A 55,314-nucleotide genomic window follows, 5' to 3' on the forward strand; every position below is an offset into this window, starting at 1 on the left:
GGCGGGGGCGGCGGCGCCAGCCGTGGCTGGCCGGCCATGTAATCGATGAACGCGGCGAAGAAGCGCTCGATGATCTTCTCGCCCGCCTTCAGGATCAGGCTTTCGCCGCATTCGGCCAGCTTGCCGCCGGTCATGCTCGCCACGGTGTAGGCCACGCGGGTGCCCTGGTCCTTGGTGCTGAGGTTGACCTGGGCGGTGCCGATGGCCAGGCAGGCCGCCCGGCCCTTGCCTTCGAACACCAGGGTGCAGCTGTTGGGGGGATCGACGTCCGACAGCAGGATCTCGCCATCGTAGTCGGTGTCGATGCCGGCGACCTTGGCGCGCAGGGTGACGGCGTACTCGGTGGGGGAGCGCTGCGTGACGTTGACGCATCCGGGGATGCATCGCTGCAGCACGGCAGGATCGGTCAAGGCGTCCCAGGTCTGGTGCTGGGTCGAAGGAATCCATTGGGCATCGGCGATACGCATGGTTGTCTCCTTTCTTGGCACGTTTGGCCTTATTGTGTACCTATATCTTCCGGAATGCTAATTCTCGTTGTCCGTATCAGGATTCTGCCGACGGCGCAGGCCGCAAGCGGCTGAACGGCCTCTCATGTGTGCCGCGCCCGGGCGCGTCTCCTCTACAATATTGGCCCAGGCGAATCCGGGTCGGACGCCGCGTCCCCGCGGCATCCCGTTCGCCGGTATTGCTATCCTGCACCGGTGGGACTGGCGAGACTCCTGTAACAGTAACGCTGACATTTCCTCGTTTTCTAATGGCGCAGTCTCGTATTTCCGTTGCAATTCGCGCAGACGCTTCCGTGCAGATCGGAGCGGGGCATGTGATGCGCTGCCTGGCGCTGGCGGCGGAGCTGGCCGCGCGGGGCGCCGAGGTCCATTTCCTGACGCGGCGCTTGCCGGGCCATCTGGGAGAACTGATCGCCCGGCTCGGGCATGTGGTGCATTGGCTGCCCGACCCTGCCGGGCCGGCGGATGTTGCGCTGCACGGTTACGAGAGCTGGTTGGGCGTGCCGGTCGAGCAGGACAGGGACGCGGCCGCCACGATATTGCGTCAGCTGCGTCCGGATTGGCTGATCGTGGATCACTATGCGCTGGATCGGCGCTGGGAAGGCGCGTTGCGGCAGTATTGCGGCCGGATCATGGCAATCGACGATTTGGCTGATCGTCCGCATGATTGCGACCTGCTGCTGGATCAGAACTTCTATCTGGACAATGGCCGCTACGGCCCGTTGCTCAATGGCCGCTGCGTGCAGCTGCTGGGTCCGCGTTATGCGTTGTTGCGGCCGGAGTTTGCGGTGTTGCGGCAGCAGCCGCGCCTGCGCGACGGGGTCGTGCGCCGCCTGTTGATCGCATTTGGCGGCATGGACGCGCATGATCATACGGGGCAGCTGTTGCAAGCCTTGGAAGGCCATCTCGACGGACTGGTCGTCAATGTGGTGATTGGTCAGGCCCATCCTCGGCGGGAGGCATTGCGCCAGTTCTGCACCACGCACCCCAATGTCTGTCTGCATGTCCAGACCGAGCGCATGGGTGAGTTGATCGGTCAGGCTGATCTGGCCATCGGCGCCAGCGGGATCGCCAATTGGGAACGCTTCTGCCTGGGAACGCCGGCCATCGTCCTGGCCGTCGCTGACAATCAGGTGCCGTTGCTGCAAGATCTTCAGAGAGAGGGGCTGGTTCTGGGGGTGACGCCGGAATCTCCGGACCCTGTCGGGGACTGTGTGCGCCTATTCGAATATGCCCGGCATCAACCTGCATTGTTGCAAGGGCTGAGCCGGCGCGGCGCAGGCGTAACGGATGGCAAGGGCGTGCAGCGTGTCATCCGGCGTCTGCTGGAACCGCGGTTCACGTTACGGCCAGCGACGGCCGAGGATTGCCGCGATGTGTATGAATGGCGCAACGCGCCGGAGAACCGCAGGCATTCGCATTCGGCCGAGATCATCGAGTACGCGACGCATAAAGCCTGGTTCGACAGGGTGCTGGAAGATCCGGATCGCATGTTGTTGATCGCGACGCTGGATGACAGGTCGGTAGCGGTGGTCCGTTTCGATATGGAAGGGCGGTCCGCCGTGATTTCTATTTATCTTGTGCCGGGCAGTCACGGGCAGGGCTGGGGAGCGGGTGTGATCAGGCAAGCATCGGAATGGCTGGCCGCGCAGTCTGGTGTTACACAAATACTTGCCGAGGTGCGGCACGAGAATCATGCCTCGGCGGCCGTTTTCCGGGAAGCTGGATACCGCGAGGATCATGAAGTGTTGATGTGGCGGCAGTCAGGATGCAAATAGGCGAGATATTGCAAAAATCCAGTAGGTTTTTGCAATTTGAGCGAGAAATACTACTTGAAAATAAGAAAACGTGTCGATGGTGGTTGGACCTGCTTGCTGCGAAAGGTATTTCTTCCTCTGCATCCAGCAAAAGATGTTGCGTTATGTAAAGTGTTTTGACCGCCGATGGGTTCTTTCATTGAATGACGGCATTCAGCCAGTTATGATTCCCCGCCTAGCGCAGGGGGCGGCAGATTGCCGGCAAGGTTCGCCCCGCCTTCGCCCTGAACGGCGTCCGAGGCTATTCGGCCGCGCCCGCAAGCTGCCGAGCGGGTAAACGGCAGATGGTACTTGGTGGGTGCCTTGGTGCCTGCTGCCTTGGATGCCCCGAATCCCGATCCGATTCGGGCAGAGCTCGAAACGCATATGGCACGAGGCCGCTAGGTATGAATTAGAACGACCGCAGAATCAAATATAGAAGATTGCCGAGGCTGAAATAATGAAAATTGCTGTTGCGGGCGCGGGATATGTAGGTTTATCCAACGCCGTGTTGTTAGCTCAACATCACGATGTGATGGTGGTCGACGTAGTTGCTGAGAAGGTTGAGCGGTTGAATCGGCGCGAGTCACCGATTGTTGACGTGGAATTGCAGGATTATTTGCAGAATAAGTCATTGAGGCTGCAAGCTACGCTGGACAAGCAAGTCGGATATGCGGGTGCTGATTATGTGATTGTCGCCACGCCAACGGACTATGATCCTGTTACCAACCACTTTGATACCAGCCTTGTTGAGGCGGCCATCAAGGATGTTCAGACGATCAATCCGACGGCTGTAATCGTCATCAAGTCTACGGTGCCGGTAGGCTACACGGCTAGATTGAGCGAATCGTTATCATGTGACAACGTAATTTTTTCACCGGAATTCTTGCGAGAAGGCAAGGCACTGTACGACAATCTGCACCCCTCTCGGATTATCGTCGGTGAGCGATCGAGGCGCGCGGAAGTGTTCGCAGATTTGTTGCGTGAAGGCGCATTGAAGCAGGACATCCCTGTACTGTTTACGGATTCGACCGAGGCAGAGGCTGTGAAGTTGTTTTCCAATACGTATCTGGCGATGCGTGTTGCGTACTTCAACGAACTGGATACCTATGCCGCGCTGCATGACCTGGATTCGCGCCAGATCATCGAGGGCGTGGGTCTGGATCCCCGCATCGGCACCCACTACAACAATCCGTCATTTGGCTATGGCGGTTACTGTTTGCCGAAAGATACGAAGCAGTTGCTGGCGAATTATCGTGATGTGCCGCAGAATCTAATACATGCCATCGTTGAATCGAACACCACCCGCAAGGACTTCGTTGCCAACAGCATCCTGAAGCGCCGGCCGCAAGTGGTTGGTATCTATCGCCTGATTATGAAGAGCGGTTCGGACAATTTCCGAGCATCCAGCATTCAGGGGATCATGAAGCGCATCAAGGCCAAGGGCATTGAAGTGATCATCTATGAACCAGCTCTGCATGAAAGCGAATTTTTCCATTCCAAGGTCGTGACGGATCTGGACGACTTCAAGCGACGCGCCGATGTGATCATCGCGAACCGTAGGAGTCCGAGCTTGGCCGACGTGGATTCAAAAGTCTATACCCGCGACCTTTTTGGTAGCGATTGAACATTTCAGGGCGCGCTACATGTTTAACAATCAAACTATCCTTGTGACCGGTGGAACGGGTTCTTTCGGCAATACTTTTGTTCCGTTGACGCTGGCAAAATACAACCCGAAGAAGATCATCATTTTCTCTCGCGATGAGATGAAGCAGTGGGAGATGGCAAATAAGTACAAGGGTGAAGAACGTCTGCGCTTTTTCATCGGCGATGTGCGAGACAAGGATCGCCTCTACCGTGCGTTGGATGGTGTTGACTACGTTGTGCACGCGGCCGCGACGAAGATCGTGCCGACTGCCGAGTACAACCCGTTCGAGTGCGTCAAGACCAACATCATGGGCGCCATGAACTTGATCGATGCATGTATCGACAAGGGCATCAAGCGCGTGGTTGCCTTGTCCACTGACAAGGCTAGCAGCCCGATCAACCTGTATGGCGCCACGAAGCTCGCGTCCGACAAGCTGTTCGTCGCCGGCAATTCGTACACAGGCGGCCACAATACGCGTTTCGCCGTGGTGCGCTATGGCAATGTCATGGGTTCCCGCGGCTCCGTGATCCCGTACTTCCTTTCCATCAAGGACAAGGGCGTCCTGCCGATCACGGATACGCGCATGACGCGTTTCATGATTTCGCTGGAAGAGGGTGTGGAGCTGGTCTGGCATGCTTTCCAGGACATGGAAGGCGGCGAAATCTACGTCAAGAAAATTCCGTCCATGAAGGTCTGCGATCTGGCTCGCGTGATCGCGCCGGATGCGCGCCAGGAAGTCATCGGCATCCGCCCCGGCGAAAAGCTGCATGAGCAGATGATCAGCGCCGAGGATGCGTATTACACGTACGAGTACGACGAACACTTCAAGATCCTGCCGACTATCAATGGCTGGTCCGAGACTGCGCATCGTATCAAGGATGGCACGAAGGTGCCGGAAGGATTCGTCTACGCCAGCGACAACAACAAGGAATGGATGAGCGACGAGGATCTGCGCAGCTGGCTTGATGCCAATCACTCCAGGATCGGGAGCATCTGATGTCCACCATTCCCTATGGCCGTCAGGATATTCAGCAGTCGGACATCGACGCGCTGATTGAAACGCTGCGTTCTGACTTCCTGACGCAAGGCCCTGCTGTTCCGAAGTTCGAGGGCATTCTGGCGGAGTACTGTGGCGCGGCCAGGGGAGTGGCGGTCAACAGCGCGACGTCGGCATTGCACGTGGCTTGCCTGGCGTTGGGTCTGGGCCAGGACGACTGGCTGTGGACCTCGCCCATCACGTTCGTGGCATCTTCCAACTGCGCCTTGTATTGCGGCGCGAGCGTGGATTTTGTGGACATCGATCCGCGTACGTACAACATTTGCCCGCAGGCGCTCGAGCGCAAGCTTGAAATCGCCAAACGTGAAGGCCGCTTGCCGAAGGTTGTGGTGCCCGTGCATCTGTCCGGGCAGTCTTGCGACATGCAGGCGATTCACGCGTTGTCCCAGCGCTATGGCTTTCGCATCATCGAAGACGCTTCGCATGCAGTGGGCGGGCGCTATCAGGGCAAGCCGATAGGCAACTGCCAGTTCAGCGACATAGTCGTTTTCAGCTTCCATCCGGTGAAGATCATCACCACAGCCGAAGGCGGCGTGGCGATGACCAACAACGTCGAGCTGGCCGACCGCATGGAACTGTTCCGCAGCCATGGCATTACGCGTGATCCGTCGCGCATGACTCATGCGTCGGACGGCGGGTGGTACTACCAGCAAATTGAGCTGGGGTTGAACTACCGCATGACTGAACTGCAGGCTACGCTGGGCGTGAGCCAGTCCGCTCGCCTGGACGAGTACGTGAGCCGGCGGCATGTGCTGGCCCGCCGCTACGACCGCCTGCTGGCCGGGCTGCCCGTCACGGTGCCGTGGCAGCACCCCGATACCTACTCGGGGCTGCATCTCTACATCATCCGCCTGCAGCTGGACAAGATGCCGCATACCAGCCATCGACAGGTCTTCGATGCGCTCCGCGCTGGCGGCGTGGGGGTCAACCTGCACTATATTCCGGTGCATCTGCAGCCTTATTACGCGAAGATGGGCTTCAAACTGGGCGATTTTCCCGAGGCTGAACGGTATTACTCCGAGGCTCTCAGTCTGCCGATGTTCCCCACCTTGACTGAAGCCGATCAGGACCGCGTCGTGGACCAGCTCCGCGTCGCGGTGAAGGCCTGACCATGTCTGTGATCCAGTCCAGCGTGATGGCACCGCCGCGTAGCCGATTGACGCAGTTTGCGGGCGACCGAGAATGAGCGCGCGACTGGCACTGGGGACAGCCCAATTCGGCGGCGTTTATGGCATCGCCAATCAGTCCGGCCGCGTGGCGCAGGATGAAATCGGGCGCATTCTCGCTCTGGCCCGTGGCCATGGGCTGAATACGCTGGACACGGCAATCGCCTATGGCGACAGCGAGCTGGCGTTGGGCCAGGCAGGTGTGGGCGCATGGAATATCGTCACCAAGCTGCCAGCCATGCCGCCCGGTTGCACCGACATTGTCGGCTGGGTTCAGGCGAGCCTGCGCGGATCACTGGAGCGCCTGCGGATCGAGCGGGTGCATGGTTTGCTGTTGCATCGGCCTGCGCAGTTGCTCGGTTCCGAGGGAAAAATGCTCGCTCAGGCGTTGACGGATGTACAAGACCAAGGGCTGGTGGCGAAGATCGGCGTGTCCATCTATGCGCCCGAGGAACTGAACCAATTGATGGGAATCATGCCAATCGGTATTGTTCAGGCGCCGATGAATATCCTCGACAGCCGAATGATTGATTCCGGCTGGGCTGATCGCCTGCGCGCGTCTGGTGTTGAACTGCATGTTCGGTCCGCTTTTCTTCAGGGCCTGTTGCTCATGGATGAATGGCCAGCAAAGTTTGCCCGGTGGACGGACATAAGGAACATGTGGATGCAGTGGCTGCAAGCAACCGGGCAAACGCCGGTGCAGGCATGTCTGAATTACGTGTTTTCGATTGACCAGGTGGATCAGGTTGTAATCGGCGTCGACAGTGAATGGCAGTTGCGCGAAATCCTCGCCGCGCCGAGCGATCTCCTGCCGGCAATGCCGGTCTGGCCGCGGCCTCTGGATCCTGTCTTATTAAATCCGGCCCGGTGGAATGAACTATGAAAGTCGTGGCAGTAGTGCAGGCGCGGATGGGTTCTACGCGCTTGCCGAACAAAGTGATGAAGCCCATCGCTGGCGTGCCCATGATCGAGGTGCTGTTGGCGCGGCTGGCCCGTGCCAACACGCTGGATGAGATCGTGGTCGCCACGTCGATCGACGAGAAGAATCAGGTGCTGGCGCAGCATGTGCAAAACCTGGGCTACCGTTGCGTGCGAGGTAGCGAAACAGACGTGCTGGATCGCTACTATCAGGCGGCACAAGCCGCTGGCGCTGACGTGGTAGTGCGGATTACCGGCGATTGCCCGCTGGTGGATCCAGATTTGGTCGATGCCGTCGTACGGAAATATCTTGCGGCGGATGTGGATTATTTTTCCAATGTCGTGCCCCCGACATTTCCGGATGGCCTGGATATCGAGGTTTTCAGCTTCGCTGCGCTCGACCGGGCCGCGCGCGAGGCCGTCCAGCCTTTCGAGCGCGAACATGTCACGCCGTACTTGCGGAATCCACAGCAGTTTCGCCAGGCCGGGATACGCGGCGGCGAAGATCTGTCGGCGTTGCGCTGGACCGTGGATGAACCTGCGGACTTCCTGGTCATTTCCCGGATATTCGAGCGCTTTGCTCCCGATATCCACTTCTCCTGGCGGCAGGTGCTGCAACTGCATCGCAGCAAACCTGAACTGTTCTCCGCCAATCAGCAACTTATCCGTAACGAAGGATCCAATATGGGTACCGGTCAGAAACTCTGGAAACGCGCCAAGCAGATTATTCCGGGCGGCAACATGCTGCTGTCCAAACGCGCTGAGATGATGCTGCCGGAGCAGTGGCCAGCCTACTTCAGCCGAGCCAAGGGCTGCAAGGTCTGGGACCTGGACGGCAACGAGTACATCGACATGTCGCTGATGGGAGTCGGCACCAACAGCCTGGGCTACGGCAATGACGAGGTGGATGCCGCCGTACGCAAGGTCGTTGAGCTGGGCAACATGACGACGTTGAACTGCCCCGAAGAGGTCTACCTGGCAGAAAAGCTGATCGAACTGCATCCTTGGGCGGACATGGTGCGCTTGGCGCGTTCCGGCGGTGAGGCGAACGCTGTCGCCATTCGCATCGCGCGCGCTGCCGCAGGACGGGACAAGGTGGCAGTTTGTGGATACCACGGTTGGCACGATTGGTACCTATCAGCCAATTTGGGAGATGACGAGAGCCTGGCCGGGCATCTGTTGCCGGGTCTGGAGCCCAAGGGCGTGCCGCGCAATCTGCGTGGAACTGTGTTCCCGTTCAACTACAACAACTACGCCGAGTTGGAAGCGCTGGTCAATGAGCACGATATCGGCGTGATCAAGATGGAAGTGGTGCGAAACAAGGGGCCCGAGGACAATTTCCTGCACAAAGTACGCAAGCTCGCCACGGAACGCAACATCGTCCTGATTTTCGACGAATGCACCTCTGGTTTCCGGCAGTCCTTCGGCGGCTTGCACAAGCTGTACGGCGTTGAGCCGGACATGGCGATGTTCGGCAAGACGCTGGGCAACGGCTATGCCATCACCGCTACGATCGGCCGCCGTGAAATCATGGAGGCCGCGCAGTCGACCTTCATCAGTAGCACGTTCTGGACGGAGCGCATCGGCCCGGCGGCTGCATTGAAAACGCTGGAAGTGATGGAACGCATACAGTCCTGGGACATCATCACGAAAACCGGGCTGCATATCCGCGACCGTTGGCAAAAGCTGGCGGACAAGCATGGGCTGAAGATCGATCACTGGGGACTGCCAGCGCTGACCGGATATACCGTGCAAAGTCCCAACGCGCTCGCTTACAAGACTCTTATCACGCAGGAAATGCTGGGTAAGGGTTTCCTGGCGGGCAATAGCGTGTATGCCTGCACCGAGCACAGCCAGGATGTCGTCGATCGTTATTTCGAAGCTCTGGACCCGATCTTCGGATTGATACGCGAATGCGAAGATGGTCGTGATGTGATGGGGTTGCTCAACGGCCCGGTGTGCCACGGCGGCTTCAAGCGTTTGAACTGACGGAGAGGGGGCACTGCCCCTCGCTTCAAATTGAGCATGAACATGGCCAAGGTACCTAGCCTCAGCATTGCGGGCCGGCGCATCGCCGAAGACGCTCCGCCTTATATCATTGCCGAACTGTCGGCGAATCACAACGGCAGGCTGGAGACGGCCATCAGCATCGTCGAACAGGCCAAGAAGGCCGGCGCCGATGCGGTCAAACTGCAGACCTACACGCCTGACACGATCACCCTGGATTGCGATAGCGATGAATTCCAGGTCCATGGTGGACTGTGGGACGGTCGCACGTTGCACGACCTGTACCGCGAGGCCCATCTGCCTTGGGATTGGCATATGCCGCTGTTCGAACATGCACGCAAGGTCGGCATCACGATCTTCAGCTCGCCGTTTGACAATACCGCGGTCGACTTGTTGGAAGATTTGAACGCACCCGCGTACAAGATCGCTTCCTTTGAGGCGATCGACCTGCCCTTGATCAGGTACGTGGCAGGTACCGGCAAGCCCATGATCATTTCGACGGGTATGGCCGATGCGGAGGAAATCGCGGAAGCCGTGACGGCGGCGCAGGACGGCGGTTGCAAAGAGCTGGCCATCCTGCACTGCGTGAGCGGCTATCCCGCGCCCGCGGCCGACTACAACCTGCGTACCATTCCCGACATGATGCGTCGGTTCGGTCTGGTGACGGGGTTGTCGGACCATACCCTCGACAATACGACCGCAATTGCCAGTGTCGCGCTTGGCGCCGCGCTGATCGAGAAGCACTTCACGCTCGACCGCTCCGGAGGCGGGCCGGACGACAGCTTCTCTTTGGAACCCGCAGAGATGGCGCAGCTGTGCCAGGGCGCGCGTACCGCGTGGGAAGCGCTGGGTGCCGTGGACTACGGCCGCAAGTCGAGTGAACAGGGCAATGCCAAGTTCCGCCGCTCCCTGTATTTCGTGCGCGACCTGAAGGCGGGCGAGATCGTCGGCCGCGACGCGGTACGCAGTGTGCGGCCGGGCTATGGTCTGGCGCCCAAGCATTTGGACACCGTTATCGGCAAGCGACTGGTTCGTGACGTGCAGTATGGTACCCGGGTCGATTGGGATGCGATCGACCTGGAACAATAAGTGATCATATGGCACCCATGAAAATCGGTTTTTCTAGTATTTACAGCTGGCGTCCGCACGTGGAGCATCTGTTCTATCTCTCGCAGCTGATGCGCGGCGCGGGCCATCAGATCTCCTTCCTGTCCTGTGAATCGGATCTGTCCGGTTGCTACTCGAAGGAGCTGCATCCCGCGCGCAGCAACGCCATGGACTGTATGCGCTGTCGTATAGGCAACATCCGTTCATACACGGGCCGGGCAGTCTATTCCATCGGCGAGCTGGCCCGCAGCGGCTCGGCCTGGTCCGCCGGCGCGCACGAGGGCAGTCAGTCCAGCGCCAGCACCCTGGGGCGTTTTGAATCAGATGAGGATTTCAGCAGCGCCGAGTTTCAGGCGATCGTCGATCGCTTGGAATCGGGAAGCCAGCGTGCATACGCGGCGGCGGCTGAATGGATCAAGCGCGAGCGTCTGGACGCCATTTGTGTATTCAATGGTCGAATCGACGCGACACGCGCTTTGATCGAGGCTGCGCGCGACGCCAATATTCCGTTCGTCACGATGGAGCGCACATGGTTCGGCGACGGTTTGCAGCTGTTGCCTGGTGAGAACTGTCTGGGTCTGGACAATGTGAATCGCCTGATGGAGCAGTGGGCGGATCGGCCGTTGACGCGCCAGCAGGCGCTGCGTGCGGTGCAACACGTGGCTGCGCGTTTCCTGCGTCGCAACGACAAGGAATGGCGAGCATACAACACGTCCGCGAAAACGGTTGAATGGCCGGAGGTTGCCGCGGCGAGCCGCATCTTGCTGGTGCCAGGAAGCCGCAATGAAGTGTGGGGGCATCCGGACTGGGGTAGTGGCTGGCAGGAACAGACCGAGGCGTATGACGCCCTGATCGAGCATTTCGGCCTGCGTCCATCGGAATTGGTGCTTCGTTGTCACCCGAATTGGGGGGAGCGGATTGGCGCGGCGGACGGCAGGAAGGCCGAGGACTACTACACCGGATGGGCGAAGCGCCGCGGGGTGCATTGCATCGCCAGCACGGACCGGGCCAGCACGCTCGGCCTGATCGAGCGCTGCGATGCCATCGTGGTTGCTGGCGGCAGCGCGGCACTCGAAGCAGGCATCCTGGGCAAGCAGGTGATTGCAACGGGACCGTCAATCTATCAGAAGGCTGGTTTTCAAAGCGATGCCTACCGGCCTGAGCAGCTCGCGCAATTGACGCTCAACGCGAGGCAGGATGCGGAGTTTCGGGCCGGCGAGGCGGTACGCATCGCGCGTCAGACTCTGCGATTCGCCTATACGATGGCCTATCGAGTGGCGCAATTCGTCGACCACGTTCATAGCGCCACGACGACGCGCTACGAGTACCGCCATGGCGCGGATGCGAGTAGGCTCGAGCGCTTGTTGCGCGGTGGCATGTTGGAGGCCGACGACCAGACTTGTGCCGAGGATGCTCGAGAAGAAGATGCCGTACTGGCCTTGATAGGGGATCGACAGTGGGAGCGGTTGTACGCTTTACCGAAGACGGCGCCTGCACGGGATGAGTCCTACGCTGTGAAGCGCCGTTGGATGTTCCGGCCCATCGATGCCCTGCGTGAAGCGTTGCCGCGGGGAGATCGTTGAGGAAGCAGCGGCAATGCTGCGGCTTGACGGCCCATTGAAAGAATATCAAGGAGTTTTCATGAAGAAAGTACTGGTAACTGGCGGATCGGGTTTTCTCGGATCGCATCTGTGTGAGCGCTTGTTGGCTGAAGGCAATGAGGTTTTGTGCGTCGACAATTTTTTTACCGGTGCCAAGCAGAACATTGTTCACTTGTTGTCGAACTCGTACTTTGAATTATTGCGCCATGACGTGACGATTCCGCTGTATGTCGAAGTCGATGAGATCTACAACCTAGCTTGTCCGGCCTCCCCGGTGCACTACCAATTCGATCCGGTCCAGACGCTCAAGACCAGCGTTCATGGCGCCATCAACATGCTTGGCCTCGCCAAACGTCTGAAAGCTCGGATCTTCCAGGCGTCGACCAGCGAGGTCTATGGCGATCCCGAGGTGCATCCTCAGGACGAGAGCTATTGGGGCAGGGTGAATCCCATCGGTATCCGGTCCTGCTATGACGAAGGCAAGCGCTGTGCCGAGACCCTGTTTTTCGACTATCACCGTCAGCACAATGTGGACATCAAGGTCGCGCGAATCTTTAATACCTACGGTCCGCGCATGCATCCGAACGATGGACGGGTAGTTAGCAATTTCATTGTTCAGGCGCTTAAGGGCATCGATATCACGATTTATGGCGAGGGCGAGCAAACGCGCAGTTTCTGCTATGTGGATGACCTGATCGAAGGGTTCGTACGGTTAATGCGCTCTCCTGACGGCGTTACAGGTCCTGTAAATCTGGGCAATCCAGGCGAATTCACCATCCGCCAGTTGGCCGAAAAAGTGCTGGCTTTGACAGGATCTTCGTCCAAACTGGTATTCAAGCCCCTGCCGCAGGATGATCCTCGTCAGCGACAGCCTGACATCACGCAGGCCAGGGAGATTCTGGGCTGGGCGCCCATGGTTGAGCTGGAGCAGGGACTCGTAAAAACGATCGCCTATTTTGAGGAACAGTTATCTTCGAACCGAGCCTGAAAGATCTTGTTAGTAGTACAGCAATCTGGCCGTGATAACGTCGGCGCAAGATAGGAGAGGCTTTATGCATAGTTCGTCAATTCGTCCGGTCGCCATGTCGGATTCGCTACTGGTTTACCTGCTGCGCGGCTACAAGGTGCTTCTGTTGCTGGCGTTACTCGGTGCCGCTGCTGGATATGCTCTGGCTTCGTTTACCCGAGTGCAGTGGATGTCGAAGATGACTATTCAGCCTGGGCAGGTTGCGGTGGTGGCTGGCGGCGAAGTGCAAGACCGCCCGATCGCTCAGATTCCGGTCATCTTGAGCAGGGTTAATTCGCCACCATTCAAGATGGAACTATTGCAGAGGATGAAGCTGCCGGATTCCGGGCCGGGTAGTGCCGAAGCGGTACTGATATTCGAAACGCTACAGGCGACGGCATCCAAGCCGGATGGTCTTATCAATTGGCAAGTGGTGGCGTTTTCTTCGGACGTGGCCAAGCAGGCCTTGATGATGGCCTTCCAGATCCTAAGCGAGGAGCATGCGCAAGAATCCAGCCATTCGTTGCAGCTGCTGAAATCGTCGCTGGCGCAGGTATCGATCGATAGGGATAGGGCTGCGAATGAATACAAGCGTATATACGAGAACTTGAAGAACGTGCCACCGGCCACAAGCGGTGCGGCCGATGCGGTGTTGCTCAGCAATGTTGCCGTGGCGTCAGCGAGGGAACTCCATGAGTTGGATCAACGCAAGGCCAACCTGGAAAGCGCGCTGGATCCACGTCATACCTATCCGACGCGCAAGGTATTTGACGCCTATGTGCTATCGCGCCCCTATGCGCCGAGTGGTTTGATATATGTACTGGCAAGTGCCGCCATAGGCTTGATCCTGGGCGTGCTGCTGGTGTTGTGGCGCGCGTCTCGCCGCACCTCATAGCCGCCGTTCCCGTCAAGACGCGTATGCCCATTTTAAAAGGCTTTCTGTGTACCTGGCTTGTTTACTGGGTGCTCCAGCTGGTGTTGCCGATTTCTCCATCAGGAGATTCGGTTGCCGGGGCATTGCTGGTGCAACTTACCTTTGTGCTAGGTGTGACGATGGCGTTTGTAGTGACTGATCATTGTTGTTCCGGCCTGTCACGCCAAGACGGGGGCTGGCAGCCCGATGCGCGCTTGATCTACATCGCCTTGGTGCTCTCGCTGGTGGGGACTGTCGGCTTGGTCTACGACAAGGTGCTGGTTCAGGGTATCGACTATTCAGCCGGACTGGCGTATGCACGCGAGCAGTGGCGTCAGCTTGGCGAGGCACGAGATGGTGCCGTGTCGTCTTTTGCTAGTGCATTGGGTTATTTGCTCAGTGCATCGTATACGGTGGCTGTGGTGTTGTTTCCGTGGGTCAGGCTTCGCTCCCATATCAAATTCGCAGTAGGCGGAGCCGCCGTAATGCTGGCGCTGGTAAACACACTCTTGACTGGCGGCCGTTCGACCTTGCTGCTGGCCCTTCTGTTCTATCTGGTATCGCGCTCTTTGGCAGGGATGAAATATGGTGCGCGCTCTGCCAATTTTCACTCCAGGCTATTGTTGATGGTGATGGTTGCGCTCAGTGGCTGCTATTTTCTCTATGTGTTTATGGAGCGAGCCGAAGCTACGGGGATATCCATTGCCGAGTATTCTCACGGGGTTATAGTGTATCTGGGGCTGCAACCGTCTGATTGGCTGAGCAACTTGCGCCCCGATAGCGTCATGACTGGCATTATCTATCTTATAGTGATGGGTGCTGCCTATTTTTGCCATAGCTTCGCCACAACCGTTTCAATCGTCGATCTTGGTCCTTACCATAACAGCGCAATCGTGGTATTTGGGGCAGTGCTTGGCATAGCGAGCAAGCTCAAATTGATGGCGCCGGTGGATACGGATTGGTTTTTGGCCGGTTTATTCCCCTCGCTGCCCGGCGCGTTGTATCTGCAGGGAGGATGGGTTCTGCTGTCAGCGGCGGCAGTGATTGCCGGCCTGCTTGGCGGTATCACGTACCGTTGGTTTCGTACTTGGCCCTCGCTATTGTCGCTGGGGGCGCTGACGGCATTTGGCTGCATATTGCTGGCCAGCCCGATTCTCTTCGCTGGCGATGTCTTGATGTTTCCGTTCATCGTGCCGCAGTTCGTGATTGTCTGGGTGATTTCGGTTTTCATGGGTGTTGGCCGGAAGAGGGAGGCCAAACCCGCAACCACGCCCATGGCATGATGGTGTGATGGCGGCGGGTTGCCTGCGATCGGTATCAAGGCAAAGGCCATAAGTTTGGCTGTCAATACGATCGGGTGTTATGTACGGTCAAATGCCTGATATCCGTGCAGTCGGATTGCATGCCGCCCGGGAATGTCCAATTCGCATTGGACGATCAATGCCGTGCCCGTTCGGCCAACGCTGTCCATGTCGAGCGTTGCACGAACGGTATTTTCTCCCGCACACAGTTCAAAACGCTGGCCAGTGATGGCGAGCTGGCCTGCGGCCGGTGCATTGAGGTGCAATTCAACACTATGGGATGTCGCGCTTGGCACCGCGAGACTGAACTTACCTGTGGCCCACGCTTCGAACCCGGAGGGGCTCTGTTTAATCTGAAACCCGCTATATAGGTAGGGGGCAGCTTGCGGGTTTCGGCAGTCGACGATATCTGGCGGATTCCACTCCAATCGTTTGCGCAATTGCCGGGCAGGGATGCCCGCCACGATGGAATAGGGGGGAACATCGGACGTCACTACGGCATTGGCCCCGATCACGCAGCCACGGCCGATGGAAACACCAGGCATGATCACGGCGTTTACACCAATCCAGCAGTCTTCTCCGATCTCCACGGGTTTGTCTTGATAGGGCAGATGACCTTCCGGAGATTGCGAGTGCAGTGCTTCCTGGAGTTGAATCGGCAATTCCGGCCGCCATTGATATATGTGCGTGCCGGACGAGATGAATACGTGCGGGGCGAAGATGCAATGGTTCCCGATGGAGACTGTGCCGTTCAATAAGACACCTGCCTGGAACGTCACGTTATTGCCGATATGCATGTGGGTAGCCGTGCGAAACTCCACATCACGGTACAACCAGCAATTTTTTCCAATGTCGAGCGTTGCGCGATGCACTTGCAGCACACAGCCAGGCCCGATTTTAGAGCCTTGGCCAATACGCAGGTCGGCGACATCGGATAGTAGAAGGGCGTCGGGATGTAAGCGAACGCGTCGTCCAAGCCAGTGCAACGTGTTCAGGCTTCGGGCTACGAATGTGTGGCGCCAGATGCGTTTGATCGTAGAGATCGTGCTCATGCTTTCTTCAGAAATAGTGTCGCTGCGGCCAAGGCAATAAAGCTCAGTACGGCCGTACTGAGCGCCAGAATGCCGAAGCTGTAGGGCGTGGGTGCGATGCCACGGGTTAGAGCCCATGCAGCCCACCCCCCTGTGGATGTCAGCAAGGCAGTGGCCTGGATCATGAGCACGATACGTTCACGCTTGATGATGATCAGATAGCTCGACCAGAAATCACTGATCCGGAATACGGCGGCAAGCACGAGAGGCATGAGCAACGGCAACGCGTCCAGATGCTGAGGATAAAAGCGCGTGATCGCTGCTTGTGCGATTGGAAATAATGCCAAAGCCAGAGCGGCGCCTGCGACAAGCAAGGTTGTAGAGACGGCGATCGTCAATTTTCTGGCACCACCGCCAGGATGTAACGCTTCCCGATGTGCAAGCAATGGAAATATACCGGCATTCAATAGAAACTGCGCTGATTGGGCGGCGGCCAATGCCATCCAGGCGAAGGAATAATGTCCAAATTGACTCAGCGTCAGATATGTGGCGGCAAGCCAGCGGTCGATTCCAAATGAAAAGAAAGAGACCAGGCTGTTCGTCAGCAGAGTCGTGCTGGCGCGCCAATCAATCTTTGCCAAGCGCTTGGTAGCTAGGTGCAGTTGGGTAGCGAGCTGGAGACCAGATGCCCGGGTCGTTGTCGGAATTAGGTAGAAAAAAATCAGCAGCGTGACGCTTGTTTCGGCGAGGACGGCGCCGACCACGCCCAGCCCCCCGTATAGCGCAGCGGTGCCGGCTGAAATCGTCAGAATGGTGCGGCACAGGGCGTGTTTGGCGTAGCGCATCATATCGAGGCGACTACGGCTTTCGATCAATGACAGGAGGAAACCCTGCTGCGCCCAGCCGTGGAGTAGACCGGCGGCAGGGATAAGCCAGTAGACGCCTAGCAAGTGGACGCTGGCGAGAATGCCGATCACACTCCCGGCCAGCGCGGTGGTGGTCGTGACGTACAGTCCGGACAGAATGAGTGTGCAAGCCCGGCGGAAACGTCTTCGGGCGAACAGCTTCGGGAGCTCACGATGGGCGAGCAGCTCGATCCCCAGACTGCCGACGACGCAAAACAAGGACGATATCAGCAGGATTTGTGACAACTCGCCGAATGCGTCCGCATCGACAAAGCGAGCGTATAGCAGCAGTTTTATGAACGACAGGGCTGCGGACAATCCCAACAGCGGAGTATACGAGAAGAAGCGCGTCGCGCGCCGAAGAAGCTGTGCGATCACTGGGTCTAGGCGCTCAAGCGTGCATATGTGTCACAGTAACCTGCCCAAGCAAGCAGGAGGCACTTCATCGTGCTGGTTTCGGTAGTCAAATAGTGCAAATTGGATCTGCAGCAACAGTCGTGGCTTGTGTTCGGGCGTAGTGCCTTTGTGCACGCAAAACGTATCTTCGGCAAAACCCGTACCCTTTTTGCCTGGAATATCCAGGATGCCCTCGGTTCCATAGATGCCTTGGATTTCGGCGTCCGTGTAACGGCGAATCTTCCAGCGGTCCGAAAACCGGGCATGTGGCCTCTTGTGGTGAGAGCGGGGTACGCATACGTGAGAGCCGTCGCCGGGGGCCACGTCAGTGAGATAGAAGAAGAACTTTACGAACGCGAAGTCGTCAACGTCGGAATGAAAGAAGTGCGCATGATTCATGCGGTCATGTTCGGAGGCATCGACGGGAAATGTCCACCACAGGCTGGTTCCCACAAGCTTGGGTAGGCCACCGAGATACTCGGCCGCAATTAGGCGAAGGACCGGGTCGTCCGCCAGCGTACGAATGTCAGAGCACTCCGATGCCGTGTTCATGTACTGCGCCAACAGAATGGGTTTGTCCAGAGCCGTTTCCGCCTGGGTCCGCTGCGACAAGAGGAACCCATGCGATGGATTGCGATCGGCGTAGCACGGCGCCTGCTCAGCGTATCGGCTTATCGCGTCTACTGTAACGGCGGGAAGTGTCAGCCCGAAGGCAACCCCGTGCTGCTTCAATTCCGTGGTGAACCGCTTGATGTCCACATCGCTGAACGCGCTGTTCTGCCGGCGTTCGTGAAGTGATTTCTGCAATTGGTCCCGCTGTGTCTTGTGTGAGAGGTTATAAGCGAACTTGGCAGCAGTTTTGACCCAGCGAAAACGTCCCGGGACACGCATCATCACAAACTTCGGGTTCTTGCGAATCATGGCGCTCAATTTGCTGAGTCGCGACATGCTGAGATTCATCTTTCGATATCCGGTTTTGGTGGACTAATGCTGCCTGCGGCATATTAGAATTGCCGATATTTTCTCAGTGCATTCAAGGCATACTGTGAAAAGCACCAGATGCTTTGCGGTAGATTCAGTTCCAGGTCTTTTCGGTAGGTATTCCAAACCATTTTGGCCGAGCGGCTCTTGTTTCTGGATACCGAATTGGCGACTACGCGATAACGCATCAGGTCTTCGGTAAATCCGTACGCGGTGAATCCACGGCTCAGTAGCTCCAGCCAAAGCACAAAGTCGTCGTAGTAGGTCTTTCGGAGCGCAAAAGGTCCGGTCTGTTCGCGATCGACGATTACGGTCGATGTGGCGATGGCTGTATTCTTCAATAGCTGGTTGCGAGTCAGTGTGGCGGGCGGGATTATCAAGTGGCCAGGATTCAAACCGTCTCGGTCAACTCGTCGATAGCTGGTGTATGACAGCGCGGCATTATGGCGCTGCATGAATTCAAGCTGGCGGCCAAGCTTTTCGGGAAGCCACCAGTCGTCGCTGTCGAGGAAAGCGACGTAACGGCCGGTGGCGGCCAGTACGCTCGCATTGCGGGCGGCGGCAGGGCCACCGTTTTTCGGCTGCTTTATCAGTTTTACACGTGGGTCAATCTTGTTGAGGGCTGCGACGATTTCCCGAGTATTATCGTTGGAGCAGTCGTCGGTAATGAGCATTTCCCAGTTTTGATAATCTTGGGCCTGCACGGACTTAACTGCCTGCTCAATAAATGCCGCAGCGTTATAGGCGGGCGTGATAATAGAAACAAGCGACGGATTGTCCATTGGAATAGTTGCCCCTTACGGCTTGAGCGAGGCTTCACAGACAAACGGCGTCGTGGTATTGTGCCGCCTCGATCTGGGCGTTGCGCGCAGCCGCACTTACGCCCTCGTCTTGATCGAAATGCTGGGTGGCAGTATATCAAATCCGCTCTTTGGTTTTCATGGAAAGCCGGGCCAGGCGTGGCCAAGCTGGAAGTCCCGTTAGAGCTGATGCAGATGCCGGGACAACAAATCGACACTGAAGCCTTACTTTAATGATGTTTTGGTTGCTAATAGTGGCGGTTGCACTGGCCGCCTGGTTGCTGACTGGGTTGTTGCGGCACTATGCGCTGGCGCGCAGCCTGATGGATGTTCCCAATGAAAGGAGTTCTCACGCGGTTTCGACGCCGCGGGGAGGGGGGTTGGCCATCGTTCTCAGCTTCCTGGTCGGACTGCTCGTACTTGGTCTGCTGGAGTTGGCGCCCTGGTCGGCGATTGTGGCGCTGGCCGGCGCGGGGGGGGCCGTGGCCGCGATCGGTTTTTTGGATGACCACGGCCATGTGCCGGCGCGTTGGCGCCTGTTGGTCCATTTTTCTGCTGCAGCATGGGCCGTGGCCTGGATCGGGGGCGCTCCGGCGCTCTATTTCGGGGAATGGATACTGTCGCCGGGCTGGATAGGCGCCGGCCTGTCTGCGGTGATGCTGGTCTGGCTGCTCAATCTTTACAATTTCATGGACGGCATAGACGGCATTGCGTCGGCGGAGGCGATCTGCGCGTGTGGCGGCGGAGCGGGGCTGTACCTGCTGCTGGGGCACGAGACTCATGCATATGGTCCGCTGCTGCTGGCCGCGGCTACTGCTGGATTCCTCTTCTGGAATTTTCCGCCGGCCCGCATCTTCATGGGAGACGTTGCCAGTGGTTTCCTGGGAATCGTGCTCGGCATTCTTGCACTGCAGGCGGGTTGGGTCGAGCCGCAGTTGATCTGGAGTTGGCTGATCCTGCTCGGCGTGTTCGTGGTGGATGCCACGTGGACGCTGTTGCGCCGATTGGTGCGGGGCGAGCGGGTTTATGAGGCACACAGGAGCCATGCCTACCAACACGCGTCACGCAAGGCCGGAGCCCACCTGCCGGTGACGCTGACGGTGATCGGGATCAATGTTCTGTGGTTGTTCCCGATGGCGGCCCTGGTGGCATTGGGCCATCTGAACGGTCTGATCGGCCTGGCCTTGGCGTATATTCCCCTGCTGGCAATCGCGTTGAGGTTCAGGGCTGGAATCCATGCCTAGCATGCACTAGGTGCATGTTGCATTTGCGGGACTCGTCGATTGGAGGGAGACGTGCCGAAGATCGGTCACGTTACAATCGGCGCACTGAATTGCTAGGGCTTTTGCTTTGTACACAACCTTCCGCTCTGTCCTGATTTTCGCCTTCGATCTGCTAGCAGTGGTCTTAGCGTGGGTGGGAGGGTTTCTTGTTCGCTTCAATTTCGAGTGGCCCGCCGACTACGCCTCGCAGATACTGATGGGGCTGCCCCTGTTGCTGTTGGTGCATGCGGTCGCCTGTAGGCAGGCTGGCTTGTATCGCGGGATGTGGGTGTTCGCGAGTCTGCCGGATCTGAAGCGGGTGCTCAAGGCCGTGGCGGTATCCTCGGCAGCCTTGTTGGTCGTCGTGGCTCTGGACCGCAGTGAGCCGACGATTCCCCGTTCGATGCTGGTGCTTTTCCCGGTTTTGCTGCTGCTGATCATGGGTGGAGGGCGGGCCGCCTGGCGCATGTGGAAGGAGCATCGCCTGTACGGACGTCTGGCAACCCAGGGCAAGCCGGTCGTGGTCGTCGGCGCCGGGACCGGCGGGGCGATGCTGGTGCGAGAACTGGAGCGCACCGCCGACTGGCACGTAGTCGCGTTGGTTGACGACGACAGCAAGAAATGGGGATTGGAGCTTAGCGGCAGGCGCATCGTGGGTCCTGTGAGCGAGCTGCCGAACATTCTGGGCGATCACCGGGCATCGCATGTCATTCTCGCCATGCCTTCTGCTTCCCCTGCCGCGCGCAGGGCGATCGCTGACATGGCTGTGAGCGCCGGGGCGCAGGTGTTTCTCGTGCCCGGGCTGGAAGAGTTGATGAGCGGGCAGGTCGCCATCAATGCCATGCGGCCTGTAGTTATCGACGATCTGCTGGGTCGCGATGTGGTTCGCATCGATGCCGAGTATGTACAAGCGATGCTGAACGGGAAGACCGTGCTCGTGACAGGCGGGGGCGGGTCGATTGGTAGTGAACTGTGCCGGCAGCTGGCGCGTTTCGCTCCGGCGCGGCTGGTGTTGTTCGAGGCCAATGAGTTCGCGTTGTACACTGTCGAGCAGTGGTTTCATCAACATCGCCCGGAAATTGAATTTGTGCCTTTGGCCGGCGACGTCAAGGACGCCGTGCGCATCGAGGAAGTATTCCGGACGTGGCGTCCCGACGTGGTGTTCCATGCCGCGGCCTACAAGCACGTGCCCTTGATGGAAGTGGGCAACGCCTGGCAGGCAGCGCGCAATAACGTACTTGGTACTATGCGGGTCGCAGAATGCGCGGTGCGCTTTGGCGCTTCGCGGTTCGTGCTGATTTCCACGGACAAGGCCGTCAACCCGACCAACGTCATGGGTGCGACCAAGAGGATGGCCGAGATGCTCTGTGAGGCTTTGTACCAGCAGCATCAGACCACGCGTTTCAATATGGTGCGGTTTGGCAATGTGCTTGGCAGTGCGGGTAGCGTCATTCCGAAGTTTCAGGAACAGATCTCGCGCGCCGGGCCGGTAACTGTGACTCACCCCGAGATCAATCGGTATTTCATGTCGATTCCGGAAGCGGCCCAGCTTGTGTTGCAGGCTGCGTCGATGGGCGAAGGCGGCGAGATCTTCGTGCTGGATATGGGCGACCCGATCAAGATCGTCGATCTGGCGCGTAACATGATCCGTCTGTCCGGCTATACAGAGACACAGATACGCATCGAGTTCACGGGCTTGCGACCGGGGGAAAAGCTCTATGAAGAGCTATTGGCCGATTCCGAAATGACCGTGGAAACGCCGCACGAGAAGTTGCGCATTGCGCGTTCCCGTCCGGTGCCGGCCAATTTTCTGGCCGATATTTCCGCTTGGTTGATGCAGGATGGGGTGGTCAGCGACGATGACGTCCGATCCGCATTGCAGCGTTGGGTGCCCGAATATGTGGCGTCAGCCACAGGCGGCACCGAGTCCGTGTCCAATCCGGCCGCGCGTGCCGCGCCGGGAGAAAACTGCGTCGTAGAAAAATAGGACCAACCCAAGAGTTGTGCGCGGCTGTCCAGGAGCGGGGTTTTTTCGGGCGGCCGACGTTCTAGAAGGTAGAATCGCGCTTTCTTACCCGCTGACGCTCTTCGGCCAAGCCGTCCGCGCGAGGCAATTCCCGTATGGTTACTACTTCGCACCCGCTACGTGTTCTCATTGTTCGGACCTCGTCATTAGGGGACTTGGTTCACATGCTTCCCGCGATATCCGATATGGTGCGGCATTTGCCCAATGTGGAAATTGACTGGATCGTGGAAGAGGCTTTCGCCGAGATCCCGACCTGGCACCCCGGCGTCAAGAACGTCATCAAGGTTGCGCATCGCCGCTGGCGTAAAGCCTGGTGGTCCAAGGCGGTGCGGGCCGAGCGTCGGGCCTTGTCCCAGCGCTTGAGGCTGGTCGAGTACGACATTGTGCTTGACATGCAAGGGTTGTTGAAGTCTGCGTGGCTGGTCAGGCAGGCCAAAGGAGTTCGGCACGGACTGGATTGGCGCTCGGCGCGGGAGCCGTTGGCGGCGCTGTTCTACAACGTGCGGCATCGTGTGGAATTCTGGCAGCCGGCCGTGATCCGTCAGCGCAAACTCGCGAGCCTAGCTCTCGGCTATGACTATGCCGGGCGCCCGGATTTCGGGCTGCAGGCTTTCATGCGGCGAAACATGGTGGCGCAGGATGAGGGTGCCGAGGCTGCTGCCGTTGCCGAGCCGGACGCCGTCGCAGGCGTCGGTCGGGTGCTTCATCTGGGCATCGACGGCGGTTATGCCGTGATCATGCCGTCGGCCAGTCGTGACGACAAACTTTGGCCGGAAGACGATTGGCGGGCAGTTTTCCGGAAGTTGCGTGATGCGGGATGTACGCTTCGGCTGTTGGCTGGCAACGATCAGGAAGCGCAGCGGGCGCGCTTGCTGATCGCGGGGATGGAAGCGGCAGAGGTATTGCCCCGCATGGGCCTGACCGAAGTTGCACGCCTGCTGGCTGGCTCACGCCTGATGGTGGGGCTGGACAGTGGCTTGACGCATCTGTCTGCGGCGCTGGGCCGGCCGACTATCGGTATCTATCGCGCTTCCACGCCTGTGCGCACGCCACTGGTGGGTTCCAACTATACCGCCAGCCTGGGAGACCGGGGCGCGTCTCCTTCCTGCGAAGCGGTTTTGGCGGCGGTCGACCAGGCCCTGGCGGCCGCCTGAATCCATGAGAAGGGCTGCTTATACGCTGGTGCTGAGGCTGATGGCGCCGCTTGTGTGGGCGTGGATGGCCCGGCGCGCGCGCAAGGCCGGCGGGGACTGGGGCATCCTGTCGCCGGAGCGGTTTGGTCGGGAGGCGGGCACCGTCAACCTAGATCGTCCCGTATGGATACATGCGGTCTCTCTCGGGGAAACCCGAGCCGCGGAACCGCTGATTCAGAAAGTGCTGGATCAAGGGCTACCGGTTCTGCTGACACATACCACTGCGACTGGACGTCAGGAGGGCGCCCGGGTGTTTGCGACCGCAATCGCGCAAGGGCAACTTCTACAGCGTTGGCTTCCCTATGATTTCCCGGAAGCAACAGAGCGCTTCATGCGTGCCTGGATGCCTCGCTGCGGAGTCTTGATCGAACGGGAAATTTGGCCCAATCTGCTTGCCAGCGCACAGCGCAGCCAGGTTCCGATGACCTTGGTCAGCGCGCGCTTTTCGGAGTCATCGTTACGGCAGGCCCGGTGGCTTGGGCGGGCAATGCGTGAGGCGATGGGTAGCCTAGCGGCCGTGCTGGTCCAATCGACCGAGGATATGCGCCGGCTTGCCTTGGCGGGAGCGCGACAGCTGCACATCACGGGGAATCTGAAATTCGACGTCACACTGCCGCAGCGGCAATTGACGGAAGGACGGGCCGTGCGGAGCGCGATTGGGCGTGGCGTGGTGGTGGTGGCGAGTACACGGGAAGGGGAGGACGAGCAGTTCGTCGCTGCCATCAAGGCGCTCGCCCCGTTGCCCGATATGCCGCTGTTTGTCGTGGTCCCCAGGCACCCGCAGCGATTCGATACGCTTGCTCGGCAATTGGAGGAGGCCGGGCTGGCGTATGTGAGACGTTCCGAAGGCCAGGGTGCACCGGAAAGTTCAGTGGCGGTATTGCTTGGCGATACACTAGGAGAAATGGCTTTCTACTACGGTATGGCCGATGTGGCAGTGGTAGCCGGTAGCTTTGCTAGGCTTGGCGGTCAGAACCTGATCGAGGCGTGCGCGGCTGCGGTGCCGGTGATCGTGGGGCCGCATACTTTCAATTTCAAGCAGGCCGCCGAGGATGCGATTGAGGCAGGAGCGGCTTTGCGTGCCGCCGATCCGATACATGCACTGGATGATGCCATGAAGTTGATGGCGGACACGCCTGCCAGGCAGGCGATGGGCAAGGCTGCGCTGGCCTTCATCACTGCGCATGCCGGCGCAACTCAGCGGACTTTCCAGGCCTTGTTGCCCTGGCTGTGACGATAATCGAGGCCGGAATGCCAGAGTCCTCGAGGGATCATTTGCAGCGTGCAAAGCCGGCGAGGGTATCGAGCAGTGCCTGGCGCCCCGGCACAGGTGCAGACCAACCGGTGCGTGTGCGCGCGTGCGACCAATCCACGAGCATCGGTTGCGTCAGGCTATCGATCTCGCCTCGCTTGCCGATCAGGCTGGCCGCCCATCGCAGCAAGAGGGGGGGAAAAGGCAGCAGGCGTGCCGGTTGGCCATAGGCGTGGGCAATGGCCTGGATCAGTTCGGGAACGGTGAAATCCGAGCCATCGCCGATGACGTAGGTACCGCCGGGAGTCTTTCTGTCGGCGACAGTCGCCAGGAAATCCGCCAGGTTTTGCACCTGGATGAACGAGCGAGCATTGCGGATTGAGGCGAGCGGCAGCGGGAGGCCCTGCCTAACAAGGTTGATCAGTCGCGGAAAATTCCCGGGGCACGCAACTCCGTAGACCATGGGCGGGCGGACGATGCACAAGGCCTCGGAATCCTGGGCGTAAGCCTGGGCAAGCTCGCGCTCCGCTGCAATCTTTGAATGGGCGTAGGGGCTGGTGCCGAGCAGCGGCGATTGTTCGGTCACCGGAGTGCTGGACCAGCCGCCATGCACGCCCAGCGTGCTGACCTGCACGAAACGGCCGACTTTGGCTTCCTGAGCTGCTTGCACGCAGCGGCGCACCATAGCGCGGTTGGTTTTATCGAAAAGATCGCGCCCGGCGTCATGGGACACGCGCGTATGCGCCCGTCCCGCCAGATGCACCAACGCGTCGCACCCCGCCAGCGACTTTGCGTCGGGAATCCCTTCGTCATGCGTCACCCACTGGACACCTCGCAGTTCGGCAACTGCAGGCGGACAAGGACCGCGCGATATCGCAAGCGTGTCGTCGCCGCGATCGGCCAGTAGCTTGATCAGTGCCTGGGCAATATAGCCGGAAGATCCAGTAACAGCGATGCGCATAAGGGGGAGGTCAGGCAGTGCGGGAAATGGCAGGATCTACCGCTGCGCGGCAGACGGTCGGGATATCAGGGTGATTGCAGCGGCGTTCAATTCCTGGTTCAGGCGCCGCGCGTCGCGGCCCGCGTCTTCGGGTCGCATGCCGAGCATGCCTTGTCCCAGCGCATAGGCCCACAGGTTCGCCAGCAGGATCAGGATGAACAGCACGCGCATGGCCGGCCCGTCCCTTCAGTCCGGATTGCCGGCCGTGGCGCGGGCCATGGCGGCCAGGCCGTCGAGCACGGGATGGTCCAGGTAGACCGGCACGGGCGTGGCGCCGAATGCGCCGCCGGCGTCGGCGAGCAGGCGCTCGATTTCCTGGTGGACTTCGGGCCAGCCGCCGCCCGCCGCGAAGATCTGCGGCGTTTCGCCATAGCGCTGGCGGCCGGCCAGCCATTGGCGCACCACCGCGCCGGCCTGCGCGGCGGCGATGCCGGAGGCGATCGCCTCGTGCGTATCGGCGGGATAGGCGACGACGCGGCCGTCGGCGACCGGCAGGTTGGCGGTGCCGTGGGCCAGCGCGTTGCGCATCATGGCGGGGCCGGGCAGGATCAGGCCGCCGGCGAACACATTGTCGGGGCCCACGGTGTCGATGGTGGTGGCGGTGCCGAAGCTGGCCAGCAGGAAGGGAGGATGCGCGCCGGGCAGGCGCGACAGCACGCCCAGCAGCGACGCCCACCGGTCCGAGCCCAGCTGGGCCGGCTGGCGGTAGCCGTTGGTCAGCCCCAGCGTGCTGGGCTGCGAGCGGGCCCAGGTCACGGCGCAGCCGCGCTTGAGCAGGATCTCGGCAATGGCCGCGCCGCGCGCGTCGCCGGCCACGTTCACGCCCAGGGCGCGCAGCGGGCGGCGGGGCAGGCCATCCAGCCAGCGGTCCAGCGCCGCCAGATCCAGGCCGTCGAACGCGACGGCGGCCGGCTCGCGCGGCATGTCGGGATTGCTGGCGTCGAGCCAGCCGACCTTCAGGCGGCTGTTGCCGGAGTCGATGAGAATGATCATGCTTGCGGCCGAATCGAGATTTCGCCGACCGAGACGGGCGTGTCGCCGGCCTCCGTGCGCAGCAGCAGCCGGCCTTGCGCGTCGACGCCGCGGGCAGTGCCGCTCATCAGCACGGCGCCCTTGTCCAGCACGTTCACCGGTCGTCCGGCCAGCGCGTCCACGTCGGCGTAGCGTTGCGCGAAGGCGCCGAAGCCTTCGCGTTCCAGCGTGCGCACCGCGTCGTGCCAGGCCATGGCCGAGGCGCAGACCAGGTCCACGGGCGTCGAGGGCCGGGCGTCCGATTGCGCGGCCACGCGGGTCCAGTCGGCCACGTCGCGACCCAGGGCCAGCGACAGCGCATCGGCGTCGATCAGGTTCACGCCCATGCCGATGACCACGGTGTAGCCGGCGTCCGCGCCGCCGGGGTTGCGCGTGGTTTCCACCAGCACGCCGGCCAGCTTGGCGTCGCCCCACTGGACGTCGTTGGGCCATTTCATGCACAGACCGGGCCGCGAGCCGGGGCCCGCGACGGACCGCAGCGCCTCACAGGCGGCGACGCCGGCCAGCGGTGACAGCGCGGGCAGCTGGGCGGCGGGCAGGTGCACGTCGAAGGCGCAGGAAAACATCAGGGTCGCGCCCGAGCGGTTCTGCCAGGGGCGGCCGGCGCGTCCGCGGCCGGTTTCCTGCAGGTGCGTGCCCAGCAGCCAGGGCTTGCCGGCGCCTTGTCCGGCGCGGGCGCGGCCCAGCAGGTCGGCGTTGGTCGAGCCGGTGCTGGCCGTCCAGGCGACGTCTTGAAAGGCGGGCAGGCGCGAGCCGAGTTCCCGGGCCAGGGCTTCGGGCGCGGGCAGCGCGGCGTATGGGTCTTGAACGGGCATGCCCGCGATTGTAGGGCAGGAGCGCCGGATCCCGGCAAAAGGCGGCCAGGGCCGTTCCCGGTATGACCGCAGGGCCTTGGCGGGCGCCGGTAATGCCTCGCGAGTGAAACGCGGCAGCGTATATGATGGCGGATACATTTTTGCATCGGTGTGTCTTCCCTATGCCCCATTCCAACTCATGCCCGCCCGGCGCCGCGCCTTTCCGCAAGGAAGGCGGGGTGTGCCATGTTGCGGGAGACTGGAGCGTGCTGGCGCTGGCCCAGCCCGGCGAGGTCGAGCGCCGGCGCGAGGTCATGGCCCGCGCGGCGGGCGGCGAGGGCGTGCGCTGGGATCTGCACGGCATCAGCCGGCTGGACACCATCGGCGCGCTGCTGATCTGGCAGGCCTGGGGCGAACGCCTGCCGGAGCGCGTGCGCTGGGCGGCCGGCCAGCAGGACGTGTTCAACGCGCTTTCCCTGAACAAGGGCGGCACCCGCGATGTGCCGGCCAAGGAAGACCCCTGGGGCTGGCTGCGCGCCGTGGGGGATGCCGTGTTCCGCGCGGCCGGCAATGGCCGCGCGCTGCTCATCATGCTGGGACAGCTGATCCTGGATCTGGGCGCCATGCTGCGCCGTCCGAGGCTGGGGCCATGGCGCGAGATCTCGGCCCAGGTGTACCGGGCCGGCGCGCAGGCGCTGGGCATCACGGCGCTGGTGGGCTTCCTGATCGGTGTCGTCTTGTCCTATTTGTCGGCGCAGCAATTGCAGATGGTCGGCGCCGACCGCTTCATCGTGCGCCTGCTGGGCGTGTCCATCGTGCGCGAGCTGGGGCCGGTGCTGGCCGCCATCCTGGTGGCGGGCCGGTCGGGCTCGGCCATCACCGCCCAGATCGGCGTGATGCGGGTGACCCAGGAGCTGGATGCCATGCTGGTCATGGGCATCTCGCACGGGCAGCGCCTGATCCTGCCGCGCGTCGTGGCGCTGGCGGTGGTCATGCCGCTGCTGGTGCTGTGGACCGACGCCATGGCGCTGCTGGGCGGCATGCTGGCGGCGCAGGCGCAGCTGGGCGTGTCGGCGCAATGGTTCCTGACCTCGCTGCCGGACGCGATCTCGCTCACCAATTACTGGATCGGCATCCTCAAGGGAGTGACTTTCGGCGTGCTGATCGCGCTGATCGCCTGCCATTTCGGCCTGCGCATCCAGCCCAACACCGAAAGCCTGGGGCGCGGCACCACCACCTCCGTGGTCACCTCCATCACGGGCGTGATCCTGCTGGACGCCCTGTACGCGGTGATCTTCAGCACGGTGGGCATCTGATGGGACGGGGCCGATGAACGCCGCGACCCAGAACCGCCTGTTCGCCGAGGACGGCGTCACCACGGAACCGGTGATCTCGGTGCGCGGCCTGCGCACGGCCTTCGGCGACCACGTGGTGCACGACAACCTGGACCTGACCGTCTTTCGCGGCGAGATCATGGTGCTGGTGGGCGGTTCGGGCACGGGCAAGACGGTGCTGCTGCGGCAGATCATCGGCCTGGAGCGGCCGGCGGCCGGTTCCGTGCGCGTGCTGGGACAGTCCCTGTTCGACCTCGCGCCGGCCGAGCGGCGGCGCCTGTCGTACCGTTGGGGCATGCTGTTCCAGGCCGGGGCGCTGTTCTCGGCGCTGTCGGTCTACGACAACGTGGCCCTGCCGCTGCGCGAACTGCGCGCCATTCCCGAAGATCTGGTGCACGACGTGGTGATGTGCCGGCTGGCCATGGTGGGCCTGTCGGCGCAGGATGCCGGCAAGCGGCCGTCGGACCTGTCCGGCGGCATGGTCAAGCGGGTGGCGCTGGCGCGTGCGCTGTCGCTGGATCCCGAGCTGGTGTTCCTGGACGAGCCCACCGCGGGGCTGGATCCGCTGCGCTCGGACGAGTTCGTCGACCTGGTGCGCAGCCTGCACCGGCAGCTGGGCTTCACCGTCGTCATGGTGACGCACGATCTGGACACGCTGCTGGCGCTGGCCACGCGCGTGGCGGTGCTGGCGGACAAGCGGGTGATCGTGTGCGACACGGTGCCGGAAGTCCTGAAATTCGACCATCCGTTCATTCATACATTCTTCTTGGGCGAACGCGGCCTGCGCGCGCTCGGGGACCTGGCGCCGAAGGGATTGCAACATGGAAAACCGTAGTCATGCGCTCATGGCCGGTATCTTCACGCTGGTCTTGCTGGCCGCCGCCGCGCTGGTGGCCATCTGGATCGGACGGGACCGGACCCAGCTGCAGCCATATGAAATCGTCTCCGCCACCGCCGTCAGCGGCCTGAACTCGCAGTCGACCGTGCGCTACCAGGGCGTGCCGGTGGGCAAGGTGCAGTCGCTGGCGCTGAACCCCGACAAGCCGGGCCAGGTGCGCATCCGCATCGGCGTGGCGCCGTCCACGCCGATCACCGAATCGACCTGGGCCGAACTGGGCGTGCAGGGCGTGACGGGCTTGGCCAACGTTGAGCTGCGCGACGACGGCAGCTCGCTCAAGCGGCTGACCTCGACCGCGGCGGAGCCCGCCGCGATTCCGCTGCGACCGGGCTTTTTCGAACGGCTCGAGCAGCGCGGCGGCAAGCTGATCTCGAACGTCGAGGAAGCGACCAACCAACTCAAGCTGGTGCTGAGCGAGCAGAACGTGCAGGCGCTGGGCACGGCGCTGCGCAACGCCGGCGAGCTGACCGAGTCGCTCAAGAACGCCAGCCGCGAGTTGCAGCCGGCCATGGCCAAGATCGGGCCGCTGGTCGATTCGCTGGGCGACGCCTCGCGCCAGGCCGGCCGCGCCGCGCGCGAAGTGGGCGATCTGGCGCAGCAGGCGCGCCAGTCCCTGGCCCGCCTGAACGCGCCCGACGGCCCGCTGGCCACCGCCACGCGCAGCCTGAGCGACATCGCGTCGGCCGCGGCGCGGCTGGACGGCGAGACCCTGCCGGCCATTACCGGCATGGCCCAGAACATCGGCCAGGCCGCCCGCGGCGCCACCTCCACCCTGCGCCGTGTGGACAGCACGCCGCAATCCTTGCTGTTCGGCCCCGCGCCGGCGGCGCCCGGACCCGGCGAAGCCGGATTCGCCGGCTTTGGGAGCACGTCCAAATGAAGATGCGCAGCGCGTTTCTGGTCTTGACGCTGGCTTTGGCCGGCTGCGGCGTGGGCCGCGTCGGCACGCCGCCGTCCGTGTTCGATCTGGGAGCCGACCTGCGGCCCGCCTTGCAGCTGCCGGCGCGCGCGCCGATCGCGCTGGCCTACACGTCGGTGCCCGCGCTGTCGGACTCCGGCATCATCTGGCGAGTCGGCGACAGCGCGGCGCCCAAATCCTATGCCACCTACCGCTGGGCTTCCTCGCCGTCGGACCTGGTGCGTCAGCGCCTGACCGAGCGCCTGTCGCGCCAGGGGCCCGTGCTGGGCGAACGGGTCAACGGCCAGACGCCGCAGCTGCAGGTCCAACTGCAGCAGTTCGAGCAGGTCTTCGCGCCGGACGGCGCGTCCAGCCAGGGCCGCGTGGTGCTGCAGGCGGTGCTGGTGAACGGGCACAAGGTGCTGGGCCAGACCCGCATCGCCGTCCAGGCGCCCGCGCCGACGCAGGACGCGGCCGGCGGCGTGGCCGCGCTGCGCCAGGCGACCGACGACGCCGCCGACCAACTGGCGCAATGGCTGGCGACCGCGCTGCCGTCCGCCGGTTAACATCGCTGCTTTCCGCTACACCGCTTGAGTCCGCCCATGTCCGCACGCACCGAAACCCTGGCTTACACCGGCGCCGCTGGCCGCATCGATTGCGCCGTCGATTGGCCCGACGGCACGCCGCGGGGCTGGGCGCTGGTGCTGCACCCGCATCCGCTGCAAGGCGGCGCGCGCGAGAACAAGGTGGTCACCACCATCGCGCGGGCCTGCGTGCAGCATGGCCTGGTCGCGGTGCGCCCCAACTTCCGTGGTGTTGGCCTATCCGAAGGCGAATTCGACAAGTCCGTGGGCGAGACCCGCGACATGCTGGCCCTGGTGGCGCAGGTGCGCGAGCAGCATCCCGAGCTGGCGCAGGCGCCCTGGGTGCTGGCCGGCTTTTCCTTCGGCACCGCCGTCGCCGCGCAGACCTATGCGGCGCTGGCCGAGCAGGGCGATGCGCCGCTGCCCTCGGCGCTGATGCTGATGGGCCCGGCGGTGAACCGGTTCCAATCGCACGAGGTGCAGGTGCCGGGCGACACGCTGATGGTGCATGGCGAGCAGGACGAGGTCGTGCCGCTGTCCGAGGCCATGGACTGGGCGCGGCCGCGCTCGATTCCGGTGGTCGTGATCCCGGGCGCCTCGCATTTCTTCCATGGCAAGCTGCTGGTGCTGCGCGAACTGGTGCAGGCGCGCCTGACGGTCGCGCTGGGCTGACGGGCGCCTGATCGCGGTGCGGCGGCCGCGCGGCGTTGCAACAGGTTGCATGTTGGAGCACGCGGGGAACCCCTTGCGCGCGGGGCGGGTCCTATCGACTGCCTATAATTGTCAGCCACTTGCCCCGCGCCGGCGGGCGTCTTTCCTGGACCCACGTTGCCGATGAAGAATTTGCCTTACTCCGCCCAATCCCCCGTTGTCTTTGCCCGCCGTGCCCTGTCGGGCGCCGTGCTGGCCGCGCTGCTCGTCGCCGGCGCGCCGGTCCTGGCGCAGCAACAGACGCCCGCCGCCGCGACCGCGCCGGCGGCCGCCGTGCCGGCGACGACGGGAGTGGTGCCGGTGGGAGACGTGTCGGCCGTGCCCGCGCCCACCATCGCCGCCAGGGCCTGGATCGTCATCGACGTGAACAGCGGCCAGCTGCTGGCTGCGTCCAACCCGGACCAGAAAGTCGAGCCGGCCTCGCTGACCAAGATCATGACCGCCTACGTGGTCTTCAATGCGCTCGAGGAAAAGCGCCTGACGCTGGAGCAGACCGTGCCCGTGTCCGAGCACGCCTGGCGCACCGGCGGCTCGCGCATGTTCATCGAGCCGCGCAAGCCGGTCACGGTGGACGAGCTGAACCAGGGCATGATCGTGCAGTCGGGCAACGACGCCTCGGTCGCGCTGGCCGAGGCCGTGGGCGGCAGCGAGACCGCCTTCGCCGCGCTGATGAACCAGGAAGCCGAGCGCCTGGGCATGAAGAGCACGCACTTCATGAACGCCACCGGCCTGCCCGATCCGCAGCACACCACCAGCGTGCGCGACCTGGCCACGCTGTCCTCGCACCTGATCACCGACCATCCGCAGTTCTTCCACTACTACAAGCAGAAGAGCTACACCTACAACAAGATCACCCAGCCCAACCGCAACCGCCTGCTGTGGGCCGACCCCTCGGTCGACGGCATGAAGACCGGCCACACCGATTCGGCCGGCTACTGCCTGGTGTCGACCGCCATGCGCGGCGACCGCCGCATCCTGGTGGTGGTGGTGGGCACCGACAGCGAAGCCACGCGCGCCGAGGAAAGCCTGAAGCTGCTGAACTGGAGCTTCCAGAACTTCGACACGGTCAAGCTGTTCGACAAGAGCCAGCCGGGCATCGACGCCCGCGTCTGGGAAGGCACCGTCGAAACCGTCAAGCTCGGCCCGCCCAACCCGGTCTCGATCGCCGTGCCGCGCGGCAAGGCCGGCGAGCTCAAGCCGGTGGCGCAGCGCAACGATCCGCTGATCGCGCCGCTGGCCAAGGGCCAGCAGGTCGGCACCCTGCAATTCACGCTGGACGGCAAGGTGCTGCGCACCGAGCCGCTGGTGGTGCAGGACGCGGTCGAGCGCGCGGGTTTCTTCGGCCGCATGGTCGATACCGTCAAGCGCTGGTTCAATTAGTCCACCCCCGAAGCGCCCTTGGCGCTTCCCCCTCGAGGGGGCGCCACGACGGACCGGCAGAGCCGGATCCGTGTGGCCTGGCTTGTGGGGCGGTGGTGGCTGGCGGGGGCGCGTGCCTCGCACTCTCTTGAGCCTTCTTGGCTGTGGTTGCGTTGTCTCGTGACCTGAAGAACCTCATTGTTTCTGCGCCGCCGCTGGCGGCGCGGGTGTAAGCTTGCTACGGGCGTTTCCCTTCGGGGGCGCCCGTTCTCCATTTGGGCGCGCGCCGGGCGGCGTGGCCCTGTCCAATTCATATTCTTGGGGGTTTCATGATTCCGGGCGTGCAGGGCGACAGCCAGGCTTATCTCAATGGTGATTTCCTGCGTATCGACGAGGCCAGGATCTCCGTGCTGGACCGGGGCTTCATCTTCGGCGACGGCATCTATGAAGTCGTGCCGGTGTACCACGGCAAGGCCTTCCGCATGGCCGAGCACCTGAACCGTCTGGATCGCAGCCTGGCGGCGCTGCGCATCGCCTCGCCCCATGACCGGGACGGCTGGGTCCAGCTGATCAATGATCTGCTGGCCCGCAATATCCAGGACACCTGCATCGTCTACCTGCAGGTGACGCGCGGCGTGGCCAAGCGCGATCACCAGTTCCCCGCCCAGCCCGTGCCGCCCACGGTGTTCGGCATGGTATCGCCCTGGGCGCCGCCGTCGGCTGCGCAGCGCGCCAGCGGCATGACGGCCATCAGCATTCCCGACGAGCGCTGGCTGCACTGCGAGATCAAGTCCGTGTCGCTGCTGGGCAACGTGCTGGCCAAGCAGCAGGCCGTGGACGCGCAGGTCGATGAAGTGGTGCAGTTCCGCGACGGCTTCCTGACCGAGGGCTCGTCCACCAACATCTGGGTGGTATCCGGCGGCAAGCTGCTGGCTCCGCCCAAGAACAACCTGATCCTGGAAGGCATCCGCTACGGCCTTATGGGCGAGCTGGCCGCCGAGGCCGGCATTCCTTTCGAGTCGCGCCGCATCGGCCGCGAGGAAGTGGAAAACGCCGACGAGCTGCTGCTGTCCTCGGCCACCAAGGAAGTGCTGCCCATCGTCGCGCTGGACGGCAGGCCGGTGGGTTCGGGCAAGCCTGGCCCCGTTTATGAGCGCCTGCGCGCGGGTTATGATGCCCGCATCGCCGGCCTGTAAGCAGGCCGCAGCACGCGCCAGTTCCCACGCTCTCGTCGGTGCTGGCGCACCACCTGCTACGCTCGAACGGGCGTCGCTCCGCGGGGCCGCGGCAGCGCGTCCTTCAGGGGATGTCCGTTCAGGGGCCGCGCACAGCGCGACGCAGGTGGGTATCACATCAGGCTTCCATCATGCACATCCCGCCCGAAGAATCCCTCATCGAATATCCCAGCGACTTTCCCATCAAGGTCATGGGCAAGCAGCATCCCGAGCTGGCCCAGACGCTGACCGAGGTGGTGCTGCAGTTCGACCCGGGCTTTGACGCCGCCACCGTCGAGATGCGGCCCAGCAAGGGCGGCAACTACATGGGCCTGACCTTCACCGTGCGCGCCACCTCGCGCGAACAGCTCGACGCGCTGTACCGCGCGCTGCATGGCCACCCCATGGTGTCGATCGTCATCTAGGCCGGCATGGCTGTGATCAAGTGGCTCGCGAGTCCGGCCGACTACCTGTCGGTCTGGCGCGACATGCAGGATTACACCAACCTGCGCGGCGCCGACACGCCGGACGAGATCTGGCTTTGCGAGCACGCGCCGGTCTACACGCTGGGGCAGGCGGGCTCGCCCGGGCATGTGCTCAATCCCGCCGGCATCCCCATCGTGCATTGCGACCGGGGCGGGCAGGTCACGTATCACGGCCCGGGCCAGGTCATGGCCTATGCGCTGTTCGACCTGCGGCGCGTCGACATGTACGTCAAGGAATACGTCACGTTGCTCGAGGGCGCGGTCATCGACACGCTGGCCGAGGCCGGCGTGGCGGGCGCCTGCCGCAAGCCCGGCGCGCCGGGCGTGTATGTGCCGGATCCCGATGGCGGCGGCGAGCTGGCCAAGATCGCCGCGCTGGGCATCAAGATCCGCAACGGCCGCGCCTATCACGGGGTGTCGCTGAACGTGGACATGGACCTGGCGCCCTTCCTGGGCATCAATCCCTGCGGCTACGCCGGCCTGCGCACCGTCGACATGGCGGCCTGCGGCGTGCGCCGCGAGCTGGCGGACGTGGGCGAGGCGCTGGCGCGCAATCTGGTTGCCGCCTGGCGCCGCGCACGGCCCACGGCGGTCGGCGGCGAACCCGCCTGTAGTCCCGTCTGAACGCCAGTTCAGACGCAGCGTTCGCCATCCGTTTTCCCGCCAGATCCTTCTCGTCCGACATGAAATCCATCACCGCGGCGGACATCTCCGCCACCACTCCCGCGCAGCTGGCCGCGCTGCGCGCCGGTCCGCCAGAGGCCTACGCCGCCTGGATCCAGGCCGCCGCCGACCTGGGGCTGCTGGAGGCCCAAGCCATCCTGGGCCAGATGCTGCTCGACGGTCATGGCATGGCGCGCGATCCCGAGGCCGCGCTGGGCTGGTTCAAACGCGCCGCGCAGGCCGATCACCTCATGTCCATCAACATGGTGGGCCGCTGCTACGAGAATGGCTGGGGCGTGGCGCGCGACGAGACCGTGGCCGCCTACTGGTTCCGGCTGGCCGCTGATCGCGGCCTGGACTGGGGCATGTACAACTATGCCCACATGCTGCGCGATGGCCGCGGCGGCGTGGCGCAGGATCCGGCTGCCGCGTTGGCCCTGTACCAGCGCGCGGCGCAGTCCGACCATGTGAAGTCCATCGGCGTGGTGGGGCGTTTCCACGAGGTCGGGACCGTCGTGCCGCGGGACCTGGAGCAGGCGTTCGATTGCTACCGGCGCGCTGCCGAGGGCGGGGATTTCCGGGGCATGTTCCATCTGGGCCGGCTGCTGCTGCAACGCGGCCAGCGCGACGAGGCCGAGGCTTGGCTGGACCGCGTGCCTCAGACCGCCACGGCGGTTTTCCTGCGCGAAGCGGACGCCATGTTGCGGGAAATGGGCGTTGCGGCGCGCTACGGCGAGCCCGCCGTCAAGGGCGCGTAGTCCGGTTCCGTCCGGCGACTTTGCGCGGCACGCGGAGCGTTTCGCGTGGCCGAACCAAGGGCGGTCACGCCGCCTGCTTCGTGCCTGCCTCGCCGTCGGTGCGCCTGCCTGCAGCGTTCAGGTGCTGAGCCGCGCTTCCAGGACCGCTTCCAGCACGACGCGCGCGCCCGGTCCGCGATCGCCCGCCAGGCGTTCCAGCAGCAGCAGGCCGGCGCGCCGGCCCAGCTCCGCCGCGCTGGCCGTGAGCGTGCTCAGGCCCGGCGCCCATTGGGCCGCGCTGCCGTCCTCCGACACGCCCAGCACCGCGACATCCTGCGGCACATGCAGATCGCGGTGGTGGGCTTCGGACACGGCCCCGGCAGCGAGCAGATCCGAGCTGGCGAACACGGCGTCGAACAGGGTGTTGGTGGCCAGGAGCCGCAGGAAGGCCATTCGGCCGTCGTTCGGCTGGCAGGCCTCGGGCTGGATGATATCGGCCGCCAGTTCCAGGCCCAGCGACCGAGTCGTTTCGATGAAGCCCTGCCGGCGCTCGCGTTCCCAGGGCGTGTCGGCGCTGACGCAAGCTACGCGTGCATAGTTTCTATCGGCGAAATGGCGGGCGGCCAGGCGGCCGGTATCGATGTTGGCGTACAGCACGGCGCTGTCCAGCGGCCCGGCGGGCGTGGCCCAGGTTTCCACGATGGGGATTTCCAGCGACGCCAGCGCGGCGCGCAGGCCCGGATCGTCCGCCGGCCCGATGCACAGGACCGCCGCCGGCGCCAGCGCATGCAGCCGGGGCAGGCCAGCCGGCTCGTGCCAGGGACCGGCAGCCAGGTAATGACCGGTCTCGGCCAGGACGCCGGCGCAGGCCTGCACGACTTGCGCCGTCGGCCCCGTATCCAGGCGGGGGGCGATCAGGGCGACGGGGCGGGGCAAGGCGGGCATGGGCGGATTCTGGAAAAAGACAGGCGTGACGATAACCCAGACGCTGCTGGGGGCGGCCTGATACGTGCGGCCCCAGACTGGCAGACTCAGACGGGCGACCCCCGGGGCGGGCGGACCTGGTCCATGAAGGGTAAAATGCCCTTTTTTGTCTCGGACCGGGCGCCTGGGTGCGCCGGTCATGAAGGTGCCTCATGTCCACGCTTGTCGAGTCCCCTGTCCCCTCGGACGAATCCGCCGCCGCTTCCGCCGCGGCCTACGATCCGACGCAAAAGCAGAAGTCGCAGGCCAAGACCGCGCGCATTCCGATCAAGATCGTTCCGGCCGAACGCCTGAAGAAGCCGGAATGGATCCGCGTCAAGGCCGCCGCGCCCGGCTCGCGCTTCTACGACATCAAGCGCATCCTGCGCGAGCACAACCTGCACACGGTCTGCGAGGAAGCGTCCTGCCCCAACATCGGCGAATGCTTTGGCAAGGGCACGGCCACGTTCATGATCATGGGCGACAAGTGCACGCGTCGCTGCCCCTTCTGTGACGTGGGCCACGGACGTCCCGATCCGCTGGACCCCAAGGAACCCGAGAACCTCGCGCGCACCATCGCCGCGATGAAGCTGTCCTACGTGGTCATCACCTCGGTCGACCGGGACGACCTGCGCGACGGCGGCGCCGGCCATTTCGTCGATTGCATCACGCATATCCGCGAACTGTCGCCGACCACCCGCATCGAGGTGCTGGTGCCCGACTTCCGCGGCCGCCTGGACCGCGCGCTGACCATCCTGAACGCCGGTCCTCCGGACGTCATGAACCACAACCTGGAAACCGTACCGCGCCTGTACAAGCAGGCTCGTCCGGGTTCGGACTACCTGCATTCGCTGAAGCTGCTGGCCGAGTTCAAGAAGCTGCATCCCGAGGTGCCGACCAAGTCCGGCCTGATGCTGGGCCTGGGCGAGACCGACGAGGAAATCCTGCAGGTGATGCGCGACATGCGCGAGCACAACGTGGACATGCTGACCATCGGCCAGTACCTGCAGCCGTCGGAGCACCATCTGCCGGTGCTGCGCTACGTGCATCCGGATACGTTCGCGATGTTCGAGCGCGAGGCTTATGCGATGGGCTTCACGCATGCAGCGGTGGGCGCGATGGTGCGGTCTTCGTACCATGCGGACGAGCAGGCGCACGCGGCGGGCGTCAACTGAGCGCCGGGGCCGGCGACGGCCCGGCCGCATTCACGGCCATGACGGACAGGACAGGGCTCTACGCCCGTCCGGTCCGTTTTTTCTTGCACGGCCGCAGGCGTCAGGGGAAATATTCCGCCGCCGCAAACGGCGGGGCCAGCTGGTCCTTGGCGGAAAGCTGAGGGTCCATGCCGGCGGGCCAGTCGATCGCCAGCCAGGGGTCGTTCCAGATGATGCAACGCTCGAGGTCGGGCGCGTAGTACTCCGTCGTCTTGTACAGGAATTCGGCGGACTCGCTCAAGACCAGGAAGCCGTGGGCGAAACCGGGCGGGATCCAGAGCTGGCGGCGATTCGCATCGCTGAGCTCGGTGCCGACCCATTGCCCGAAGCTGGGCGAACTCTTCCGGATATCGACCGCGACATCGAACACCGCGCCGCGCACCACGCGCACGAGCTTGCCCTGCGCCTTCGGCGCCAGCTGGTAGTGCAGGCCCCGCAGCACGCCTCGCGCGCTTTTGCTGTGGTTGTCCTGGACAAAGGTCGCGTCCAGCCGGGTCAGCTGCTGGAAGACATGCTGATTGAAGCTCTCCATGAAGAAGCCCCGGTCATCGCCGAAGACTCTGGGTTCGAACAGCACGATATCGGGGATGGCCAATCGGGTAGCTTGCATCAGTAGACCTTTTCCACCAGCAGGCGTTGCAGGTATTTGCCATAACCGTTCTTGGCCATGGGCGCGGCCAGGGCTTCGAGCTGCGCGGCGGAAATCCACTGTCGCCGATAGGCGATTTCCTCGGGACAGGCGACCTTCAGGCCCTGGCGGTTTTCCAGAGTGGAAATGAACTGGCTTGCCTCCAGCAGCGACTCGTGCGTGCCGGTATCCAGCCAGGCATAGCCGCGTCCCATGATTTCCACGGCAAGCTGGCCTTGTTCCAGGTAGGTGCGGTTGACGTCGGTGATTTCCAGTTCGCCGCGGGCGGACGGCCGGATCTGCCTGGCGATGTCCACGACCTGCTGATCGTAGAAATAGAGGCCGGTCACCACGTAGTTGGATTTGGGTTGCTTGGGCTTTTCTTCCAGCGACAGCACCTTGCCGTTCGCATCGAACTCGGCCACGCCATACCGTTCGGGATCGTTGACGTGGTAGGCGAATATGCTCGCGCCATGCTGGCGTTCGTTGGCGTCCTGGAGCAGGTACGTGAGATCGTGGCCGTAGAAAATATTGTCGCCCAGCACCAGCGCGCTGGGGGCATTGCCGATGAACGCATCGCCGATGAGAAAGGCCTGGGCCAGGCCGTCGGGCGAGGGCTGCACCGCGTATTGCAGGTTCAGTCCCCATTGCTCGCCGGATCCGAGCAGCTGCTGGAAACGCGGCGTGTCCTGGGGCGTGGAAATGACCAGGATGTCCTGGATGCCCGCGAGCATGAGCGTGCTGAGCGGGTAATCGATCATCGGCTTATCGAACACGGGCAGCAGCTGCTTGCTGATCGCCAGGGTGGCCGGGTGCAGCCGCGTGCCGGAACCGCCGGCCAGTATGATGCCTTTGCGCTTCATGCGGATTGCTCCAATGACGTGAGTTGATCCACGGTCCGGTCGACGTGCACCGTCCAGTCGGGCAGCTGCAGTTTGAGCGGGGCGCTCAGGCTGCGGGTATCAAGGCGGGAATTCCGGGGGCGCACGGCCGGCAGGGGGTAGTCCTGCGTCGCGATGGGGTGGATGGCGCCGGCGCTGGAGCGCAGCGCGACGCCTTGCCGCAGCGCCCGCGACACCACGTATCGCGCCAGCCCGTGCCAGGTCGTTTCGCCCTGCGCTGTCAGATGATGGATGCCGTGGGGCAGGGCGCCGCGCTGGCTGGCGGCGATGGCGTGCGCGGTGACATCGGCGATCAGTTCGGCCGATGTGGGCGCGCCATGTTGATCCGCCACGATATTCAGCGCATCGCGCTCCCGGGCCAGTCGCAGGATGGTCTTGATGAAGTTGCCGCCATGCGCCGAATGGACCCAGCTGGTGCGCAGGATCAGGGCGCGGCAGCCGCTGTCGAGGATGGCGCTTTCGCCGTCGCGCTTGGTGACGCCGTAGACGCTGAGCGGATTCGTCGCGTCGCCGGGCTGGTATGGCGTGTCTTGGGCGCCGTCAAAGACGTAGTCCGTCGAATAATGCACCAGCAGGATGCCGTGATCCCGTGCGTAGCGGGCCAGCACGCGGACGGCATCGGTGTTGATGGCGCGCGCCATGGCGGGTTCCGACTCGGCCTTGTCCACGGCCGTGTAGGCCGCGGCGTTCACGATCATATTGGGCGCTTGCGCTTCGAGCGCGGCGCTCAATTGCCCGGCATCCGCAAGGTCGGCCTCCTGCCTGCCCAGAGCCACGACCGTGCCCAATGGCAGCAGGGAGCGCCTCAGTTCATGGCCGATCTGTCCATTCTTGCCTAGGAGTAGGATTTTCATGGTGCTACCGGGTTCACGGGCATCTGTCGGGCGAGGGCGGCCGGGCCGCCTGGGCGCTAGGCCTGGTGGTGGGTCTGGACCCAGTCTCGGTACGCCCCGGAAACGATATTGGAAACCCAGGCCGGGTTCTGCAGGTACCAGATGACGGTCTTGCGCAATCCGGTCTCAAAGGTCTCGGCGGGCTGCCATCCCAGTTCGCGAGCCAGGCGCGAGGCATCGATCGCATAGCGCCGGTCGTGTCCCGGCCGATCCTTGACGAAGCTGATCTGCGTCCTGTAGCTCTGGCCGTCGCGGCGCGGGCGGAGTTCATCGAGCAATTCGCACAGGGCGTGCACAACGTCCAGATTGGCTTTTTCGTTGTTCCCGCCCACGTTGTAGGTCGCCCCGGGCTTGCCGTTCGCCAGCACCCGGCGTATCGCGCTGCAGTGGTCCTTGACGTAAAGCCAGTCGCGAATCTGCTGGCCGTCTCCGTATATGGGCAAGGGCTTGCCGGCCAGCGCATTGTGGATAACCAGGGGAATCAGTTTCTCGGGGAAATGATAGGGTCCGTAGTTATTCGAGCAGTTCGTCGTCAGGACCGGCAGCCCATAGGTATGGTGATAGGCCCGCACCAGATGGTCGCTCGCCGCCTTGCTCGCCGAGTAGGGGCTGTTGGGTTCGTAGCGGCTTGATTCCGTGAAGGCGGGCGCCGTGGCATCCAGCGATCCATAGACTTCGTCCGTGGACACGTGCAGAAACCGGAAATGACGCCTGGCGGGTTCGGGCAACGGATTCCAGTATTCGCGGACGGCTTCGAGCAGGTTGAAGGTGCCGACGACATTGGTCTGAATGAATGCGCCCGGCCCGTATATGGACCGGTCGACATGCGATTCGGCCGCGAAATTCAGGATCGCCCTGGGTCGATGTCGGGTCAGCAGGCTGGCCACCAGCGCGCTGTCGCCAATATCGCCGTGCACGAATAGGTGCCCAGGGTGGTTTTTCAACGAGGCCAGATTGGCGAGATTGCCTGCGTAGGTCAATTTGTCCAGCGTGATGACGGGCTCATCGCCTTGAGCCAGCCAATCCAGCACAAAATTCGAGCCAATAAAGCCGGCGCCGCCAGTAACAAGAATACTCATTGTCTTCAAGGGCCTCGGAAAGCACGCATTCCGAGCGGGCGTGCAGATGATTGATTATGCCGCAAAGCCCCGCGCCATCCGCGCTCAGCCTAGCCGGGAATGGCTGCTGCTCCAGAAGACATCGGTTTTGCCGGCCGCGACGTTCAGATGCCGCGCCAGCACGAACATCAGGTCCGACAGACGGTTCAAATATTGTCTTACCGGCGCATTGACGTTGTCGGTGCGCGCCAGCGCCACCACGGCCCGTTCCGCGCGCCGGCAGGTCGCGCGCGCCACATGCGCAAGCGCGGCGGTACGCGAGCCGCCCGGCAGGATGAACTCGCGCAAGGGCGGCAGCGCTGCGTTGTAGTGGGCCAGCCGGGCGTCCAGGCGGGCGATCTGTTCCTCTTTCAGCGCCGCATGGCCCGGTATGCACAGCTCCGCGCCCATGTCGAACAGATCATGCTGGATGGCCAGCAGGTCCGCGGCCACGTCCTCGGGCAGTGCTTCGGTCAGCAGCAGGCCAATGGCGCTGTTCAGTTCGTCCACGTCTCCCAGCGCCGCCACGCGGGGGGCGTCCTTGGCGCAGCGGGAACCGTCCCCCAGTCCGGTGGTGCCGTCGTCCCCGGTGCGGGTGGCGATGACGGATAGGCGGTTGGCCATGGCGGCTCCTGTAGTCGGTGACGAAGCGTTAGGGAATCGACGGCTTGGTAAGCCCGGGCCGGGTTCACCGGGGCGAGCCGCAAACAAACGTGGGAATTGTTGCGTAATCGGTGGGGAACTGTTGCGTTCGGGCGCTATCCTAGCATTGTGGAAAGCGCGTTCGCGGCTCCGGTCCGGCGCAGGCTTTCGTTGCTACAGGAGGATGAGTCCATGGCTTTCAACCGCAGATACGCCACCCCCATGGCGATCGCCACCGCGATGGCGGTCGTGTCCCTGGCCACGCCGCTGGCCTTTGCTCAGCAGGCCGACGCCAGCGGCGAGGTGCGCCGCGTCGATCCGGCCGCCGGCAAGGTGACCATCAAGCACGACGCCATCAAGGCGCTGGACCTGCCGGCCATGACGCTGGTGTACGAGGCCGATCCGGCGCTGCTGGCCAAGATCAAGGCCGGCGACAAGGTGAAGTTCACCGCCGAGCGCAAGGACGGCAAGTATGTGGTGACGGCGATCAGTAACTAAGGAGTGTAGCTACATGTTTTTCCATCATGTCGTCAGAGATGCTGGTAGCCCTCTTGTAGAGACTTGTAAATAATGCTTGCCGATACGCGTTCCTGGGGGTCTTGCGGGTAGGTCTGGTCTGTATGACTGAATGTACGAGTTTCGACTAGCTGAAAATGAGGGAAAGCTGTGAAAAGTCGATCGTACGGGTATTTGTACGAGGTCAGCCCTTCGAGATGTTTGTACGGCCGCATTGTGGGGACATCTGGGCGAAAGTCGGTGATGGCGATATGACCGCCATTTTTCAGACAGCGATCAGCTTCGGCTATGGTCTTCGTTAGCAATGTCCTGTCGACGAGATACAGGCAAAACCCAAAAACGATAAAGTCGAAGTATTCGGCAGGGAAAGCAAGTTCGTCAGCAGTACCAACGTTCAGGTGCAGATGGGAAAACTCGGTGCGTCCTTTCGCAATGGCATTGGCAGACGGATCGATTCCATATGCTTCCACACCAGTGCCTTGTGTAAGAAGAGATAAATTGACTCCCGAAGAGCTGCCAATTTCAAGAATTTTCTGGCCAGCTTTCAGATACGGGCGATATAACTGGTTGGCTGGTCCCAATTCGGATACGGAGGCCATTCGTTGATATGCATGCTCGTTTCGTTCAAAAAATCTGTCGCCTTCTCCGCCACGGGTGAAGGCATTTTTTTGACTGTCTATCAATTTTTCCTCGATTAAGCGTCATAGTGACAATTCACCGTGTCGTATAAATCTCTGGTGGTAATACAGGATGCATGGCAACTGGGCCATCATATGTGATGTTTTACCATGCGTGGCGACAGGGTGGCCATGGCGGGAACTTCCGTTCCCGTCCATGATTTAGCTACAGCACGTAGCGCGCCAGATCCTGGCTGCTGGCCGCTTCGGCCAGTTGCGCGTTGACGTAGGCGGCGTCGATCTTCACCGTCTTGTCGCTGGTGGAGGTGGCATCGAACGACAGCTCGTCCAGCAGCTTCTCCATCACCGTGTACAGGCGGCGGGCGCCGATGTTCTCGGTGGTTTCGTTGACGTCGTAGGCCAGCTCGGCCAGGCGGCGCACGCCTTCCTCGGTGAACTCCAGCTCCAGGCCCTCGGTGGCCATCAGCGCGGTGTACTGCTTGGTCAGCGAGGCGTCGGTGGACGACAGGATGCGCACGAAATCCTCGGCCGACAGCGAATCCAGTTCGACGCGGATCGGGAAGCGGCCCTGCAGCTCGGGGATCAGGTCGGACGGGCGCGACAGGTGGAAGGCGCCCGAGGCGATGAACAGGATGTGGTCGGTGCGGACCATGCCGTAGCGGGTGTTCACCGTGGTGCCTTCGACCAGCGGCAGCAGGTCGCGCTGCACGCCCTGGCGCGACACGTCGGCGCCGCCGGTTTCCTGGCGGGCGGCGATCTTGTCGATCTCGTCCAGGAAGACGATGCCGTTCTGTTCGACATTGTTGATGGCGGCGGTGCGCAGGTCTTCCTCGTTGATGCGCTTGGCCGCTTCTTCGTCGACGATCAGCTTGAAGGCGTCGCGCACCTTCATCTTCTTGGGCTTGGTCTTGTCGCGGGCCAGGCCGGCGAACATGCCGCGCAGCTGCTCGGCCATTTCTTCCATGCCGGGAGGCGTCATCACGTCCATCTGCGGCGCGGCCTGGGCCACTTCGATCTCGATTTCCAGGTCGTCGATCTTGCCTTCGCGCAGGCGCTTGCGGAAAGTCTGGCGGGCGCTGTTGTCCTCGCCGCGCTCGGGCTCGCCCGACACGCCGCGGGCCGGCGGCACCAGCGCGTCCAGTATGCGGTCTTCGGCGGCGTCCTCGGCCTGGGTGCGCACGCGGCGCATTTCCAGCTCGCGGGTCTGCTTGATCGAGTATTCGGTCAGGTCGCGGATGATGGTGTCGACGTCGCGGCCGACGTAGCCCACTTCCGTGAACTTGGTGGCCTCGATCTTGATGAAGGGCGCGTTGGCCAGCTTGGCCAGGCGGCGCGCGATCTCGGTCTTGCCCACGCCGGTGGGGCCGATCATCAGGATGTTCTTGGGGTGAATCTCGTGGCGCAGTGGCTCGGCCACCTGCTGGCGGCGCCAGCGGTTGCGCAGCGCGACGGCGACGGCGCGCTTGGCGCGGTCCTGGCCGACGATGTATTTGTCGAGTTCGGAGACGATTTCTCCGGGCGTCATGTTGGATGCGGACATGAGAGCGGGTCCTTCGGGCTAGGCGGGGCTGGGGGCGGCGCGGCGCTGTGAGCGCGCCGCGCGGCGTGCGTCATTCGCCCAGCGTTTCGATGACGTGGTTCTGGTTGGTGTAGATGCACAGGTCGCCGGCGATTTCCAGCGACTGCTTGACGACGGCCTCGGGTGACAGCTCGGTGTTGCGCAGCAGCGCCAGCGCCGCCGACTGGGCATAGGCGCCGCCCGAGCCGATGGCCGCCAGGCCGTGCTCGGGCTCGAGCACGTCGCCGTTGCCGGTCAGCACCAGCGTGTGCTCGGCGTCGGCCACGATCAGCATGGCTTCCAGGCGGCGCAGCACGCGGTCGGTGCGCCAGTCGCGGGTGAGTTCGACCGCCGCGCGCATCAGGTTGCCCTGGTGCTTCTCGAGCTTGGCCTCGAAGCGCTCCTGCAGCGTGAACGCGTCGGCGGTGGCGCCGGCGAAGCCGGCCAGGATCTTGTCGTGGTACAGGCGGCGGATCTTGCGCGCCGTGCCCTTGATGACGATGTTGCCCAGGGTGACCTGGCCATCGCCGCCCAGTGCGACGCAGTTGCCGCGACGCACGCACACGATGGTGGTGGCGTGAAATTGTTCCATGCGTTCCTTCCTTTGAAAGGACTAGCTGGGGGCGGGCCGGAAAAATTCAAGGCGCGGCGGCCTGGAATCGGACAAAGACCGGGCGGCACAAGGCGCGCCATCGACCCGGAGCCGCCGCATGGCCATCTTCGTTCCGGAAAAAGAAAAAGGCCATGCTGGAAACCAGCATAGCCTTTCAGCACGACGGACGGATTACGGAACGTATCTGCAAAACCACCCTGTCACCCCCCAGCCACTCCCGCCGCATGAAGCCGATGCCACTTCATCGGGGCCGCACGGAGCCGGCTTTGCCGGTCCGTAGCGGTGCCCCTGGGGGAAGCGCGTAAGCGCTTCGGGGGGGCAAGCTCAATCGCCGTAGAGTTTTTGACGCATTTCGCGGCGTTCCTGCGCTTCCAGCGACAGGGTGGCCGTGGGGCGGGCCAGCAGGCGGGGGATGCCGATGGGTTCGCCGGTTTCCTCACACCAGCCGTATTCGCCGCTGTCGATGCGGGCGATGGACTGTTGCACCTTCTTGAGCAGCTTGCGCTCGCGATCGCGCGTGCGCAGTTCCAGCGCGTGTTCTTCCTCGATCGTGGCGCGGTCGGCAGGGTCCGGCACGAACTGGGTTTCCCGCAGGTGCTCGGTGGTCTCGCCGGCGTTGGCCAGGATGTCCTGTTCGAGTTGTTTGAGCCGTTCCTTGAAGAACGCCAGCTGGCGCTCGTTCATATAGTCGGACTCGGGCATGGCCAGCAATTCTTTTTCGCTGGGCAGATCAATCGCCGTATCGCTCGTCGACTTGCTTGATTTCTTGGTTGCTGCCTTGGTAGCCATGTAAACACTCCACTATGAATCGATCCTGGCGCGGGATCCCTTCCCGGTTCGTGCTGCCTTTTGCCTACGCTATTCGTACCTCACAGTACTGCCTTCGTCGCATCGCGTCACGTATCCAGGACGGGGGTTTACCCCGCCAGGCACTGCTCCAAGCCCCGGGTGAAAATTTCCTGGGGCAGCTTGCGTCCGATGAAGACCATCTTGGTCGACGGTTTTTCGGCCGCGGTCCACGGCTTGCCGGGTTCGGCGCCCATCATCATGTGCACGCCCTGGAACAACATGCGGCGGTTGATGCCCTTCATGTACAGGATGCCCTTGTAGCGCAGCAGGTCGGGACCATAGACCTGCACCACGCCGCCCAGGAATTCTTCCAGGCGGGCCGGATCGAACGGCTTGTTCGAGCGGAACACGAAGGCGCCGATCTCGTCGTCGTGCTGGTGGTGATGATGGTGATGGGCATGATTGCAATGCGCCCCGCACTCGCCGTCGTGCTCATGATCGTCGTGATCGTGGCCATGGCCATGATCGTGGCCGTGGTCATGCCCGTGAGCATGGTTATGGGCGGCGTCGGGGTGCTCATCGGCCAGGAAGTCCGGGTCGATGTCGAGAATGGAATTCAGGTTGAAGCCGCTGATGTCGATGATGGACTTCAGGTCCACTTCGCCGAAGTTGACCGGCGTGATCGGCGCGCGCGGGTTCATGTGCACCAGGCGGTTGCGCAGCGCTTCGTAGTCGGCTTCGTTGACCAGGTCGCGCTTGGAGATCAGGATGCGGTCGGCGAAGCCGACCTGCTTCTGCGCTTCGGACTGTTCGTCCAGCGTGACCATGCCGTGCTTGGCGTCGACCACCGTCACCACCGCGTCCAGGCGGTAGTACTCGGCGATGTCGTCGTCCATGAAGAAGGTCTGGCACACCGGGCCGGGGTTGGCCATGCCGGTGGTTTCCAGGATGACGCGCTCGAAGTTCAGCTCGCCGGCCTGGCGCTTGGCGCGCAGGTCGGACAGCGTGCGCATCAGGTCGCCGCGGACCGTGCAGCAGACGCAGCCGTTGGACAGCTCGATGATTTCCTCGTCGCGATCCTGCACCAGCAGGTCGTTGTCGATGCTTTCCGGTCCGAATTCGTTTTCGATGACCGCGACGCGGCGGCCATGGAATTCGGTCAGGATGCGCTTGAGCAGGGTGGTCTTGCCCGCACCGAGAAAGCCGGTGAGGATGGTGACGGGAACCATTTTGTCCAAACTGCGCGGGGTGTTCATGGCGAAGCTGCTTGCGTGAAGTTAAACAGACAGGGACTGGGCGGGCGGCCCAGCGGCGCCGCCTGCGGCGACCGCCAAGTGGGCGTGCCGGTGGATGTGAGCCGATCTTTCGCGGATTGCCGGCACTGTGACTGCCAGGACGCGGTGCGTCTCCTGGCCCGCCAGGGCCGCCAAGCCGGCGCTGCGATCGGTGCAGCCACCTGCCGGATGTCGTTCTGCCACGGGCTGCGAAGGCCGCCAATGGCGACCGGACGCAGGATTACAGCACAGTCGGGGGCGGGGGGCAAACCCCCGGAATAACCCGGGGCCGGAGCCCGGCCAGATCGGGGCTGTACGCCGTCAAGTATCGGGCGATACCACTATTTGGGGGCGGTTTGCCCGGTTTCAAGAGTAGGGGAGGCCATGGGAAGGTTCACCCCCGAAGCGCCTGCGGCACTTCCCCCCAAGGGGCGCCGCTGCGGACCGGCGGAGCCGGCTCCGCGCGGCCGCGTTTGGGGGAAGCCTGTGCGATGCACGCGGCGGCTATTGGGGTGGACGCAGATTGCAAAATAAAAGGGGCGGATTGTCCGCCCCTGTCGCTGCCCTTGCCGGACGGTGCTCAGTGCCGGTGGTTGTGGTGGCCGGCGTCGGCGGGCTGCTTCTGCTGGCACTGCGGGCAGAGCGCGCGGATCTCGGTTTCGTGGGTGGCCAGCGTGAAGCCGGTCTGGGCCACGCGTTCTGCCAACTGGCGGCTCATGGCGGGATCGGACAGCTCGGCCACCGCCCCGCAGCCGGTACAGACCACCAGCAGATCATGCGGCGCGCCGCCGGCGTCGTGGCAGGCGCTCCAGGCATTGACGGCGTCCAGGCGGTGGACCAGGCCCTCGTCCATCAGGAAATCCAGCGCCCGATAGACGGTCGGAGGCGCCGCGCCGGGGTGCACTTCGCGCATGGCGTCCAGCAATTCGTAGGCCTTCAGGCTGCGGCCGTGGCGCAGCAGCAGTTCCAGCACCTTGCGGCGGATGGGCGTGAGGCGGCGTCCGCGCTGTTCGCACAGCGCCTCGGCGACGCTGAGCTGGGCGCCTACGGTGTCACTGCGGGGAGAGCGGGGCGTAGCGGGCATGGCGGGCGATATCTATCAAGGGGTGAAGCACGCGCGCCGCGCGCGCGATGGCTGGAAGGTAGCAGAAAACCTCCAGATGCGGGCGGGTCCGGGAAAATCCAAGTCGATTGGTTATGATATAACATAATAGAAATTGGTCTGAACTCAGCTTCTCCCGGCTTCGCCGCCCGCCGCCTTTTCCTGTTTTTCGCCGTATGTCCCACTTCACGCTTCTGCCGCCGAGGCCGGGCGCCACGCCCTCGCGGCGTCTTGTCCGCTCCGCTTTCCTGGCTTCCGCATGGCGCCGCATGGCCGGCGCGGCGTTGGCCGCTGGCGGCCTGTGGGCGCTGACCAGCTGGGCGCTGGGTTGGTGGGGCGCATGAGCGCCGCGCTGCCGCCCGGGTCCGCCGCGGGTTGCGCCGCCGCCGGTGCTGTCATCGAACTCGACCAGATCTCCTTCGGCTGGCACGGGCATCCGGTGCTGCGCTCCGTCTCCGGCAGCTTCGCCGCCGGCGGCATGACCGCGGTGGTCGGTCCGAACGGCGCCGGCAAGTCCACGCTGATCAAAGGCATCATGGGCGTGTTGCCCCCGATGGCCGGCACCCTGAGAATCGGCAGCCTGGATGCCTTGTCCGGCGGCCAGATGCAGCGCGCGCTGTTCGCGCGCATGCTGGTGCAGGACGCACCGGTGCTGCTGCTGGACGAGCCCTTTGCAGCCGTGGACAGCCATACCGCCGATCAGCTCATGGCGCTGCTCTGCGGCCTGCACCAGCAGGGCCGCACCGTGATCGCCGTGCTGCACGACCTGGACGTCGTGCGTGGCCATTTTCCGCAATGCCTGCTGCTGTCCGGATCCGTTGTGGCCTGGGGCCGCACGGAAGAGACCTTGAGCGAGGCGCATCTGCGCGCCGCGCGCGAGCGGCAAGGCGGGAGCCTGGCATGACGCTGGCCGGTTGGATCGTTTCGCCGTTCCTGGACTACGGCTTCATGCGGCGCGCCCTGGCCGGCGCCTGCGCATTGTCGCTGGGCGCCGCGCCGTTGGGCGTGTTCCTGGTGCTGCGGCGCATGAGCCTGATGGGCGACGCCATGTCGCATGCCATTCTGCCGGGCGTGGCGGCGGGCTTTCTGCTGTCGGGGCTGTCGCTCTGGGCCATGATGCTGGGCGGCATTCTGACCGGCCTGGCGGTGGCGCTGCTGTCGGGCCTGGTGGCGCGGCTCACGCCGCTGCGCGAGGACGCCAGCTTCGCCGCCTTCTATCTGATCTCGCTGGGCCTGGGCGTGCTGCTGGTGTCGCTGCGCGGCTCCAACATGGACCTCCTGCACGTGCTGTTCGGCACCGTGCTGGGGCTGGATGACGATGCCCTGCTGCTGGTCACGGGCACGGCCAGCGTCACGCTGCTGGCGGTGGCCGCCATCTACCGCCTGCTGGTGGCTGAATGCCTGGACCCGGGATTCCTGCGCGCCAGCGGCGGCGCGGGCGGCTGGGTGCACATGGGCTTCCTGGTGCTGGTGGTGGTGAACCTGGTGGCGGGCTTCCAGGTGCTGGGCACGCTGATGGTGGTGGGGATGATGATGCTGCCCGCCGCGTCGGCCCGCTTCTGGGCGCTGTCCGCCGCGCGCCAGATTCCGCTGGCGGCCGGGCTGGGGCTGTTCTCGTCCGTGGCCGGCCTGCTGGTTTCCTATCACTTCAATGTGCCCGCCTCGCCCGCCATCATCCTGGTCGCGGGCGGCTGTTACCTCCTTTCCATCGTCGGCGGCCCGCGAGGCGGGCTGCTGCGGGCGCGCCGTCTTGCCGGCCGCGCCTGATTCTTCCGGAGATCCGCCATGAACGATTTCATCTCCGCGCCGCGCCGGCGCGCCCTGCTGGCCGCCGCCGGCCTGTGCCTGTCCGCCGCCCTGACGCCGGCCTACGCGGCCGAACCGCTGAAGGTGGTGGCCAGCTTTTCCATCCTGGGCGACATCGTGCGCGAGGTCGGCGGAAAGGATGTGAGCGTGAGCACGCTGGTCGGTCCCGATGGAGACGCCCACGAATACGAGCCCACGCCCGCGGATGCCAGGAAGCTGGCTGGCGCGCAGCTGCTGGTCGTCAATGGCCTGGACTTCGAGGCCTGGCTGCCGCGGCTGGAAAAGGCCTCGGGCTTCGCCGGCAGGAAGGTGGTGGCGTCCGAAGGCGTGACGCCGCGCAAGTTCGCCGGCGGCGGGCATGATCATGACCACGACCACGACCACGACCACGACCATGGCAAAGGCGATGCCGATGGCGACAAGGGCGGGCACCATCATCACCACGGCGACGCCGATCCGCACGCGTGGCAGAACCTGGCCAACGGCGCGCGCTACGCGCGCAATGTGGCCGAGGGCCTGGCGGCGGCGGATCCCGCCCATGCCGACGCCTATCGCCAGCGCGCGCTCGCCTACGGCGCGCGCATCGAGAAGCTGGACGCCGCGATCCGCCAGACCTTCGCCGCGATTCCCGCCGAGCGCCGCAAGGTCGTCACCTCGCACGACGCATTCGGCTATTTCGGCGACGCCTACGGCGTGACGTTCATCGCCGTGGCCGGCGTGTCCACCGCCGCCGAGCCGTCGGCCGCCGACGTGGCGCGCATCATCGAACAGGTCAAGCGCGAGCGCGTGCCGGCCGTGTTCGTCGAGAACATCACCAGCCCCCGACTGGTGCAGCAGATCGCGCGCGAAACCGGCGCGAAGGTGGGTGGTACGCTCTATTCCGATGCCCTGTCCAAGCCTGGACAGCCCGGCGCCACCTACCTGGAAATGTTTGAATGGAACGCACGCCAACTCGCCGCGGCCTTGCAGCCCTGAGCGTCGCCGCCGGCCTGCTGGCGGCTTCGGCCGCCAGCGCGCATCCCCACATGTGGATCGACGCGCGCGCGGTGATCGACCTGGACGCGGACAAGCGCATCACCGCCGTGCGGCAGGTCTGGCGATTCGACGAGATGTTCGGCGCCTACGCCACGCAGGGCCTGAAGCGAGGCAAGGACGGCTCGCTGTCCGCCGACACGCGCGCCGGCATGGCGCGCGACTGGATGAAGGCGCTGGGCGAGCCGATTTCGCATTACTTCACGCGCGTGTCCGTGGACGGCAAGAGCGCGGCATTCGCCGCGCCGCGTGATGCGCGCGTGGACTGGGACGCGAAGGCCGGCCGTCTGTCGCTGGCCTTCACGCTGCCGCTGGCCGAGCCCATGGCGCTGGGCGCGGACGGCGCGCAGATCGACATCTATGACCCGACCTATTTCGTCGCCTACGCATTCGACGAAAAGGACGCGGTCTCGCTGGGCGGGCCGCAGGCCGCGGCCTGCAACCGGGCCTACCGCAAGCCCAAGGAACTGGATTGGAAGACCATGCAGCAGTTGGCCGCGATTCCGGCCGACCCGGACGCGCTGCCGGAAGAACTGTTCGCCATCACCAAGGGCCTGACGCACCGCATCGAGGTCCGTTGCCCGTGATGCGGCCGGCCGGCACGTTGCGCGCCTGGTCTCCGATCCTGGCGCTCGCGCTGGCGGCGCTGCTGGCGTGGGCGGGGCCGGCCTGGTCCCAGTCCGCGCATCCTTTCGGCGTGCCCGAGAGCGGCGGCATGGCCGGCCCGGGCTGGCTGGCGGGCTTCTTCGGCCAGGTCTCGGTCTGGCAGACGCACTTTTACCGTCAGCTGACCGGCGCGGTGCGGGCCTGGCAGGCCGAGGGCGGCGCGGCCTGGGCGCTGGCGGGCCTGTCCTTCGCCTACGGCGTCTTCCACGCCTTGGGGCCGGGGCATGGCAAGGCCGTGATTTCCTCGTATGTGCTGGCCAACCGGCAGACCGCGCGCAACGGCGCGTTGCTGGCGTTGTTGTCGTCATTGATCCAGGCGCTGGTGGCGATCGCGCTGGTCGCCGTGCTGGCGCTGGTTTTCGATGCCACGGCGGCCGTCATGAATCAGGCGACGCGCTGGCTGGAGCTGGCCTCGTATGCGCTGGTGACCTTGCTGGGTGTCTGGCTGGTCTGGCTCAAGGCGCTGAGGCCATTGCTTCGGCGGAGGGCCGATGCGCGGCGCACGGCGCCGCCTGCCGTTCAGGCGCCGGCCGCATCCCCGCCCAAGGGTGCTGCGGCGCTGCGGGCAATCGCCGTGCGCGTGTCGGCGCCGGGCGGACAGGGCCATGCAACGACGCATCATCACGAGCATGATCACGTCCATCACGAGGACTGCGGTTGCGGCCACGCCCATGCGCCGGCGGCGGAGCAGGTCGCCGGGCCGATGAACTGGCGGCGCGCCGTGTCGGCCATCCTGGCGGTCGGGCTGCGGCCCTGCAGCGGCGCGCTGATTGTGCTGGTCTTTTCGCTATCGCAGGGATTCTTCGCCGCCGGCATCGCATCGGCCCTCGCGATGGGCCTGGGAACGGGGCTGACGGTCGCCGGGCTGGCCTGCCTGGCGGTGGCCGCCGGCGGCGCGGCCAACCGGCTGGGCGCGCGCCTGTCCAGCGCCGGCGCGGCGCGGCTGCGCTACGGCGTCGAGGCCTTGGCGGCCCTGGCGGTGCTGTTGCTGGGCATTCTGCTGCTGGGCGGGATGCTGGCCGGCGGCGGTTGAGGCGTCCGCGAACGGACGCCGTCAGGACTTGCGGCCGGCGCGCGGATGCGCCTGATCGTAGGCCTTGGCCAGATGCTGGAAGTCCAGGCGCGTGTAGACCTGGGTGGTGGAGATGTTGGCGTGGCCCAGCATTTCCTGCACGGCGCGCAGGTCCTGGGCCGATTGCAGCACGTGGCTGGCGAAGCTGTGCCGCAGCACGTGCGGATGCACATGCGTGGGCAGGCCGGCCTCGCGCGCCACGCGCGCCAGCTGCAGCTGCACCACGCGCGGCGAGATGCGGCGGCCGCGCGCGCCCAGGAACAGGGCGGCGGCATCCTCGGGCGCGGCGCTGAAGGGCATCAGCTGCGGCCGCGCCGCGATCCACTTGCGCAGGGCCGCCAATGCGGCCTGGCCCACGGGCACCGAACGGCGCTTGCCGCCCTTGCCCAGCACCACGACCTCCGCTTCGTCCAGGTTGAGCCAGCCGCGCGACTCGTATTGCGCGGAGCGTTCATAGCGCAGGTCCAGGCCGACCAGTTCGGACAGCCGCAGGCCGCTGGAATAGAACAGTTCGAACATGGCCTGGTCGCGCAGGGCGGCCGGTTCGTTGGCGACCTGGGCGGGCGCGCGGTCCAGCAGTGCCTGGGTCTGGTCCACCGACAGCGCCTTGGGCAGGGCGCGCGGGGCCTTGGGCGCGCGCACGCCGGCCACCGGATTGCCGGCCATGTCCATCGCTGGCGCCCACCATTTGTAGAAGCCGCGCCAGGCGGCCAGCGTGCGGGCCAGGCTGCGCGGGCCGCGGCCCTGCGCGTGCAATCGCGCCACGAACTGGCGGATATGGCCGTTGGCCAGCTTGTCCAGCGGCTGGCCGGCCTTGCCGGCCAGTTCGTGCAGGAAATGCAGTTCGCGGCGGTAGCCGGCCAGCGTGTGCGGCGAGTAGCGGCGGTTGGCTTCCAGGTGCCGCAGCCAGTCCTGCATGGGACCGGGCAGCGGTTCGGACGGGGCGTCGGCAGTGTCGGCTTGCGTCATGGCGTCATCCGTCGCGTCCGCCGGGGCGGCGCTAGGCCTTGGGCGCGGCCGGTTCCAGGCGGTGCAGGGCCGCCGAGGCCAGCTGGCCGATGGATTCCAGGAAGGTGGTGCCCATGTCCGGGCTGAAGCGTTCGGCGTCGTCCGAACCCAGCACCAGGAGGCCCACGCTGGGGCCTTCGGCCTCCAGGCGCAGCGGCACCAGGGCCAGCGACTTGGGCTTGGCGTCCAGCCAGGCCACGGCCTCGAAGCCGGTGTCGGTGCCGCAGTACGGCGCCTTCAGGCTGTCGGCGAAGGCGCGCAGGTCGGCGCTTACCGGTTCGCCGTAGCCATTGTCGGGTTGCCCGGACAGGTTCCACAGG

General features: G+C 63.7%; 55 protein-coding genes (1 of these 55 only partly in view). 32 read left to right on the plus strand and 23 right to left on the minus strand.

Annotation, left to right across the window (positions count from 1 at the left end; translation table 11 throughout):
* Nucleotides 1-467, minus strand: a 467-nt coding sequence (locus AC6LJ5_RS11055) for an SRPBCC family protein (RefSeq protein WP_498140471.1), incomplete at its 3' end; no start/stop codon positions are given.
* A gap of 287 nt (nucleotides 468-754) precedes the next feature.
* On the opposite strand from AC6LJ5_RS11055, the gene pseG reads away from it, so the two are divergent.
* The 11 genes from pseG (at nucleotide 755) to AC6LJ5_RS11110 (ending at nucleotide 15,008) form a co-directional block, all read left to right on the plus strand.
* Nucleotides 755-2,284 carry a UDP-2,4-diacetamido-2,4,6-trideoxy-beta-L-altropyranose hydrolase gene (pseG, locus tag AC6LJ5_RS11060; RefSeq protein ID WP_498140472.1) on the plus strand — a complete coding sequence of 510 codons (1,530 nt, stop codon included), beginning with the start codon at nucleotides 755-757 and terminating at the stop codon, nucleotides 2,282-2,284.
* 478 nt (nucleotides 2,285-2,762) lie between these two features.
* Nucleotides 2,763-3,929 (plus strand): nucleotide sugar dehydrogenase, encoded by a 1,167-nt coding sequence (locus tag AC6LJ5_RS11065; RefSeq protein WP_498140473.1) that lies wholly within the window; start codon nucleotides 2,763-2,765, stop codon nucleotides 3,927-3,929.
* Nucleotides 3,930-3,948: 19 nt separating this feature from the next.
* Entirely contained in the window at nucleotides 3,949-4,947 is a 999-nt protein-coding gene (pseB, locus tag AC6LJ5_RS11070; RefSeq protein WP_498140474.1) for a UDP-N-acetylglucosamine 4,6-dehydratase (inverting), read from the plus strand.
* Nucleotides 4,947-6,116 (plus strand): UDP-4-amino-4,6-dideoxy-N-acetyl-beta-L-altrosamine transaminase, encoded by a 1,170-nt coding sequence (pseC, locus tag AC6LJ5_RS11075; RefSeq protein ID WP_498140475.1) that lies wholly within the window; start codon nucleotides 4,947-4,949, stop codon nucleotides 6,114-6,116. The genes pseB and pseC overlap by 1 nt, the downstream gene beginning before the upstream one ends.
* Before the next feature lie 73 nt (nucleotides 6,117-6,189).
* Nucleotides 6,190-7,056 (plus strand): aldo/keto reductase, encoded by an 867-nt coding sequence (locus AC6LJ5_RS11080; protein WP_498140476.1) that lies wholly within the window; start codon nucleotides 6,190-6,192, stop codon nucleotides 7,054-7,056.
* On the plus strand, nucleotides 7,053-9,080 hold the full coding sequence (locus tag AC6LJ5_RS11085) for an aminotransferase class III-fold pyridoxal phosphate-dependent enzyme (protein WP_498140477.1): 2,028 nt from the start codon (nucleotides 7,053-7,055) through the stop codon (nucleotides 9,078-9,080). Before AC6LJ5_RS11080 ends, AC6LJ5_RS11085 begins: the two co-directional genes overlap by 4 nt.
* A 42-nt stretch (nucleotides 9,081-9,122) precedes the next feature.
* The gene (gene pseI, locus AC6LJ5_RS11090) at nucleotides 9,123-10,187 is read left to right on the plus strand and encodes a pseudaminic acid synthase (RefSeq protein WP_498140478.1); all 1,065 of its coding nucleotides are present in this window, start codon (nucleotides 9,123-9,125) and stop codon (nucleotides 10,185-10,187) included.
* Between the two features lie 17 nt (nucleotides 10,188-10,204).
* Nucleotides 10,205-11,788 (plus strand): hypothetical protein, encoded by a 1,584-nt coding sequence (locus tag AC6LJ5_RS11095; protein WP_498140479.1) that lies wholly within the window; start codon nucleotides 10,205-10,207, stop codon nucleotides 11,786-11,788.
* A 58-nt stretch (nucleotides 11,789-11,846) separates the two neighbouring features.
* The gene (locus AC6LJ5_RS11100; protein WP_498140480.1) at nucleotides 11,847-12,794 is read left to right on the plus strand and encodes a UDP-glucuronic acid decarboxylase family protein; all 948 of its coding nucleotides are present in this window, start codon (nucleotides 11,847-11,849) and stop codon (nucleotides 12,792-12,794) included.
* A gap of 64 nt (nucleotides 12,795-12,858) precedes the next feature.
* The gene (locus tag AC6LJ5_RS11105; RefSeq protein WP_498140481.1) at nucleotides 12,859-13,707 is read left to right on the plus strand and encodes a hypothetical protein; all 849 of its coding nucleotides are present in this window, start codon (nucleotides 12,859-12,861) and stop codon (nucleotides 13,705-13,707) included.
* Nucleotides 13,708-13,730: 23 nt separating this feature from the next.
* Nucleotides 13,731-15,008 carry a hypothetical protein gene (locus AC6LJ5_RS11110; RefSeq protein ID WP_498140482.1) on the plus strand — a complete coding sequence of 426 codons (1,278 nt, stop codon included), beginning with the start codon at nucleotides 13,731-13,733 and terminating at the stop codon, nucleotides 15,006-15,008.
* A gap of 77 nt (nucleotides 15,009-15,085) precedes the next feature.
* On the opposite strand, the gene AC6LJ5_RS11115 is transcribed toward AC6LJ5_RS11110, so the two are convergent.
* From AC6LJ5_RS11115 to AC6LJ5_RS11130, 4 genes are read right to left on the minus strand one after another with little or no spacing between them, the layout of a single operon-like run.
* The gene (locus AC6LJ5_RS11115; RefSeq protein WP_498140483.1) at nucleotides 15,086-16,078 is read right to left on the minus strand and encodes an acyltransferase; all 993 of its coding nucleotides are present in this window, start codon (nucleotides 16,076-16,078) and stop codon (nucleotides 15,086-15,088) included.
* Entirely contained in the window at nucleotides 16,075-17,340 is a 1,266-nt protein-coding gene (locus AC6LJ5_RS11120) for a lipopolysaccharide biosynthesis protein (protein ID WP_498140484.1), read from the minus strand. The genes AC6LJ5_RS11115 and AC6LJ5_RS11120 overlap by 4 nt, the downstream gene beginning before the upstream one ends.
* 30 nt (nucleotides 17,341-17,370) lie before the next feature.
* Nucleotides 17,371-18,318, minus strand: a complete 948-nt coding sequence (locus AC6LJ5_RS11125; RefSeq protein ID WP_498140485.1) for a phytanoyl-CoA dioxygenase family protein — start codon at nucleotides 18,316-18,318, stop codon at nucleotides 17,371-17,373.
* 44 nt (nucleotides 18,319-18,362) lie between these two features.
* The gene (locus tag AC6LJ5_RS11130; RefSeq protein WP_498140486.1) at nucleotides 18,363-19,121 is read right to left on the minus strand and encodes a glycosyltransferase family 2 protein; all 759 of its coding nucleotides are present in this window, start codon (nucleotides 19,119-19,121) and stop codon (nucleotides 18,363-18,365) included.
* A gap of 251 nt (nucleotides 19,122-19,372) precedes the next feature.
* On the opposite strand from AC6LJ5_RS11130, the gene AC6LJ5_RS11135 reads away from it, so the two are divergent.
* The 4 genes from AC6LJ5_RS11135 to AC6LJ5_RS11150 all read left to right on the plus strand — a co-directional run bounded on the left by AC6LJ5_RS11135 (nucleotide 19,373) and on the right by AC6LJ5_RS11150 (nucleotide 24,854).
* Nucleotides 19,373-20,383, plus strand: a complete 1,011-nt coding sequence (locus AC6LJ5_RS11135) for an MraY family glycosyltransferase (protein ID WP_498140487.1) — start codon at nucleotides 19,373-19,375, stop codon at nucleotides 20,381-20,383.
* Between the two features lie 106 nt (nucleotides 20,384-20,489).
* Complete coding sequence (locus tag AC6LJ5_RS11140; RefSeq protein ID WP_498140488.1) at nucleotides 20,490-22,388, plus strand: polysaccharide biosynthesis protein; 1,899 nt, start codon at nucleotides 20,490-20,492, stop codon at nucleotides 22,386-22,388.
* A 203-nt stretch (nucleotides 22,389-22,591) separates the two neighbouring features.
* Complete coding sequence (gene waaC / locus AC6LJ5_RS11145; RefSeq protein WP_498140489.1) at nucleotides 22,592-23,581, plus strand: lipopolysaccharide heptosyltransferase I; 990 nt, start codon at nucleotides 22,592-22,594, stop codon at nucleotides 23,579-23,581.
* A 4-nt stretch (nucleotides 23,582-23,585) separates the two neighbouring features.
* On the plus strand, nucleotides 23,586-24,854 hold the full coding sequence (locus AC6LJ5_RS11150) for a 3-deoxy-D-manno-octulosonic acid transferase (RefSeq protein WP_498140490.1): 1,269 nt from the start codon (nucleotides 23,586-23,588) through the stop codon (nucleotides 24,852-24,854).
* Nucleotides 24,855-24,891: 37 nt separating this feature from the next.
* Here AC6LJ5_RS11150 and AC6LJ5_RS11155 read toward each other — a convergent pair whose 3' ends face one another.
* The 4 genes from AC6LJ5_RS11155 to AC6LJ5_RS11170 are packed head-to-tail and all read right to left on the minus strand — an operon-like array spanning nucleotide 24,892 to nucleotide 27,719.
* Entirely contained in the window at nucleotides 24,892-25,833 is a 942-nt protein-coding gene (locus AC6LJ5_RS11155) for an NAD-dependent epimerase/dehydratase family protein (RefSeq protein ID WP_498140491.1), read from the minus strand.
* Between the two features lie 36 nt (nucleotides 25,834-25,869).
* Nucleotides 25,870-26,043 (minus strand): hypothetical protein, encoded by a 174-nt coding sequence (locus tag AC6LJ5_RS11160; protein ID WP_498140492.1) that lies wholly within the window; start codon nucleotides 26,041-26,043, stop codon nucleotides 25,870-25,872.
* Nucleotides 26,044-26,058: 15 nt separating this feature from the next.
* Nucleotides 26,059-26,865, minus strand: a complete 807-nt coding sequence (locus tag AC6LJ5_RS11165; RefSeq protein ID WP_498140493.1) for a type III pantothenate kinase — start codon at nucleotides 26,863-26,865, stop codon at nucleotides 26,059-26,061.
* Nucleotides 26,862-27,719, minus strand: a complete 858-nt coding sequence (locus AC6LJ5_RS11170; RefSeq protein ID WP_498140494.1) for a biotin--[acetyl-CoA-carboxylase] ligase — start codon at nucleotides 27,717-27,719, stop codon at nucleotides 26,862-26,864. Before AC6LJ5_RS11170 ends, AC6LJ5_RS11165 begins: the two co-directional genes overlap by 4 nt.
* A 161-nt stretch (nucleotides 27,720-27,880) precedes the next feature.
* On the opposite strand from AC6LJ5_RS11170, the gene AC6LJ5_RS11175 reads away from it, so the two are divergent.
* From AC6LJ5_RS11175 to AC6LJ5_RS11220, 10 genes are all read left to right on the plus strand, one after another.
* A complete protein-coding gene (locus AC6LJ5_RS11175; protein WP_498140495.1) occupies nucleotides 27,881-29,014 on the plus strand; it encodes an MlaE family ABC transporter permease in 1,134 nt (377 codons plus the stop codon).
* 13 nt (nucleotides 29,015-29,027) lie between these two features.
* Entirely contained in the window at nucleotides 29,028-29,867 is an 840-nt protein-coding gene (locus AC6LJ5_RS11180) for an ABC transporter ATP-binding protein (protein ID WP_103271647.1), read from the plus strand.
* A complete protein-coding gene (locus tag AC6LJ5_RS11185; RefSeq protein ID WP_498140496.1) occupies nucleotides 29,854-30,810 on the plus strand; it encodes an MlaD family protein in 957 nt (318 codons plus the stop codon). Before AC6LJ5_RS11180 ends, AC6LJ5_RS11185 begins: the two co-directional genes overlap by 14 nt.
* Nucleotides 30,807-31,394 carry an ABC-type transport auxiliary lipoprotein family protein gene (locus tag AC6LJ5_RS11190; protein ID WP_103271645.1) on the plus strand — a complete coding sequence of 196 codons (588 nt, stop codon included), beginning with the start codon at nucleotides 30,807-30,809 and terminating at the stop codon, nucleotides 31,392-31,394. Before AC6LJ5_RS11185 ends, AC6LJ5_RS11190 begins: the two co-directional genes overlap by 4 nt.
* A gap of 36 nt (nucleotides 31,395-31,430) precedes the next feature.
* Entirely contained in the window at nucleotides 31,431-32,084 is a 654-nt protein-coding gene (locus AC6LJ5_RS11195; protein ID WP_103271644.1) for an alpha/beta hydrolase, read from the plus strand.
* Between the two features lie 162 nt (nucleotides 32,085-32,246).
* Nucleotides 32,247-33,503, plus strand: coding sequence for a D-alanyl-D-alanine carboxypeptidase family protein (locus tag AC6LJ5_RS11200; protein ID WP_498140497.1), 1,257 nt, complete (start codon nucleotides 32,247-32,249; stop codon nucleotides 33,501-33,503).
* A gap of 308 nt (nucleotides 33,504-33,811) precedes the next feature.
* Nucleotides 33,812-34,678: a D-amino acid aminotransferase gene (locus AC6LJ5_RS11205; protein ID WP_498140498.1), complete on the plus strand. Its 867-nt coding sequence runs from the start codon at nucleotides 33,812-33,814 to the stop codon at nucleotides 34,676-34,678.
* A gap of 170 nt (nucleotides 34,679-34,848) precedes the next feature.
* The gene (locus tag AC6LJ5_RS11210; RefSeq protein WP_392410456.1) at nucleotides 34,849-35,121 is read left to right on the plus strand and encodes a YbeD family protein; all 273 of its coding nucleotides are present in this window, start codon (nucleotides 34,849-34,851) and stop codon (nucleotides 35,119-35,121) included.
* 12 nt (nucleotides 35,122-35,133) lie between these two features.
* Nucleotides 35,134-35,805 (plus strand): lipoyl(octanoyl) transferase LipB, encoded by a 672-nt coding sequence (gene lipB / locus AC6LJ5_RS11215; RefSeq protein WP_103271640.1) that lies wholly within the window; start codon nucleotides 35,134-35,136, stop codon nucleotides 35,803-35,805.
* A gap of 59 nt (nucleotides 35,806-35,864) precedes the next feature.
* A complete protein-coding gene (locus AC6LJ5_RS11220; protein ID WP_498140499.1) occupies nucleotides 35,865-36,602 on the plus strand; it encodes a tetratricopeptide repeat protein in 738 nt (245 codons plus the stop codon).
* Between the two features lie 117 nt (nucleotides 36,603-36,719).
* Here the strand turns inward: AC6LJ5_RS11220 and AC6LJ5_RS11225 are convergent, their stop codons facing one another.
* Nucleotides 36,720-37,526, minus strand: a complete 807-nt coding sequence (locus AC6LJ5_RS11225; protein WP_498140500.1) for a substrate-binding domain-containing protein — start codon at nucleotides 37,524-37,526, stop codon at nucleotides 36,720-36,722.
* A gap of 191 nt (nucleotides 37,527-37,717) precedes the next feature.
* On the opposite strand from AC6LJ5_RS11225, the gene lipA reads away from it, so the two are divergent.
* Complete coding sequence (gene lipA, locus AC6LJ5_RS11230) at nucleotides 37,718-38,719, plus strand: lipoyl synthase (protein ID WP_212319191.1); 1,002 nt, start codon at nucleotides 37,718-37,720, stop codon at nucleotides 38,717-38,719.
* Between the two features lie 100 nt (nucleotides 38,720-38,819).
* Here lipA and rfbC read toward each other — a convergent pair whose 3' ends face one another.
* From rfbC to AC6LJ5_RS11255, 5 genes are all read right to left on the minus strand, one after another.
* On the minus strand, nucleotides 38,820-39,368 hold the full coding sequence (rfbC, locus tag AC6LJ5_RS11235; protein WP_498140501.1) for a dTDP-4-dehydrorhamnose 3,5-epimerase: 549 nt from the start codon (nucleotides 39,366-39,368) through the stop codon (nucleotides 38,820-38,822).
* Nucleotides 39,368-40,249, minus strand: a complete 882-nt coding sequence (gene rfbA, locus AC6LJ5_RS11240) for a glucose-1-phosphate thymidylyltransferase RfbA (RefSeq protein ID WP_498140502.1) — start codon at nucleotides 40,247-40,249, stop codon at nucleotides 39,368-39,370. The genes rfbC and rfbA overlap by 1 nt, the downstream gene beginning before the upstream one ends.
* Nucleotides 40,246-41,142: a dTDP-4-dehydrorhamnose reductase gene (gene rfbD / locus AC6LJ5_RS11245; protein WP_498140503.1), complete on the minus strand. Its 897-nt coding sequence runs from the start codon at nucleotides 41,140-41,142 to the stop codon at nucleotides 40,246-40,248. The genes rfbA and rfbD overlap by 4 nt, the downstream gene beginning before the upstream one ends.
* A gap of 56 nt (nucleotides 41,143-41,198) precedes the next feature.
* Entirely contained in the window at nucleotides 41,199-42,260 is a 1,062-nt protein-coding gene (gene rfbB, locus AC6LJ5_RS11250) for a dTDP-glucose 4,6-dehydratase (protein WP_498140504.1), read from the minus strand.
* 84 nt (nucleotides 42,261-42,344) lie between these two features.
* Entirely contained in the window at nucleotides 42,345-42,902 is a 558-nt protein-coding gene (locus AC6LJ5_RS11255; protein ID WP_498140505.1) for a cob(I)yrinic acid a,c-diamide adenosyltransferase, read from the minus strand.
* A gap of 210 nt (nucleotides 42,903-43,112) precedes the next feature.
* On the opposite strand from AC6LJ5_RS11255, the gene AC6LJ5_RS11260 reads away from it, so the two are divergent.
* On the plus strand, nucleotides 43,113-43,418 hold the full coding sequence (locus tag AC6LJ5_RS11260) for a copper-binding protein (RefSeq protein WP_103271605.1): 306 nt from the start codon (nucleotides 43,113-43,115) through the stop codon (nucleotides 43,416-43,418).
* Nucleotides 43,419-43,450: 32 nt separating this feature from the next.
* Here the strand turns inward: AC6LJ5_RS11260 and AC6LJ5_RS11265 are convergent, their stop codons facing one another.
* From AC6LJ5_RS11265 to AC6LJ5_RS11290, 6 genes are all read right to left on the minus strand, one after another.
* Nucleotides 43,451-44,119, minus strand: coding sequence for a class I SAM-dependent methyltransferase (locus tag AC6LJ5_RS11265; protein ID WP_498140506.1), 669 nt, complete (start codon nucleotides 44,117-44,119; stop codon nucleotides 43,451-43,453).
* 160 nt (nucleotides 44,120-44,279) lie between these two features.
* Nucleotides 44,280-45,614, minus strand: coding sequence for an ATP-dependent protease ATPase subunit HslU (hslU, locus tag AC6LJ5_RS11270; RefSeq protein WP_103271604.1), 1,335 nt, complete (start codon nucleotides 45,612-45,614; stop codon nucleotides 44,280-44,282).
* A gap of 70 nt (nucleotides 45,615-45,684) precedes the next feature.
* Nucleotides 45,685-46,224, minus strand: a complete 540-nt coding sequence (gene hslV / locus AC6LJ5_RS11275; RefSeq protein ID WP_498140507.1) for an ATP-dependent protease subunit HslV — start codon at nucleotides 46,222-46,224, stop codon at nucleotides 45,685-45,687.
* A gap of 345 nt (nucleotides 46,225-46,569) precedes the next feature.
* Entirely contained in the window at nucleotides 46,570-47,034 is a 465-nt protein-coding gene (gene dksA / locus AC6LJ5_RS11280; RefSeq protein WP_006389752.1) for an RNA polymerase-binding protein DksA, read from the minus strand.
* Between the two features lie 128 nt (nucleotides 47,035-47,162).
* On the minus strand, nucleotides 47,163-48,290 hold the full coding sequence (locus AC6LJ5_RS11285; RefSeq protein WP_103271602.1) for a CobW family GTP-binding protein: 1,128 nt from the start codon (nucleotides 48,288-48,290) through the stop codon (nucleotides 47,163-47,165).
* Between the two features lie 598 nt (nucleotides 48,291-48,888).
* Nucleotides 48,889-49,392: a Fur family transcriptional regulator gene (locus AC6LJ5_RS11290; RefSeq protein ID WP_103271601.1), complete on the minus strand. Its 504-nt coding sequence runs from the start codon at nucleotides 49,390-49,392 to the stop codon at nucleotides 48,889-48,891.
* A 358-nt stretch (nucleotides 49,393-49,750) separates the two neighbouring features.
* Here AC6LJ5_RS11290 and AC6LJ5_RS11295 point away from each other — a divergent pair, with 358 nt between their 5' ends.
* The 5 genes from AC6LJ5_RS11295 to AC6LJ5_RS11315 are packed head-to-tail and all read left to right on the plus strand — an operon-like array spanning nucleotide 49,751 to nucleotide 53,947.
* Nucleotides 49,751-50,314 carry a metal ABC transporter ATP-binding protein gene (locus AC6LJ5_RS11295; protein ID WP_498140508.1) on the plus strand — a complete coding sequence of 188 codons (564 nt, stop codon included), beginning with the start codon at nucleotides 49,751-49,753 and terminating at the stop codon, nucleotides 50,312-50,314.
* Nucleotides 50,311-51,177, plus strand: a complete 867-nt coding sequence (locus tag AC6LJ5_RS11300) for a metal ABC transporter permease (protein ID WP_103271599.1) — start codon at nucleotides 50,311-50,313, stop codon at nucleotides 51,175-51,177. The genes AC6LJ5_RS11295 and AC6LJ5_RS11300 overlap by 4 nt, the downstream gene beginning before the upstream one ends.
* Before the next feature lie 18 nt (nucleotides 51,178-51,195).
* On the plus strand, nucleotides 51,196-52,191 hold the full coding sequence (locus AC6LJ5_RS11305; protein ID WP_498140509.1) for a metal ABC transporter solute-binding protein, Zn/Mn family: 996 nt from the start codon (nucleotides 51,196-51,198) through the stop codon (nucleotides 52,189-52,191).
* Nucleotides 52,152-52,835 carry a DUF1007 family protein gene (locus AC6LJ5_RS11310; RefSeq protein ID WP_498140510.1) on the plus strand — a complete coding sequence of 228 codons (684 nt, stop codon included), beginning with the start codon at nucleotides 52,152-52,154 and terminating at the stop codon, nucleotides 52,833-52,835. Before AC6LJ5_RS11305 ends, AC6LJ5_RS11310 begins: the two co-directional genes overlap by 40 nt.
* Nucleotides 52,835-53,947 carry a nickel/cobalt transporter gene (locus AC6LJ5_RS11315; protein ID WP_498140520.1) on the plus strand — a complete coding sequence of 371 codons (1,113 nt, stop codon included), beginning with the start codon at nucleotides 52,835-52,837 and terminating at the stop codon, nucleotides 53,945-53,947. Before AC6LJ5_RS11310 ends, AC6LJ5_RS11315 begins: the two co-directional genes overlap by 1 nt.
* 21 nt (nucleotides 53,948-53,968) lie before the next feature.
* Here AC6LJ5_RS11315 and xerC read toward each other — a convergent pair whose 3' ends face one another.
* Entirely contained in the window at nucleotides 53,969-54,955 is a 987-nt protein-coding gene (xerC, locus tag AC6LJ5_RS11320) for a tyrosine recombinase XerC (RefSeq protein ID WP_103271595.1), read from the minus strand.
* A 31-nt stretch (nucleotides 54,956-54,986) separates the two neighbouring features.
* Nucleotides 54,987-55,314 carry the 3' end of a DUF484 family protein gene (locus AC6LJ5_RS11325; RefSeq protein WP_498140511.1) on the minus strand. The gene runs 350 nt beyond the window's last position, so 328 of the gene's 678 nt are visible here — the last part of the coding sequence; its start codon lies off the right edge, out of view; it ends in the stop codon at nucleotides 54,987-54,989.

This window comes from Achromobacter sp. 1011791174, from assembly GCF_059760925.1.

Bases quoted from the DNA above. Each gene is read 5' to 3' on its own strand.
- pseG (WP_498140472.1), top strand. From the start codon at position 755: ATGGCGCAGTCTCGTATTTCCGTTGCAATTCGCGCAGACGCTTCCGTG.
- AC6LJ5_RS11065 (WP_498140473.1), top strand. From the start codon at position 2,763: ATGAAAATTGCTGTTGCGGGCGCGGGATATGTAGGTTTATCCAACGCC.
- pseB (WP_498140474.1), top strand. From the start codon at position 3,949: ATGTTTAACAATCAAACTATCCTTGTGACCGGTGGAACGGGTTCTTTC.
- pseC (WP_498140475.1), top strand. From the start codon at position 4,947: ATGTCCACCATTCCCTATGGCCGTCAGGATATTCAGCAGTCGGACATC.
- AC6LJ5_RS11080 (WP_498140476.1), top strand. From the start codon at position 6,190: ATGAGCGCGCGACTGGCACTGGGGACAGCCCAATTCGGCGGCGTTTAT.
- AC6LJ5_RS11085 (WP_498140477.1), top strand. From the start codon at position 7,053: ATGAAAGTCGTGGCAGTAGTGCAGGCGCGGATGGGTTCTACGCGCTTG.
- pseI (WP_498140478.1), top strand. From the start codon at position 9,123: ATGGCCAAGGTACCTAGCCTCAGCATTGCGGGCCGGCGCATCGCCGAA.
- AC6LJ5_RS11095 (WP_498140479.1), top strand. From the start codon at position 10,205: ATGAAAATCGGTTTTTCTAGTATTTACAGCTGGCGTCCGCACGTGGAG.
- AC6LJ5_RS11100 (WP_498140480.1), top strand. From the start codon at position 11,847: ATGAAGAAAGTACTGGTAACTGGCGGATCGGGTTTTCTCGGATCGCAT.
- AC6LJ5_RS11105 (WP_498140481.1), top strand. From the start codon at position 12,859: ATGCATAGTTCGTCAATTCGTCCGGTCGCCATGTCGGATTCGCTACTG.
- AC6LJ5_RS11110 (WP_498140482.1), top strand. From the start codon at position 13,731: ATGCCCATTTTAAAAGGCTTTCTGTGTACCTGGCTTGTTTACTGGGTG.
- AC6LJ5_RS11115 (WP_498140483.1), bottom strand. From the start codon at position 16,078: ATGAGCACGATCTCTACGATCAAACGCATCTGGCGCCACACATTCGTA.
- AC6LJ5_RS11125 (WP_498140485.1), bottom strand. From the start codon at position 18,318: ATGAATCTCAGCATGTCGCGACTCAGCAAATTGAGCGCCATGATTCGC.
- AC6LJ5_RS11130 (WP_498140486.1), bottom strand. From the start codon at position 19,121: ATGGACAATCCGTCGCTTGTTTCTATTATCACGCCCGCCTATAACGCT.
- AC6LJ5_RS11135 (WP_498140487.1), top strand. From the start codon at position 19,373: ATGATGTTTTGGTTGCTAATAGTGGCGGTTGCACTGGCCGCCTGGTTG.
- waaC (WP_498140489.1), top strand. From the start codon at position 22,592: ATGCTTCCCGCGATATCCGATATGGTGCGGCATTTGCCCAATGTGGAA.
- AC6LJ5_RS11150 (WP_498140490.1), top strand. From the start codon at position 23,586: ATGAGAAGGGCTGCTTATACGCTGGTGCTGAGGCTGATGGCGCCGCTT.
- AC6LJ5_RS11155 (WP_498140491.1), bottom strand. From the start codon at position 25,833: ATGCGCATCGCTGTTACTGGATCTTCCGGCTATATTGCCCAGGCACTG.
- AC6LJ5_RS11160 (WP_498140492.1), bottom strand. From the start codon at position 26,043: ATGCGCGTGCTGTTCATCCTGATCCTGCTGGCGAACCTGTGGGCCTAT.
- AC6LJ5_RS11165 (WP_498140493.1), bottom strand. From the start codon at position 26,865: ATGATCATTCTCATCGACTCCGGCAACAGCCGCCTGAAGGTCGGCTGG.
- AC6LJ5_RS11170 (WP_498140494.1), bottom strand. From the start codon at position 27,719: ATGCCCGTTCAAGACCCATACGCCGCGCTGCCCGCGCCCGAAGCCCTG.
- AC6LJ5_RS11175 (WP_498140495.1), top strand. From the start codon at position 27,881: ATGCCCCATTCCAACTCATGCCCGCCCGGCGCCGCGCCTTTCCGCAAG.
- AC6LJ5_RS11180 (WP_103271647.1), top strand. From the start codon at position 29,028: ATGAACGCCGCGACCCAGAACCGCCTGTTCGCCGAGGACGGCGTCACC.
- AC6LJ5_RS11185 (WP_498140496.1), top strand. From the start codon at position 29,854: ATGGAAAACCGTAGTCATGCGCTCATGGCCGGTATCTTCACGCTGGTC.
- AC6LJ5_RS11190 (WP_103271645.1), top strand. From the start codon at position 30,807: ATGAAGATGCGCAGCGCGTTTCTGGTCTTGACGCTGGCTTTGGCCGGC.
- AC6LJ5_RS11195 (WP_103271644.1), top strand. From the start codon at position 31,431: ATGTCCGCACGCACCGAAACCCTGGCTTACACCGGCGCCGCTGGCCGC.
- AC6LJ5_RS11200 (WP_498140497.1), top strand. From the start codon at position 32,247: ATGAAGAATTTGCCTTACTCCGCCCAATCCCCCGTTGTCTTTGCCCGC.
- AC6LJ5_RS11205 (WP_498140498.1), top strand. From the start codon at position 33,812: ATGATTCCGGGCGTGCAGGGCGACAGCCAGGCTTATCTCAATGGTGAT.
- AC6LJ5_RS11210 (WP_392410456.1), top strand. From the start codon at position 34,849: ATGCACATCCCGCCCGAAGAATCCCTCATCGAATATCCCAGCGACTTT.
- AC6LJ5_RS11220 (WP_498140499.1), top strand. From the start codon at position 35,865: ATGAAATCCATCACCGCGGCGGACATCTCCGCCACCACTCCCGCGCAG.
- AC6LJ5_RS11225 (WP_498140500.1), bottom strand. From the start codon at position 37,526: ATGCCCGCCTTGCCCCGCCCCGTCGCCCTGATCGCCCCCCGCCTGGAT.
- lipA (WP_212319191.1), top strand. From the start codon at position 37,718: ATGTCCACGCTTGTCGAGTCCCCTGTCCCCTCGGACGAATCCGCCGCC.
- rfbC (WP_498140501.1), bottom strand. From the start codon at position 39,368: ATGCAAGCTACCCGATTGGCCATCCCCGATATCGTGCTGTTCGAACCC.
- rfbA (WP_498140502.1), bottom strand. From the start codon at position 40,249: ATGAAGCGCAAAGGCATCATACTGGCCGGCGGTTCCGGCACGCGGCTG.
- rfbD (WP_498140503.1), bottom strand. From the start codon at position 41,142: ATGAAAATCCTACTCCTAGGCAAGAATGGACAGATCGGCCATGAACTG.
- rfbB (WP_498140504.1), bottom strand. From the start codon at position 42,260: ATGAGTATTCTTGTTACTGGCGGCGCCGGCTTTATTGGCTCGAATTTT.
- AC6LJ5_RS11255 (WP_498140505.1), bottom strand. From the start codon at position 42,902: ATGGCCAACCGCCTATCCGTCATCGCCACCCGCACCGGGGACGACGGC.
- AC6LJ5_RS11260 (WP_103271605.1), top strand. From the start codon at position 43,113: ATGGCTTTCAACCGCAGATACGCCACCCCCATGGCGATCGCCACCGCG.
- hslU (WP_103271604.1), bottom strand. From the start codon at position 45,614: ATGTCCGCATCCAACATGACGCCCGGAGAAATCGTCTCCGAACTCGAC.
- hslV (WP_498140507.1), bottom strand. From the start codon at position 46,224: ATGGAACAATTTCACGCCACCACCATCGTGTGCGTGCGTCGCGGCAAC.
- dksA (WP_006389752.1), bottom strand. From the start codon at position 47,034: ATGGCTACCAAGGCAGCAACCAAGAAATCAAGCAAGTCGACGAGCGAT.
- AC6LJ5_RS11285 (WP_103271602.1), bottom strand. From the start codon at position 48,290: ATGAACACCCCGCGCAGTTTGGACAAAATGGTTCCCGTCACCATCCTC.
- AC6LJ5_RS11290 (WP_103271601.1), bottom strand. From the start codon at position 49,392: ATGCCCGCTACGCCCCGCTCTCCCCGCAGTGACACCGTAGGCGCCCAG.
- AC6LJ5_RS11295 (WP_498140508.1), top strand. From the start codon at position 49,751: ATGAGCGCCGCGCTGCCGCCCGGGTCCGCCGCGGGTTGCGCCGCCGCC.
- AC6LJ5_RS11300 (WP_103271599.1), top strand. From the start codon at position 50,311: ATGACGCTGGCCGGTTGGATCGTTTCGCCGTTCCTGGACTACGGCTTC.
- AC6LJ5_RS11305 (WP_498140509.1), top strand. From the start codon at position 51,196: ATGAACGATTTCATCTCCGCGCCGCGCCGGCGCGCCCTGCTGGCCGCC.
- AC6LJ5_RS11310 (WP_498140510.1), top strand. From the start codon at position 52,152: ATGGAACGCACGCCAACTCGCCGCGGCCTTGCAGCCCTGAGCGTCGCC.
- AC6LJ5_RS11315 (WP_498140520.1), top strand. From the start codon at position 52,835: ATGCGGCCGGCCGGCACGTTGCGCGCCTGGTCTCCGATCCTGGCGCTC.
- xerC (WP_103271595.1), bottom strand. From the start codon at position 54,955: ATGACGCAAGCCGACACTGCCGACGCCCCGTCCGAACCGCTGCCCGGT.